Source organism: Streptomyces sp. NPDC002896 (assembly GCF_040295225.1).
GTDB lineage: Bacteria > Actinomycetota > Actinomycetes > Streptomycetales > Streptomycetaceae > Streptomyces.
Genome location: NZ_JBEOVA010000004.1, coordinates 452585 through 508077 on the forward strand (window position 1 = coordinate 452585; position 55493 = coordinate 508077).

At 70.8% G+C, this 55493-nt stretch carries 55 protein-coding genes and 1 riboswitch (1 of these 56 cut by a window edge); of the genes, 22 read left to right on the forward strand and 33 right to left on the reverse strand.

Annotated features, from left to right (window positions below; genetic code table 11):
- Positions 1 to 283: 283 nt before the first annotated feature.
- Together ABT009_RS09185 and ABT009_RS09190 are read left to right on the forward strand one after the other, a co-directional pair.
- The gene (locus ABT009_RS09185) at positions 284 to 1171 is read left to right on the forward strand and encodes a TVP38/TMEM64 family protein (protein WP_351291192.1); all 888 of its coding nucleotides are present in this window, start codon (positions 284 to 286) and stop codon (positions 1169 to 1171) included.
- A 247-nt stretch (positions 1172 to 1418) separates the two neighbouring features.
- Complete coding sequence (locus ABT009_RS09190) at positions 1419 to 4403, forward strand: SpoIIE family protein phosphatase (RefSeq protein WP_351291194.1); 2985 nt, start codon at positions 1419 to 1421, stop codon at positions 4401 to 4403.
- 94 nt (positions 4404 to 4497) lie between these two features.
- On the opposite strand, the gene ABT009_RS09195 is transcribed toward ABT009_RS09190, so the two are convergent.
- Positions 4498 to 5283 (reverse strand): hypothetical protein, encoded by a 786-nt coding sequence (locus ABT009_RS09195; RefSeq protein ID WP_351291196.1) that lies wholly within the window; start codon positions 5281 to 5283, stop codon positions 4498 to 4500.
- A 151-nt stretch (positions 5284 to 5434) separates the two neighbouring features.
- Between ABT009_RS09195 and ABT009_RS09200 the strand changes: the two genes are divergently transcribed.
- A complete protein-coding gene (locus ABT009_RS09200; RefSeq protein ID WP_351291198.1) occupies positions 5435 to 5935 on the forward strand; it encodes a potassium channel family protein in 501 nt (166 codons plus the stop codon).
- A 45-nt stretch (positions 5936 to 5980) separates the two neighbouring features.
- Here the strand turns inward: ABT009_RS09200 and ABT009_RS09205 are convergent, their stop codons facing one another.
- Complete coding sequence (locus ABT009_RS09205; protein WP_351291199.1) at positions 5981 to 6898, reverse strand: DMT family protein; 918 nt, start codon at positions 6896 to 6898, stop codon at positions 5981 to 5983.
- Between the two features lie 215 nt (positions 6899 to 7113).
- Between ABT009_RS09205 and ABT009_RS09210 the strand changes: the two genes are divergently transcribed.
- Positions 7114 to 8307: an MFS transporter gene (locus ABT009_RS09210; protein ID WP_351291349.1), complete on the forward strand. Its 1194-nt coding sequence runs from the start codon at positions 7114 to 7116 to the stop codon at positions 8305 to 8307.
- A gap of 240 nt (positions 8308 to 8547) precedes the next feature.
- Positions 8548 to 9423 (forward strand): undecaprenyl-diphosphate phosphatase, encoded by an 876-nt coding sequence (locus ABT009_RS09215; RefSeq protein WP_351291201.1) that lies wholly within the window; start codon positions 8548 to 8550, stop codon positions 9421 to 9423.
- Here the strand turns inward: ABT009_RS09215 and ABT009_RS09220 are convergent.
- Both ABT009_RS09220 and ABT009_RS09225 read right to left on the reverse strand, forming a co-directional pair.
- Positions 9392 to 10051: an HAD family hydrolase gene (locus ABT009_RS09220; protein WP_351291203.1), complete on the reverse strand. Its 660-nt coding sequence runs from the start codon at positions 10049 to 10051 to the stop codon at positions 9392 to 9394. The two genes, ABT009_RS09215 and ABT009_RS09220, sit on opposite strands and share 32 nt — an antisense overlap.
- Positions 10052 to 10135: 84 nt before the next feature.
- Complete coding sequence (locus ABT009_RS09225) at positions 10136 to 10834, reverse strand: DUF4291 domain-containing protein (protein ID WP_351291205.1); 699 nt, start codon at positions 10832 to 10834, stop codon at positions 10136 to 10138.
- 71 nt (positions 10835 to 10905) lie between these two features.
- Between ABT009_RS09225 and ABT009_RS09230 the strand changes: the two genes are divergently transcribed.
- Both ABT009_RS09230 and lnt read left to right on the forward strand, forming a co-directional pair.
- Positions 10906 to 11403 carry a nuclear transport factor 2 family protein gene (locus ABT009_RS09230; RefSeq protein WP_351291207.1) on the forward strand — a complete coding sequence of 166 codons (498 nt, stop codon included), beginning with the start codon at positions 10906 to 10908 and terminating at the stop codon, positions 11401 to 11403.
- 210 nt (positions 11404 to 11613) lie between these two features.
- Positions 11614 to 13242: an apolipoprotein N-acyltransferase gene (gene lnt / locus ABT009_RS09235; RefSeq protein WP_351291209.1), complete on the forward strand. Its 1629-nt coding sequence runs from the start codon at positions 11614 to 11616 to the stop codon at positions 13240 to 13242.
- Here the strand turns inward: lnt and ABT009_RS09240 are convergent.
- On the reverse strand, positions 13166 to 14071 hold the full coding sequence (locus ABT009_RS09240) for a Gfo/Idh/MocA family protein (protein WP_351291211.1): 906 nt from the start codon (positions 14069 to 14071) through the stop codon (positions 13166 to 13168). The two genes, lnt and ABT009_RS09240, sit on opposite strands and share 77 nt — an antisense overlap.
- Before the next feature lie 80 nt (positions 14072 to 14151).
- A complete protein-coding gene (locus tag ABT009_RS09245; protein WP_351291213.1) occupies positions 14152 to 15366 on the reverse strand; it encodes an FAD-dependent monooxygenase in 1215 nt (404 codons plus the stop codon).
- A 111-nt stretch (positions 15367 to 15477) separates the two neighbouring features.
- On the opposite strand from ABT009_RS09245, the gene ABT009_RS09250 reads away from it, so the two are divergent.
- From ABT009_RS09250 to ABT009_RS09260, 3 genes are all read left to right on the forward strand, one after another.
- Positions 15478 to 16074 (forward strand): TetR/AcrR family transcriptional regulator, encoded by a 597-nt coding sequence (locus ABT009_RS09250; protein WP_351291215.1) that lies wholly within the window; start codon positions 15478 to 15480, stop codon positions 16072 to 16074.
- A gap of 130 nt (positions 16075 to 16204) precedes the next feature.
- Complete coding sequence (locus ABT009_RS09255) at positions 16205 to 16723, forward strand: DinB family protein (RefSeq protein ID WP_351291217.1); 519 nt, start codon at positions 16205 to 16207, stop codon at positions 16721 to 16723.
- A gap of 192 nt (positions 16724 to 16915) precedes the next feature.
- Positions 16916 to 17386: a hypothetical protein gene (locus ABT009_RS09260; protein ID WP_351291219.1), complete on the forward strand. Its 471-nt coding sequence runs from the start codon at positions 16916 to 16918 to the stop codon at positions 17384 to 17386.
- Between the two features lie 22 nt (positions 17387 to 17408).
- On the opposite strand, the gene ABT009_RS09265 is transcribed toward ABT009_RS09260, so the two are convergent.
- The 7 genes from ABT009_RS09265 to ABT009_RS09295 form a co-directional block, all read right to left on the reverse strand.
- Complete coding sequence (locus tag ABT009_RS09265) at positions 17409 to 18008, reverse strand: hypothetical protein (protein ID WP_351291221.1); 600 nt, start codon at positions 18006 to 18008, stop codon at positions 17409 to 17411.
- A 118-nt stretch (positions 18009 to 18126) separates the two neighbouring features.
- Positions 18127 to 18810, reverse strand: coding sequence for a uracil-DNA glycosylase (gene ung / locus ABT009_RS09270; protein WP_351291223.1), 684 nt, complete (start codon positions 18808 to 18810; stop codon positions 18127 to 18129).
- Between the two features lie 194 nt (positions 18811 to 19004).
- Positions 19005 to 20585, reverse strand: a complete 1581-nt coding sequence (locus ABT009_RS09275; protein ID WP_351291225.1) for an ABC transporter substrate-binding protein — start codon at positions 20583 to 20585, stop codon at positions 19005 to 19007.
- Between the two features lie 162 nt (positions 20586 to 20747).
- The gene (locus ABT009_RS09280; RefSeq protein WP_351291227.1) at positions 20748 to 21503 is read right to left on the reverse strand and encodes an SDR family oxidoreductase; all 756 of its coding nucleotides are present in this window, start codon (positions 21501 to 21503) and stop codon (positions 20748 to 20750) included.
- 19 nt (positions 21504 to 21522) lie between these two features.
- Positions 21523 to 22284: a 3-oxoacyl-ACP reductase FabG gene (gene fabG, locus ABT009_RS09285; RefSeq protein WP_351291229.1), complete on the reverse strand. Its 762-nt coding sequence runs from the start codon at positions 22282 to 22284 to the stop codon at positions 21523 to 21525.
- 221 nt (positions 22285 to 22505) lie between these two features.
- Positions 22506 to 22889 (reverse strand): DUF3037 domain-containing protein, encoded by a 384-nt coding sequence (locus tag ABT009_RS09290; protein ID WP_351291351.1) that lies wholly within the window; start codon positions 22887 to 22889, stop codon positions 22506 to 22508.
- Between the two features lie 5 nt (positions 22890 to 22894).
- Complete coding sequence (locus ABT009_RS09295) at positions 22895 to 23752, reverse strand: HipA family kinase (RefSeq protein ID WP_351291231.1); 858 nt, start codon at positions 23750 to 23752, stop codon at positions 22895 to 22897.
- Between the two features lie 180 nt (positions 23753 to 23932).
- On the opposite strand from ABT009_RS09295, the gene ABT009_RS09300 reads away from it, so the two are divergent.
- Positions 23933 to 24412, forward strand: coding sequence for a Rieske (2Fe-2S) protein (locus tag ABT009_RS09300; protein ID WP_351291233.1), 480 nt, complete (start codon positions 23933 to 23935; stop codon positions 24410 to 24412).
- A gap of 23 nt (positions 24413 to 24435) precedes the next feature.
- On the opposite strand, the gene ABT009_RS09305 is transcribed toward ABT009_RS09300, so the two are convergent.
- Positions 24436 to 25080 (reverse strand): cysteine hydrolase family protein, encoded by a 645-nt coding sequence (locus ABT009_RS09305; protein WP_351291235.1) that lies wholly within the window; start codon positions 25078 to 25080, stop codon positions 24436 to 24438.
- Between the two features lie 169 nt (positions 25081 to 25249).
- Here ABT009_RS09305 and ABT009_RS09310 point away from each other — a divergent pair, with 169 nt between their 5' ends.
- Positions 25250 to 25720, forward strand: coding sequence for a pyridoxamine 5'-phosphate oxidase family protein (locus ABT009_RS09310; RefSeq protein ID WP_351291237.1), 471 nt, complete (start codon positions 25250 to 25252; stop codon positions 25718 to 25720).
- Positions 25721 to 26197: 477 nt separating this feature from the next.
- On the opposite strand, the gene ABT009_RS09315 is transcribed toward ABT009_RS09310, so the two are convergent.
- A complete protein-coding gene (locus ABT009_RS09315) occupies positions 26198 to 27100 on the reverse strand; it encodes a LysR family transcriptional regulator (RefSeq protein ID WP_351291239.1) in 903 nt (300 codons plus the stop codon).
- A gap of 75 nt (positions 27101 to 27175) precedes the next feature.
- On the opposite strand from ABT009_RS09315, the gene ABT009_RS09320 reads away from it, so the two are divergent.
- Positions 27176 to 28171 carry a DMT family transporter gene (locus ABT009_RS09320; protein WP_351291241.1) on the forward strand — a complete coding sequence of 332 codons (996 nt, stop codon included), beginning with the start codon at positions 27176 to 27178 and terminating at the stop codon, positions 28169 to 28171.
- 96 nt (positions 28172 to 28267) lie between these two features.
- Here ABT009_RS09320 and ABT009_RS09325 read toward each other — a convergent pair whose 3' ends face one another.
- Entirely contained in the window at positions 28268 to 29599 is a 1332-nt protein-coding gene (locus tag ABT009_RS09325) for an aminotransferase class I/II-fold pyridoxal phosphate-dependent enzyme (protein ID WP_351291243.1), read from the reverse strand.
- 99 nt (positions 29600 to 29698) lie between these two features.
- On the opposite strand from ABT009_RS09325, the gene ABT009_RS09330 reads away from it, so the two are divergent.
- Together ABT009_RS09330 and ABT009_RS09335 are read left to right on the forward strand one after the other, a co-directional pair.
- The gene (locus tag ABT009_RS09330) at positions 29699 to 30361 is read left to right on the forward strand and encodes a pyridoxamine 5'-phosphate oxidase family protein (RefSeq protein WP_351291245.1); all 663 of its coding nucleotides are present in this window, start codon (positions 29699 to 29701) and stop codon (positions 30359 to 30361) included.
- Positions 30361 to 31044 carry an FMN-binding negative transcriptional regulator gene (locus ABT009_RS09335; RefSeq protein ID WP_351291247.1) on the forward strand — a complete coding sequence of 228 codons (684 nt, stop codon included), beginning with the start codon at positions 30361 to 30363 and terminating at the stop codon, positions 31042 to 31044. The genes ABT009_RS09330 and ABT009_RS09335 overlap by 1 nt, the downstream gene beginning before the upstream one ends.
- Before the next feature lie 19 nt (positions 31045 to 31063).
- Here the strand turns inward: ABT009_RS09335 and ABT009_RS09340 are convergent, their stop codons facing one another.
- Positions 31064 to 32137: an EamA family transporter gene (locus ABT009_RS09340; RefSeq protein ID WP_502989839.1), complete on the reverse strand. Its 1074-nt coding sequence runs from the start codon at positions 32135 to 32137 to the stop codon at positions 31064 to 31066.
- A gap of 120 nt (positions 32138 to 32257) precedes the next feature.
- The gene (locus ABT009_RS09345; RefSeq protein WP_351291251.1) at positions 32258 to 32797 is read right to left on the reverse strand and encodes a Clp protease N-terminal domain-containing protein; all 540 of its coding nucleotides are present in this window, start codon (positions 32795 to 32797) and stop codon (positions 32258 to 32260) included.
- 294 nt (positions 32798 to 33091) lie between these two features.
- Here ABT009_RS09345 and ABT009_RS09350 point away from each other — a divergent pair, with 294 nt between their 5' ends.
- Positions 33092 to 33520 carry a type II toxin-antitoxin system Rv0910 family toxin gene (locus ABT009_RS09350; protein WP_351291253.1) on the forward strand — a complete coding sequence of 143 codons (429 nt, stop codon included), beginning with the start codon at positions 33092 to 33094 and terminating at the stop codon, positions 33518 to 33520.
- 125 nt (positions 33521 to 33645) lie between these two features.
- Here ABT009_RS09350 and ABT009_RS09355 read toward each other — a convergent pair whose 3' ends face one another.
- The 3 genes from ABT009_RS09355 to ABT009_RS09365 all read right to left on the reverse strand — a co-directional run bounded on the left by ABT009_RS09355 (position 33646) and on the right by ABT009_RS09365 (position 36578).
- Positions 33646 to 34284, reverse strand: coding sequence for a PadR family transcriptional regulator (locus ABT009_RS09355; RefSeq protein WP_351291255.1), 639 nt, complete (start codon positions 34282 to 34284; stop codon positions 33646 to 33648).
- Between the two features lie 678 nt (positions 34285 to 34962).
- A complete protein-coding gene (locus ABT009_RS09360; RefSeq protein ID WP_351291257.1) occupies positions 34963 to 35643 on the reverse strand; it encodes a DsbA family oxidoreductase in 681 nt (226 codons plus the stop codon).
- A gap of 194 nt (positions 35644 to 35837) precedes the next feature.
- Positions 35838 to 36578: an SDR family NAD(P)-dependent oxidoreductase gene (locus ABT009_RS09365; RefSeq protein WP_351291259.1), complete on the reverse strand. Its 741-nt coding sequence runs from the start codon at positions 36576 to 36578 to the stop codon at positions 35838 to 35840.
- A gap of 149 nt (positions 36579 to 36727) precedes the next feature.
- On the opposite strand from ABT009_RS09365, the gene ABT009_RS09370 reads away from it, so the two are divergent.
- Positions 36728 to 37360, forward strand: a complete 633-nt coding sequence (locus tag ABT009_RS09370; RefSeq protein ID WP_351291261.1) for a TetR/AcrR family transcriptional regulator — start codon at positions 36728 to 36730, stop codon at positions 37358 to 37360.
- A gap of 246 nt (positions 37361 to 37606) precedes the next feature.
- The gene (locus tag ABT009_RS09375; protein ID WP_351291263.1) at positions 37607 to 38416 is read left to right on the forward strand and encodes a PhzF family phenazine biosynthesis protein; all 810 of its coding nucleotides are present in this window, start codon (positions 37607 to 37609) and stop codon (positions 38414 to 38416) included.
- Positions 38417 to 38519: 103 nt separating this feature from the next.
- Here the strand turns inward: ABT009_RS09375 and ABT009_RS09380 are convergent, their stop codons facing one another.
- A complete protein-coding gene (locus ABT009_RS09380) occupies positions 38520 to 39320 on the reverse strand; it encodes a CPBP family intramembrane glutamic endopeptidase (protein ID WP_351291265.1) in 801 nt (266 codons plus the stop codon).
- Between the two features lie 173 nt (positions 39321 to 39493).
- Between ABT009_RS09380 and ABT009_RS09385 the strand changes: the two genes are divergently transcribed.
- Complete coding sequence (locus ABT009_RS09385; protein ID WP_351291267.1) at positions 39494 to 41263, forward strand: substrate-binding and VWA domain-containing protein; 1770 nt, start codon at positions 39494 to 39496, stop codon at positions 41261 to 41263.
- Between the two features lie 49 nt (positions 41264 to 41312).
- Here ABT009_RS09385 and ABT009_RS09390 read toward each other — a convergent pair whose 3' ends face one another.
- Positions 41313 to 42830 carry a glutamate-cysteine ligase family protein gene (locus tag ABT009_RS09390; RefSeq protein ID WP_351291269.1) on the reverse strand — a complete coding sequence of 506 codons (1518 nt, stop codon included), beginning with the start codon at positions 42828 to 42830 and terminating at the stop codon, positions 41313 to 41315.
- A 480-nt stretch (positions 42831 to 43310) separates the two neighbouring features.
- Here ABT009_RS09390 and ABT009_RS09395 point away from each other — a divergent pair, with 480 nt between their 5' ends.
- A complete protein-coding gene (locus ABT009_RS09395) occupies positions 43311 to 43937 on the forward strand; it encodes a hypothetical protein (protein ID WP_351291271.1) in 627 nt (208 codons plus the stop codon).
- Between the two features lie 303 nt (positions 43938 to 44240).
- Positions 44241 to 44447, forward strand: coding sequence for a DUF5999 family protein (locus ABT009_RS09400; protein ID WP_351291273.1), 207 nt, complete (start codon positions 44241 to 44243; stop codon positions 44445 to 44447).
- A gap of 119 nt (positions 44448 to 44566) precedes the next feature.
- Here ABT009_RS09400 and gcvP read toward each other — a convergent pair whose 3' ends face one another.
- Positions 44567 to 47452 carry an aminomethyl-transferring glycine dehydrogenase gene (gene gcvP / locus ABT009_RS09405; protein ID WP_351291275.1) on the reverse strand — a complete coding sequence of 962 codons (2886 nt, stop codon included), beginning with the start codon at positions 47450 to 47452 and terminating at the stop codon, positions 44567 to 44569.
- Between the two features lie 174 nt (positions 47453 to 47626).
- Positions 47627 to 47722, reverse strand: a riboswitch (glycine riboswitch).
- Between the two features lie 149 nt (positions 47723 to 47871).
- Between gcvP and ABT009_RS09410 the strand changes: the two genes are divergently transcribed.
- A complete protein-coding gene (locus tag ABT009_RS09410; RefSeq protein WP_351291277.1) occupies positions 47872 to 48249 on the forward strand; it encodes a PRC-barrel domain-containing protein in 378 nt (125 codons plus the stop codon).
- Here ABT009_RS09410 and ABT009_RS09415 read toward each other — a convergent pair.
- From ABT009_RS09415 to ABT009_RS09455, 9 genes are all read right to left on the reverse strand, one after another.
- Positions 48165 to 49760, reverse strand: coding sequence for a DNA polymerase IV (locus ABT009_RS09415; protein WP_351291279.1), 1596 nt, complete (start codon positions 49758 to 49760; stop codon positions 48165 to 48167). The two genes, ABT009_RS09410 and ABT009_RS09415, sit on opposite strands and share 85 nt — an antisense overlap.
- A gap of 92 nt (positions 49761 to 49852) precedes the next feature.
- Positions 49853 to 50482, reverse strand: coding sequence for a MerR family transcriptional regulator (locus tag ABT009_RS09420; RefSeq protein WP_351291281.1), 630 nt, complete (start codon positions 50480 to 50482; stop codon positions 49853 to 49855).
- A 285-nt stretch (positions 50483 to 50767) separates the two neighbouring features.
- Positions 50768 to 51241, reverse strand: coding sequence for a bifunctional nuclease family protein (locus ABT009_RS09425; RefSeq protein ID WP_067272821.1), 474 nt, complete (start codon positions 51239 to 51241; stop codon positions 50768 to 50770).
- A 75-nt stretch (positions 51242 to 51316) separates the two neighbouring features.
- The gene (gene ftsR, locus ABT009_RS09430) at positions 51317 to 52060 is read right to left on the reverse strand and encodes a transcriptional regulator FtsR (RefSeq protein WP_351291284.1); all 744 of its coding nucleotides are present in this window, start codon (positions 52058 to 52060) and stop codon (positions 51317 to 51319) included.
- Positions 52061 to 52076: 16 nt separating this feature from the next.
- Positions 52077 to 52610: an FHA domain-containing protein gene (locus tag ABT009_RS09435; RefSeq protein ID WP_351291286.1), complete on the reverse strand. Its 534-nt coding sequence runs from the start codon at positions 52608 to 52610 to the stop codon at positions 52077 to 52079.
- 499 nt (positions 52611 to 53109) lie between these two features.
- Entirely contained in the window at positions 53110 to 54042 is a 933-nt protein-coding gene (locus tag ABT009_RS09440) for a DUF881 domain-containing protein (protein ID WP_351291288.1), read from the reverse strand.
- A gap of 5 nt (positions 54043 to 54047) precedes the next feature.
- The gene (locus ABT009_RS09445; RefSeq protein WP_067272827.1) at positions 54048 to 54380 is read right to left on the reverse strand and encodes a small basic family protein; all 333 of its coding nucleotides are present in this window, start codon (positions 54378 to 54380) and stop codon (positions 54048 to 54050) included.
- On the reverse strand, positions 54377 to 55279 hold the full coding sequence (locus ABT009_RS09450; RefSeq protein ID WP_351291290.1) for a DUF881 domain-containing protein: 903 nt from the start codon (positions 55277 to 55279) through the stop codon (positions 54377 to 54379). The genes ABT009_RS09445 and ABT009_RS09450 overlap by 4 nt, the downstream gene beginning before the upstream one ends.
- An 88-nt stretch (positions 55280 to 55367) precedes the next feature.
- Positions 55368 to 55493: the 3' end of a sugar phosphate nucleotidyltransferase gene (locus tag ABT009_RS09455; protein ID WP_351291292.1), read on the reverse strand. The gene runs 2370 nt beyond the window's last position; 126 of the gene's 2496 nt are visible here — the last part of the coding sequence; its start codon lies beyond the right edge, outside the window; its stop codon occupies positions 55368 to 55370.

Here is a 55493-nt window from a genome sequence, read left to right on the forward strand (position 1 = left end):
GTGCTGCCCGTGCCATGCGCTGAGGTGACGGCGGCTCAGGGGACGTGAGGCCGTGGAGAGCCGCACGGTCGCTGCCTGCGCCCGGGGCGAGGGCGGGGAGGGCAGCGGCGAGCCGGCCGCTGGGCCCGCCCGCGGACCGCGCCTGCGGATCGCGGCCGGTGCCGGTGCCGGTGCCGGTGCCGGTGAGTTCACTGCGACCGGTGCGGTCGGTGTTCCCGATCCTGTGACGCTCGTGAGACGCACCATACGGCTTTTGCTCACCTGGGTCGGTTAGTCTCCCCGGATGCTCGACCCCGCCGCCGGCCGACCAGCCGGCCTCGCCACCACCCGCCCCGCGGACGGGCCCACCGGCGATCCCGCAGGCTCGAACGGCACGAGCGCGAACAGCACGAGCGCATCGACCCTGCCCGTCGCGGGCCTGGTGGACCTCGCCAGCGCCCGGCCTGCCGATGTCACCGGCGCCCGGCCCGCGGTCTTCGCCGCACCTGGCCCGGTGGGCCTCGCAACCCGCAGTATCAGGGTGCTGTTGTCCCCGTGGGCCCGGCTGTCCCTGTTGGTCGTGCTGCTCGCGGCCGCCGCCACGACTGTGCTGCTGTTCGAGCCGCAGCGGTTGCTGGCCGACGGCTGGCCGCCGCACCTGAACGGCGCGGCCGCGGTCGTCGTCTTCGCGGTGGCGTACGGCGTGTGCACCGTCGCCTTCGTCCCGCGGCCGCTGCTCAACCTCGCGGCGGGCGCCCTGTTCGGCTCCCAGCTGGGGCTCGGCGCCGCGCTCGCGGGCACGGTGATCGGCGCGGGCGCCGCATTCGGGCTCGGCCGTCTGCTGGGGCAGGAGGCGCTGCGACCGCTGCTGCGGGCCCGCTGGCTCAAGGCCGCGGACGGTCAGCTGAGCAGGCACGGCTTCCGGTCGATGATGGCGGCACGGCTCTTCCCCGGCGTGCCGTTCTGGGCCGCCAACTACTGCGCGGCCGTGTCCCGCATGGGCTGGCTGCCGTTCCTGCTCGCCACGGCGCTCGGCTCGATCCCCAACACGGCGGCGTACGTGGTGGCGGGCGCCCGCGCCTCCACACCGACGTCGCCCGTCTTCCTGATCGCGATGGGGTTCATCGCGGTGACGGGTGTGGCCGCGGCCGTCTTGGCGTGGTGCAAGCGCCACCGCCTGCGCGGGCACTGAGCCATAGGCAGGCAGCGCCGAGGGGCTGCCTGGCATCCGCGGCCCACCGCGGAACCAGGAACACACGAACGGACGAGCGAAGGCGGACCGCGATGACGCGGAGCCGCAGAGCCGCGATCCAGGCGGGGACCTGCAGGTCCGGGCCAGGCCGTCACCGGATCCCGGCACCACCGGGCGTTTCCTCTTCGCACCCCCGCAGCGCATAGTGATGCTGTGGTGATGGCGAGCCCGGAAGGGCGCCGGTCAGGTGAGTGAGAGCCGGCCCCTGCTTCCGCAGGCTCCGGCGCGCACGGCGGCGGAGCGGCCCGAGGCCGCCCGGATGCGGGTGCTCATGCGGCTGGGCGACGAGCACACCGGCGTCGAGATGCTGAGGCTGGCGCTGCACCATGCGGTGGCCGATCTCGGTGGGCTCGGCGGCATGGTCCATCTGCAGCGCGTTCCCGGCGAGAGCGAGCGACTCGATCTGGTGACGGTGAGCGGGCTGCCTCACGAGGTCACGAAGGCGTGGGAGATCGTCGGCCGTCAGGACGAGACCGTCCCTGCGCTTGCCCTGCGCGAGGGCGCTCTGGTGTGGCTTCCGGCGCCCGGCGACGAGGAGGACCCTGATGCCTTCCCCGGCGGCACGGGAATGGCCGCGGTGCCGCTGCCCGCTCCGGGTGGCCCGTTCGGAGTCCTGTCGGTCGTCACCACCGCGCCCGGCCCGCCTTCGACCGCACAGCGCGAGTTCCTGGAAACGGTCGCCGGGTGGGTGTCCGAGCGGCTGCGGAATCCCGGCCTGCCCAAGGCGCGCACGGTAAACCCGGCCTGGTCGGCGGACGAGAAGCAGTGGACCGGGCCGCGGTTCCAGCAGGCGCTGAGGACAGCCCAGGTCGGTACGTGGGACCTGGACCTGCGCACCGGGCGGCTGAGCTGGGACGAGATGACGATGCAGCTCTTCGGCTTCGACCCGGAGACCTTCCACGGGCAGCTCGACACGTTCATCGAGCTGCTGCACCCCGACGACCTGTCGCGGGTGCAGGCCGACCTCCGGGAAGCCGTCGAGAAGCGCGGCTACTCGGTCACGGAGTACCGGGTCTGCCGCCCCGACGGCACCATCCGCTGGGTCGAGGCGCGCGGCCAGGTGCTGCTCGGCGAGGATGGAGAGCCGACGGTCATGGCCGGCACGCTGTGGGACACCACCGACAAGCGGATCGCCATGGACTCCGTGGGGCGCGCCGTGCGGCACATGAGCGACGGGTTCCTGGCGATGGGCGACGACCTGCGGATCGCCTATGTGAACCTGCAGGCCGAGCGCCTCCTCGGCCCCTGGCGGGGCCTCATCGGGAAGCTGCTGTGGGCGCTCCCCGGTATTCCGGTCGCATGGCTGGAGGCCCGCTGCCGGCAGGCCGTCGCCGACCGGATCCCGGTCGGTTTCGATGTCCGGTGGCCGACCGACCAGCGCTGGTACCACATGCGCCTGGTCCCGGTGCCGGACGGACTGACGGTCTACTTCACGGACGTGACCGACAAGCGGCTGGCGGAGGAGCGGCGCACCGCGGCCGAGGGCGCCGCCGCCGAGCGCACCGCGCGCATCGAGCAGCTCAACGCCGCGCTCGCGGAGGCGGTCAGCGTCCAGGACGTGGTGACGGCCGTCGCGGAGCGCGTGCTGCCCCCGTTCCGCGCCAACGGTCTGGTCGTCCAGCTGGTGGAGGGCGACGGCCTGCGGGTCGTTGGAGGCGTCGGGTACGACAGGGAGTTCCTTGGCAGGGTCCCCGACCGGATCGGTCTCAGGGATACGGCGCCGAACAATGACGCCATCCTGGCCGGCGCTCCGCAGTACATCTCCTCGAGGGCGGAGATGCGCCGTCGCTATCCGGTTTTCGCGGAGGCCGCATTCGAAGGCGGGAAGCATGCTTGGGCCTTTCTGCCCCTGATCGTCTCCGGGCAGCCCATCGGCTGCTGTGTGATCTCCTTTCCCCAGCCGCGCCGGTTCGGCGACGAGGACAGAGCCCTGCTGACTGCGCTCAGCGGGCTCGTCGCCCAGGCACTGGAGCGGGCCCGGCTGTACGACGCGGAGCACGTCCGCACCCAGGAGCTGCAGCGCGGCCTGCTGCCCCAGGAACTGCCGTCGCTGCCCGCCGTCACCGTGGCCGCACGCTATCTGCCGGCCACCGAGGGGCTGGACGTGGGCGGCGACTGGTACGACGTGATCCCGCTGTCGGCCGAGCGGGTCTGCCTGGTGATCGGCGACGTGATGGGCCACGGATTGTCCGAGGCCGCCACCATGGGCCGGCTGCGGACCGCCGTCCACACCCTGGCCGGTCTGGAGCTGCCCCCCGACGAGGTGCTGTCCCACCTCAACGACGTGGTCAGCAATCTGGGCGTCGACTTCTACGCCACCTGTCTCTACGCCGTGTACGACCCGGTCGCCCGCGTCTGCACCTTCGGCTGTGCGGGCCACCCGCCCCCGGCCCTCGTCCGTCCTGACGGCAGTGTGCACTTCCCGGCGCTCGCCACGGACCCGCCGCTCGGCGCGGCGACGCCGCCCTTCGAGACCACCGAGGTGACGGTGGAGGACGGCAGCCTTCTGGTCATGTACACCGACGGCCTCGTCGAGTCGGCGCACCGCGACATCGACAGCGGCATGAGCCATCTCTCCCGCCTCCTCGCCACCGCCGCCGGCCCTCCCCCGAGCTCTCGGCTTCGCTCGAGCAGGGGGGACCCCCAGCCCGAAGGGTTCGACCGGCCCGCCGCGTGTCCGCCACGCGGCGCGCCGTACCTGGAGCAGCTGTGCGACACGCTCACCTCGGCTCTCGTCCCCGAACAGCAGCAGACCAGCGACGACACCGCCCTGCTTGTGGCCTGCACGCACGCCCTGCCGGCCGGCGACGTGGCGTCCTGGTGGCTGCCGGAGGCGCCGATAGCCGCAGGCCAGGCGAGGGACCACGTCCGGCAGCAGCTCATCGACTGGCGGCTCGACGGCCTCGTCGACACCACGGAACTGCTCGCCAGCGAACTGGTCGGCAACGTGGTCCGGCATGCGAGGGGCCCCATCCAGCTACGGCTGCTGAAGAGCCGCTCCCTGATCTGCGAGGTCACCGACGGAAGCCCGACCACGCCTCGTATCCGCCGCGCCCGGGACACCGACGAGGGCGGCCGCGGCCTGCAACTGGTAGCCGCGCTCTCGCAGCGCTGGGGCACGCGCTACTTCGCGAAGGGCAAGAGCATCTGGACCGAGCAGCCCCTGCCGTGACCGCTGGACGGTCCTCTCAGCCGTGGTCCTTTCGGCAGCGGTCCCTTCGACCGTGGTCCTTTCGGCAGTCGCAAGTCGTCCTGTCGACTGCAGGTCAGTCCTGTTCGCCGGGCGTCTCCGCCGGTGTCTTGCCCTCCATGACCTGCTGCAGTCGCTGGCTGCCCAGCTGCGCGGCCTGTTCGGTGGCGTCCCGCTCCGCGCCCTGCAGCCCGCCGTTGGTGAGGGTGATGCCGTTCGGACCCATGAGTACGGCCGCGGAGTCGAGGGTGAGAGTGGCGTCCTCGCCCTCCACCTTCGTGGTGAGCTTCGTGTTCAGGCCGATGTGGTCGCCACCCGCGTCCGGCAGCCCGAACTCGATGACCTGCACGGTGGCGTCCGTCTTGTCGGGGCCGACCTTGGCCGTGAACTGGTCGCAGGTCTGCGGCAGTTTCTTCAGCCAGTCCATCTCCTTCTGCACGTCGGCTTGGTCCTTGTACGCCGCGACCTCGTAGTCCAGATACGCCTCGTTCGCGCTGTTGTAGAACACGCGGGAGGCGTCCTCCGACGTCTTGTCGCCCAGCAGATCGCCGTCCTCCAGCCGGTCGAGGAACTTCTGGCAGTCCTTGCTGCCTCCGTCCACCTCGCCCTCGAGCAGCCCGTCGTGGGCGGCGTCCTGATCCGTCTGCTCCCACGGTGAGCCGAGGTCGGAGGCGCCGATCAGCGCGGTGTCCGCCTGTCTTTCGGTGAGCGGTGAGCCCGTCGGGGTCGGTCCCGTGGCGGTCGGTGCGGCGACCACCGAGACGGCGCTGCCGCCAGAGCACGCCGCAGTCGCCATCAGTGCCGCTGCGGCCAGCACCGCCCCCACGCCACGGCCACGGGATACGCAGGCTGCGTGCTTCATCTCGGGTGCCTCCTCGGTGAGCGGTGTCTGCTCCCAACCCACCACCGGCCGCCGGAGCCCACCACCTCTCGGGTCCGTACGGGTGGCACCCGCGGACCCGGAAGGCGCGCCTCGTGCGGTGCGCCGAGCCTCGTATCGCAGGATCCCGGGCATGCTGCCCGGGTTCCTCGCCAAGGCGGTCGAGTTGCTGCTCGGCCGGGAAGGCCGCTCGCTGCATCTCAAGGCGGCGGGCGGCGCGACCGTGGTCCTGGCCGTCACCATGCTCACGGGGTCCTGGGCCGTGGTCGCCGCCGAGCGTGACGCACCGGGAGCGAGCATCACGACGTATCCGAAGGCCCTGTGGTGGTCCGTGGAGACGGCGACGACTGTCGGCTACGGCGACCTGTACCCGGTGACCCTGTGGGGCCGGATCGTCGCCACCGTCGTGATGGCCGTCGGCATCACGACGTACGGGATGGTGACCGCCGCGATCGCCACCTGGTTCGTGGGGCGCGAGCAGAAACGCCAGGGCCATCTCGCGGCGGCGGCCGAGGCGGCCGAACGTGCCGCACACCGCATGTGCGATGAGACCGCCCTGGCCCTGCATGAGCGCTTCGACCGTCTGGAGCGCGCACTGGCCCGGCACGACGGTGGCGCGGACGGGACCGGCTGAGGCCGGGCGCGGAGCGTCCGCCCGGGTGGCATGCCCGTCCTCCCCTTACTCGTCCTCGGTGTCTTCCCTCGGCCGCGACTCCCGCGGCTCCCTCAACTCCCCAGACCCCGCCGAATCTTCCGGCCTGCCCGGCCCTCCCGACCCCTCAGGCGCCGTCTGCTCCGCCTCCCCGAACCGGGCCAGTGCCAGGGCGCCCGCGATGGAGACCACGAAGCCGGCGATGCCCAGCGGCGCGAAACCCGGCCGCGTCGTGTCACCGAGCCACACCACGCCGAACAACCCGGGCCACACGGTCTCGCCGATCACCATCGCCCCAGTCGCCGCGGCGACCGATCCGGACCGCAGGGCCTCGATGAGCAGCAGATATCCGCCGAGCCCGGAGACGACCACGGCGTACGCCGTCGGCGCGGCCAGCACGCCCGTCACCGTGATGTCGTCGGGCAGGAGCCGCACCCCGATCCCGGTCAGCCCGAAGCTCAGCCCCGCGATGCCGCCGAGCACCGCGGCACGGGCGCGGTGGAGGGTTCGGTTCACCACCCAGCCCAGCACCACCAGCCCCACCGATGTCGCCAGCGTCACCCAGCGGAGTCGGGCATCGCCGTCGCTCGTGCCCTCGTGCCCGGCGGCGACGGCCAGCACCGCGAGGCCGCAGCACACCGCGAAGACGGCACCCCACTCCGCAGGCCGCAGCCGTACGCGCAGCACCGCGGCCGCCACGGCCGCGGTGACCGCCAACGACGACGCGATTGCCGCTTCCACCAGGAACAACGGCACCGAACGCAGGGCCACCACCTCGGCCAGGAATCCCATCGTGTCCACAGCGACACCGACCAGGAACGGCCACCGGAACATCGCCCGCACCGGCCCGCCGCCGGTCTCCATGCGCGCCCCCAGGGCCTGCAGCACCGTCGCCACGCCCATGAGAACCGCAGCGCAGAGCGCCAGCAGCACGCCGTATGCCATGTACGCACCGTAATCGCCGTGGCGGCCTGTGCCCCTGTGCACTCACGGTGTGTCACTCCGGTCCCTTGCACTCCGGACCCGGACCGATGAGCCGACCAGGACAGTGACTGCTGACGCCGGCAACCGATACGTTCCTAGGCGTGAGCGCTGAGAAGGCACCCGGGGAACGGGCGATGAGCACGACCTCACCCGGGAAGTCAGCGCCGGGACGGCAGATGTGGCCGCTGTACGCCGCCGGCTTCACCACCGCGTTCGGCGCACACGGCATCGCCGCGAACCTCGGCGGCTTCTCCGACGACGCGGTGACCTCGCTCCTCGTACTGGGCGGGCTGCTCGCCCTGTACGACGGCGCGGAGGTGCTGCTCAAGCCGCTGTTCGGGACGCTCGCCGACCGGATCGGTGCGCGGCCGGTGCTGCTGGGCGGGCTCGTGGCGTTCGCCGCAGCGTCCGCCGCGTACGTGGTGGCGGACTCCCCCGGCTGGCTGTGGGCGGCCCGGCTCGGTCAGGGCGCCGCCGCCTCCGCGTTCTCGCCGTCGGCGTCGGCGCTGGTGGCACGGTTGAACCCGGCGGTCAGACACGGGCGGGCGTTCGGCAGCTACGGCTTCCACAAGTCGATCGGCTACACGCTCGGTCCACTGCTGGGCGGCGTGCTGGTGTGGGCCGGCGGTCTGCGCCTGCTGTTCGCGGTACTGGCCGTGCTGGGCGCGGCGGTCGCCCTCTGGGCGGCGCTGTCCGTGCCGCACGTACCGCCGCTGCCCAAGGCCCGGCAGACACTGCTCGACCTGGCCCGGCGGCTGGCAGATCCGGTCTTCCTGGGGCCGACGGCCGCACTGGCCGGGGCGACGGCCGCGCTGTCGGTGGGCGTGGGGTTCCTGCCGGTGTCCGGCGCCGCGGCGGGGCTCGGCACCGTCGCCACCGGAGCCGCCGTGTCGGTGCTCGCGGCCTGCGCCGCGTTCGTCCAGCCCAGGGCGGGCCGTGCGCTGGACGACGGACGACTCACCGCGCGCGGCGGCCTCACGGCGGGCCTGCTGATCACGGCGGCGGGACTGGGCTGCGCGATGCTGCCCGGGCTGGTGGGCGTGTTGAGCGGCGCCGTCCTGATCGGGGCCGGCACAGGGCTCATCACACCCCTCGGCTTCGCGGCCCTGGCCACCGCCACGCCCACCGAACGGCTCGGCCAGACCATGGGCTCCGCCGAACTCGGCCGGGAACTCGGTGACGCGGGCGGCCCCCTCCTGGTCGCCGCCGTCGCCACGCTGTCCACTCTCGCCTACGGGTACGCGGCCCTCGCGCTGCTCCTCGCGGCCGGTCCGCTGCTGGCCCTCGCAGCGCACCGCAGAGGGCAGGGCCAGGCCCGCGCACGTCGCCGTCCGGGCGGCGGGGGTATACACGGGGCCGACGCGGAGTAGAGCAGGCGTGACGCCGCGCGGGGGAGACGTGAGGCCCTCACCCGGTCGTACCCCTGTCACCCAGGGACGCTACGCTGCCCCACGGCGAGCGCTGATCAGCGCGTGCGCGCACATCACCGCCGCCACAGCCGTCCCAGCCAGTCACCCGCCACCGACCAGCACCGTCACGCCTGCCGTACGCCCGCCCCCTGACCTGCGAGTCCGCGGTCAGCTCCTGATCAGCACTTGGATCCGCACTTCATGTCTTGGTTTGAATCCTTCATCCTCGGACTCGTCCAGGGGCTGACCGAGTTCCTCCCCATCTCATCGAGCGCCCATCTGCGGCTGACCGCGGCCTTCGCCGGCTGGCACGACCCGGGTGCGGCGTTCACGGCCATCACCCAGATCGGCACGGAGACGGCCGTGCTGATCTACTTCCGCAAGGACATCGTGCGGATCGTCTCGGCGTGGTTCCGGTCACTCGCCGACAAGGCCATGCGCAGCGACCACGACGCGCAGATGGGCTGGCTGGTGATCGTCGGTTCGCTGCCGATCGGCGTGCTGGGTGTCGCGTTCAAAGACGAGATCGAGGGCCCGTTCCGCGACCTGCGGCTGATCGCCACCACGCTCATCGTGATGGGCGTCATCCTCGGCATAGCCGACCGTCTCGCGGCACGCGACGAGAACGGCGGCAAGCACCGGGCGGTGAAGGAACGCAAGACGCTCAAGGAACTGGGCGTACGGGACGGCCTGATCTACGGCGTCTGCCAGGCGATGGCGCTGGTCCCCGGCGTCTCCCGGTCCGGTGCCACGATCAGCGGCGGCCTGCTCATGGGCTACAAGCGCGAGGCCGCCGCCCGCTACTCGTTCCTCCTGGCCATCCCCGCGGTGCTCGCCTCCGGAGTCTTCGAACTCAAGGACGCGGCAGAGGGCGGCCATGTCTCGTGGGGCCCGACGATCTTCGCGACGATCATCGCGTTCGTGGCAGGATACGCGGTCATCGCGTGGTTCATGAAGTTCATCTCGACCAAGAGCTTCATGCCCTTCGTGTACTACCGGGTGATCCTCGGGATCGTGCTGTTCGCCCTGGTGGCGACCGGGGTCCTCAGCCCGCACGCGGGCGAGTCGGCCGGCTGATCTCCGCCAGCTCCCTGAGGCCGTCGATCCGCCAGTCCGCCGCCTCGACGACGGCCGGGTCGTCGGCCCAGAAGTGCCCCCACGGTCCGCGGCGGATATGGGCGACGCGCAGCCCGGCCTCCTTGGCGGGGAAGACGTCGTTGGCTGGATGGTCGCCGACGTACATGATCTCCTGCGGTTCGGCCCGGGCCACCTCGAGGACGCGCTCGTAGAACTCCGGGGCCGGCTTCGCCACGCCCCAGTCCCCCGAGGTCACGATGAGATGGACGGGCAGGTCGAGGTCCCGCAGCAGTTCCGCGACGCGAGAGGTCTGGTTCCCGGCGACGATGAGGCGCACGCCGAGCTTGAGGAGCTCGGCGAGGGCGGGCCGGGCGTCAGGGTAGAGGTCGGACTCGTCGAGGTTCTCGCCCTGCCCCGCCGCCTCCCGGGCGTAGTACTCCGCGTCGACGTCGATGCCGGGTCGCACAAGGCGCAGGGCCTCGACACTGTCGCCGCCCCTGGAGACGACGGCCCCCACGAGCGCGGAGAGCGTGTGCCGCGGCACGTCGAGCCAGTCGGCCCACGACGCCCAGTACCGGTCGTCCTTGGTGAGGGTCTCTCCCACATCGAGCACGATGGTGTGAATCATCGCTGGGATCCTACGGCGCCGACGGCCGAACTCCGGCGGGCCACGACGGAGGGCCGGGGTGGCTGCGTCCGAAGGCGTCCCCGGCTACGACCTGAGGTGCCCGAGGAGTTCCTCGTCCGCGGGATACGGCCTCTCCACGGGAAGCAGTTCCGCCGCACCGGACAGGTCGCCTTCGCGCACGCGCGCGTGGACCGCCCTGGCGAGCGGAGTCACGTCCGTGATGCCGACCGTCCACTCGTCCGCGTAACGGTGAGCGGCCTCGCCCGAGAGCCCGAGCTGCAGGGACCGGTACGGCAACGGCCGCAGGTGGAGGTCACGCTCGGGGTCCCACTGCACGCGCGCGTGCGCCTGCTTCAACTGCCGCTTCCACTCGTCGTGGTCGGCGTGGAGTCCGTGGACGTAGTGGGAGAGGCAGGCGTTGCGCAGGGCCCATTCGAAGCCGTCGCGGCTGATCTCCACGGCCAGGACGGTCTCCTGACCCTCCTTCGTGCCCCATCCGCAGCGGTACATCATCCACAGGAACGACGGCTTGATCCACGTCATGCGGTCGCGCTTCCAGGCAGCCGGAAAGCGGCCCTTACGCGCCGCGGGCCGCCCGATCGCCGGGGTGTACGCCTGGTACACGGTGATCGTGGACTCCGTGTGAGCGGCACGTATGCGCTGTCTGGGCTCCTGTTCGATCAACTTCGATTCCTTCTCGATCAGCTTTTCCTCTTCCTTGATCAGATTCGTTTCTTCCACGGTGATCAGGGTGGTGCCCGGCGTCCGGTTACTGCCACTCATTTGTGCGGCATGGTCCCGTAGCCTCGTGCAAACCCCTTGGCGCGGCACGCCGTGTGCTCAAGACTGAGCCGATGACGCAGCGCATGGAACTCGCGACCGTGATGGACCGGCTCGCCATCGATGCACTGATCACCGACTACGCGGTGGCCGTGGACGACGGCGACTGGGCGGCGTACAGAGGGCTGTTCACCCCCGACGGCCGGGCGGACTACCGTTCGGCCGGCGGCATCGAGGGGGACGCCGCGCAGATCGCCGGGTGGCTGGCCGACGCGATGGAGCTCTTCCCGATGCGGCAGCATCTGATCGTCAACCGACGACTGCGGTTCGGGATCCTGGACCACGACACCGGCGACGCCGCGCGTGTGCAGGCCGACTACGTCAATCCGATGCGGTTCGCGGAAGGCAACGGGGCGTCCGCCACGGCGTCCACGGCTCCGGACTTCGTCTGCGGCGGCCGTTACGCGTTCTCGCTCCTGCGGACGGACGGCGGCTGGCGGCTGCGCCAGGTCGTCGTACGGGAGAAGTGGCGCCGCAGCCCGCAGGCACAGGAGGCACCCGCCGTCACCTGAGGCCCCTTGCAGGTCACCTGAGGCCTTTTCCAGGCGGCAGCGCGCCCCAGCCAGGCATGTAGCCAACCGGGCATGTGGCCTCGTACTGACCGTGGGACGCCACCATGCCCCCTGTCCGAGATCGTCCCGGACGCGCACACTGGACGCAGGCACCGGGCTGCGGCGATCTCGGGGGCGGCGCCGGGCTGCAGGGGACCTGGGAGGCGCGGCATGGATGTGCTCGGCGCACACCGTCTCGATGTGCGACGACTCGACGCTCGGCTCGGCGGCAGGCGCGCGTGGCGCGAGCGTCTCGACTCCCCCTGGTGGCGCGGCGCGGCGGCCTTCGTGGCCGGTGGTCTGCCCGCGTTCGCCTTCCCCGCACCGGCGTTGTGGTGGTTCGCATACGTGGCGCTCGTGCCCTGGATCCTGCTGGCGCGCTCGGCCGGTACGGAGCGCCGGGCCGTGCTCGACGGGTGGCTCGGCGGCATCGGCTTCATGCTGGCCGTGCACCACTGGCTGCTGCCCAGCCTTCACGTGTTCACGTTCGTGCTCGCCGCCCTGCTCGGGCTGCTGTGGGCGCCATGGGGCTGGCTGGTGCGGCATGTGCTGGGCGGCCGACCGTCGCTGGGGCGGGTCCTGGCCGCGCTGGTCGCCGTGCCGTCGGGCTGGCTGATGATCGAGCTGGTGCGGTCCTGGCAGGGACTGGGCGGCCCGTGGGGGCTGCTCGGCTCCAGCCAGTGGCAGGTCGCGCCGGCGCTGCGGCTCGCATCGCTGGGCGGGGTGTGGCTGATCAGTCTGGCCCTCGTCGCCGTCAACACTGCGGTGGCGGCGCTGGTTTCGGTGCGTGCGGCGCGGCTTCCGGCGGTGGCCGGGCTGGTCGCCGTTGCGATTGCCGGCTCCGCGGCCTGGATATGGGCGCCGCGGCCCGAGCCGGACGGCAGGACCCGCATCGCCGTCGTGCAGCCGGGCGTCATCAACGGCGTCGGCGGCCCCGAGAAGCGCTTCGCACGCGAGGAGGCCCTCACCCGGACCCTGGCCGGTCAGGACCTGGATCTGGTCGTCTGGGGCGAGAGCAGCGTGGGCTACGACCTCTCCGCCCGCCCCGACCTGGCGCAGCGGATAGCGGCCCTGTCCCAGCAGGTCGGCGCCGACATCCTGGTGAACGTGGACGCCCGCCGCGCCGACCGGCCCGGCATCTACAAGAGCTCGGTCCTCGTCGGACCGGACGGCCCGACCGGCGCACGCTACGACAAGATGCGGCTCGTGCCGTTCGGCGAGTACATACCGGCCCGTTCCTTCCTGGGCTGGGCCACCTCCGTGGGCAAGGCCGCGGGCGAGGACCGTATGCGCGGGACCCGGCAGGTCGTGATGCCGGTGAACGGCGGCCCCACGGTCGGGCCGCTGGTCTGCTTCGAGTCGGCCTTCCCCGACATGAGCCGCGCCCTCACCCGAGACGGTGCGCAGGTGCTGCTCGCCCAGTCGGCGACGTCCACGTTCCAGGACAGCTGGGCCCCGCAGCAGCACGCGTCCCTGGCGGCGATCCGGGCCGCTGAGACGGGCCGCCCGATGGTGCACTCCACGCTCACCGGGGTTTCCGCTGTGTACGGCCCGGGCGGCGAGCGGATCGGCGCCCCGCTCGGCACGAGCGCGAGCGCCGCCGCGGTCTACGAGGTGCCGCTGGCCCGGGGCACGACCCCCTATGTCCGGTTCGGCGACTGGCCCGTGCACACCGCCCTCGCCGTTCTGATCGCGCTGTGCGCCGCCGAGGTCGTACTCGCCCTCAGGCGGCCTCTTCCTCGACGGCACGTACGACCCGCTCGCACAGCTCATGGGTCGCCAGCGCATCCCGCGCGCTGAGCACCTTGCCCGCCCGGGCGCCGTCGAGGAACGCGAGCACGGCCTGCTCGATGCCGCGCTGCCGGGCCACCGGCACCCAGTCGCCGCGCCGCCGGACGCTCGGCTGCCCCTTGTGGTCGACGACCTCGGCGAGGTTGAGGACCTGCCGCTTGGTGTCCTGACCGGAGACCTCGAGGATCTCCTCCGTGGAGCCGCTGAGCCGGTTCATGATGCCGAGCGCGGTGAATCCGTCCCCGCCCAGCTGCAGGACGACGTGGTGCAGCAGCCCCTTCTCGAGGCGGGCCCGTACCCCGAAGTGGTCGATGGGTCCGGGCGCCAGGAAGCGCAGCGTGTCGACGACGTGGATGAAGTCGTCGAGCACGACCGTGCGCGGCCGGGCCGGCAGGCCGATGCGGTTCTTCTGCATCACGATCAGATCGCGCGGGTGCTCGGTGCACTGGGCGTAGCCGGGTGCGAAGCGCCGGTTGAAGCCCACGGCGAGGCTGGTGTTCCGCTCCTCCGCGAGGCCGACGAGCCGCTCGGAGTCCACGAGTTCGTAGGCGAGCGGCTTGTCGACGTAGGTCGCGACGCCCGCCTCGAGGAGGCGCGCGACGATCTCGGGGTGCACCTCCGTCGGCGCGTGCACGAAGGCCGCGTCGAGGTCCTGCGCGAGCAGTGCGTCCAGGTCGGTGTGGCAGCGCTCGGCGGGGATGTGGTGGATGGCGGCGGTCCGCTCGAGCGTCGCCGCCGTACGCGTCTGCAGATGCAGTTCGACGCCCGGCTGCGTGGTGAGCACGGGCAGATACGCCTTCTGCGCGATGTCACCGAGTCCGATGCAGCCGACCTTCACAGGTGTTCTCCTCGCCTGGCGGTTGGGGGCGGAGCCCCGGTGCGGGCCTTCACGTGCGGACCCGTCGGTTACGCACCCGGTCAGGTGCGAACCCGGTCACGTGTTCCGGAAGCATACGGCTGCTGCGGCGGCCGCCAGTCGGCGATGCCGTCGAAGGTGCGCAGGACGAGCCCGGGCCCGAGCCGGGAGACGGCGGACATGAGCGCGGTGCGCATGGCCACACCCGCGCGGCTGTCGACGGCCTGCAGCCGGGCGACCTGGGCGGCCTTGCGGACGATCGCGGAGGTGCGCGGCAGCCGCTCGGCGCTGTAGGCGGCCAGACCGGCGCCCAGTTCGCCGCCGGGTGGTGTGTGGTGGGCGAGCACGATGCCGTCCTCGATGGCCTGGTTGCCGCCCTGGCCGAGGGTGGGTGCCATGGCGTGCGCTGCGTCGCCGATGAGCGCTGTCCTGCCCCGGTGGTAGGCGGGCAGCGGAGTGGCCATGTGGTGGATGTCGTTGCGCAGGACCGGTCCGCCGGACGCCGCGGCGATGATCGCCGGGATCGGGTCGTGCCAGTCGCCGAACCGGCGCAGCAACTCGGTCTGTTCGCCGTCCGGCGCATGGTCGCCGACGGGCGCCGTGGCGGCGGCGTACGCGTAGATCCGGCCGTCCTTGAGCGGCTGCGTGCCCCAGAGCGCGCCGCGGCCCCAGGTCTCGTGCAGCTCGAAGGGCTGCTCGGGGGCGGCGTCGGCCGGGATGAGGAGCCGCCATGCGGTGAGCCCGGTGTACGACGGTCCCGGGTGGGACGGGAAGAGGGCGCCGCGTACAGCCGAGTTGATGCCGTCGGCGCCGACGACGAGGTCGGCCTCCAGGTCCCCGTCCGGCGTGCTGACGACGGCGCGGCGGCCGCCCGCGACACCGGGATCGGCGAGTTCGGCGGGTGCCGCTGTGCGGATGACACCTTCGGGCAGCCGGGAGGCGATGCGGTCGACGAGGGTCGCGCGGTGGAGCAGGACGATCGGGCCGCCGAACCGCTCCCGCGCGGCCTCCGCGCTCGTACGGGAGACCCAGCGGCCGTCGGGCGTGCGCATACCGCCGTCGCCCTGCCAGGCGGCGAGCGCGCGGATCTCGTCTCCGAGGCCGACGACGTCCAGGGCGCGCTGCGCGTTGGGGGCGAGGGCGATCCCCGCCCCGACCGGCTCGAGCGAGGCGGCACGCTCCAGGACGGTGACCTGCCAGCCGCGCTGGTACAGGGCGACCGCGGCGGTGAGCCCGCCGATACCGCTGCCGATGACGATGGCGTGGGACATGGTCATGTCTCCTCCAGGGTGCTCCGGTCGCCACTGACTACACCCGCTGACTACACCTGTAGTGACTTGCTCGCCTCGACCGTACTACATCCGTAGTGAGCGCGATAGGTTGTCGCCATGCCCGTACGCACCGCCGCCCCCGGCTCCCCTCGCGCCGAACTGATCGCCGACACCGCCCTCGCGCTGCTCGCCGCGCGCGGTCTGCGCGGCCTCACGCACCGGGCGGTGGACGAGGCGGCCGGGCTCCCACAGGGCTCGACGTCCAATCTCGCCCGCACCCGTCAGGCGCTCCTCGAGGTGGTCGTACGACGTCAGGCGGAGCGGGAGGCGCAGGTCCTCACGCCCGACGAGTTGCCCGATCCCGCGGCAGGCCTGCAGTCTCTGACCGACGGACTGGCGCTGGCACTGCACCGCTATCTGACGGACCACCGCGATCTGCTGGTCTCCCGGTACGAGTTGGCGCTGGAGGCGACCCGCAGGCCCGAGCTGCGCGCCTTCTACGACGCGACGGGCCGGCAGTTCCGGGACCCGGTCACCGCGCTGCTACGCGCGGCGGGTTCGCCGGATCCGGAGCGCCACACGCTGTCGGTGGTGGCGTGGTGCGACGGACTGCTGTTCTCGTGCGTGGCGGGGTCGTTCCATGCGTCGGTGCCGAGCCTGGAGGAGCTGCGGGCGGGCTTCCGGGAGCTGCTGAAGGGAATGCTGGACGGATAACCGGCGGTCGGGCAACCAGCCGACCGATAAGCGGTGGTCGGACGACCAGCCGTCCGATAACTGGTGGTCGGACAACCGGTGGTCGGATAACTGGTGGTGGTCCAAGGAGCGTTCGGCAAGGATGGCGGCCATGACCACACAGTCCACGCACCGCACCAAGACGCCCACGACCGCAGGTGAGCGCGCCATGCTCGAGGCATGGCTGGAGTTCCACCGCACCACTCTCGCGATGAAGTGCGAAGGGCTCGACGACGAGCAGCTGAGGCGCGCCTCCGTGCCGCCGTCGGACTTGTCGTTGCTCGGGCTCGTCCGGCACATGGCCGACGTCGAACGTGGCTGGTTCCGCAGGGTGCTGGCCAACGAGGAAGCCCCGCCTCTCTACTACAGCGAGGCCGACCTGGACGGAGAGTTCCACCTCACCGAGTCCGACACCCGTGAGGCGGCGTTCCCGGTCTGGCAGGCCGAGATCGAGGCGGCCCGCACGCTGGCGGCGCAGTACGAGCTGGACGATCTGGCCACCGGCAAGCACCGCAGCGGCGAACCGTTCAACCTCCGGTGGATCTACGTGCACATGATCGAGGAGTACGCCCGCCACAACGGCCACGCGGACCTGCTGCGCGAACGCATCGACGGGGCGACAGGCGACTGACGGGCGCGCCAGGCCCCGCCGACGAGATGCACCGGGGGCTGAAGCCACGCCGGCGGCGGGTGGCGAAGAGGTACGGGCGTCGCGTGCACGGCCCATCGGGGAGGGCGGCCCAGGTCACGCGGCGTCACCCATGCGGAGCAACCTCCGCTTGTCCGCTCCCCAAGCGAGGTGGCACACAGCAGAGTTGCGCAGGTGCATCGAACGACGACGACAGCGCTGCTGATGATGATGGCGGCCACCGCGGTCTCGGCGGTCTCCGGCTGCGTGACCGTGGAGCGCCCCTCCGCACCCCGCCTGCAGCCCGCGACGGCCCCTTCGCCCCTCGCCTCACCGGAGCCGGTTACCGGCGAGAAGACCGAGCCCCAGATCGTGCAGGCGCCGGCCCGTGAAGCGCTGGAGCTCATCGAGCCGTCCCGCCGCGCCTCGCCGTCCTCGGGCCCGCACACGTCCGGCGCCGCGTCACCGGAACCGGCGCCCCGCAGCTCCCACCGGGCGCCGTCGGCGCGCCCCAAGACCCCTCGTTTCCGTCCGCGACCCGCGGAGCCCCTGCCGCTGCCTGACCGCCGGTGGGACATGGATTTCTGTGACCTCGGCAGGGAGTACGGCCGCTGGCAACCGGACAGCCCTCAGGAGGCCGCCTGCCGCCACATGTACGGCGGTTGAGCTGCCCCGTGCTCCAACGTGGCTACGGCTCCTGGCGCGGCGGCCCCAGCGGCCCTTCCCGCGAAGGCCCCGCGCCCCCGTCGGCTCCTCCCCCGCCAGCTCCCCCTCCCCCATCGCCCAGCCTGAACTCCAGCCTTCCGATGGCGGCCCGGATGCCGTCCCCGTAGGTGTCGTCCCCCAGCGCACCCACCGCGCCGCGCGCTCGGCTCAGATGGGTGCGCGCCGCCTCCGACCGCCCGAGCTTGATGTAGTCGGCCGCCAGGTTGAGATGCAGCGAGGGATACAGGGCGCGCACCGCAAGGGACTGTTGGTGCCGGGCCAGCCGCCCGTCCGTCAGCTCCTCGGCGGCCGACAGTGCGCGCAGGTCCCAGGCCAGTTCGTCCGCCGGGTCGTCCTGGGTGTCCGCCATGTAGTGGGCGAGGGTGCAGCGGTGGAGCGGGTCGCCGTCCTCGCCGATCTCCGACCAGAGACCGAGGAAGCGGTCACGCGCCTCCACGCGGTCACCTCCCCGATGCAGCATGATCACTTGCCCGATGCGGGTCATCATGGCGTCGTCCGCCGCCTGCTCCTGCTGCTCCGCCACCGCGTCCTCCACGCCCGTACGACGATCGTTCCCACGCATCGCGACGGTATCGGCCGGCGCCGGCAATCCCGGTCAGGCGCGGCGCCTCGGTGGACGGGGGCCGGGCCGGAGACAGGACCGGCCAGCGTCGCAAGTGGGCTGTCGGCCGGGCCGGGCGTCAGCCGAGATCCGGGATCCGCCAGTCGATCGGGTCGTGCCCCTGCGCGGCCACCGCCTCGTTGATCTGCGTGAAGGGACGCGAGCCGAAGAACTTCCGGGCCGAGAGCGGTGAGGGATGCGCTCCCTTCACCACCACGTGCCGCGCCTCGTCGATCAGCGGCAGCTTCTTCTGCGCGTAGTTCCCCCACAGCACGAAGACGGCCGGGTCGGGCCGCTCGGCCACGGCGCGGATCACCGCGTCCGTGAACTTCTCCCAGCCCTTGCCCTTGTGCGAGTTGGCCTCCCCGGCGCGGACCGTCAGCACCGCGTTCAGCAGCAGTACGCCCTGCTGCGCCCACGGCATGAGGTATCCGTTGTCCGGAACGGGGTGACCCAGCTCCTCCTGGATCTCCTTGTAGATGTTGCGCAGCGACGGAGGCGTCCGCACACCGGGCCGGACGGAGAAGCACAGGCCGTGGCCCTGCCCCTCGCCGTGATACGGGTCCTGGCCGAGGATCAGCACCTTGACCTGGTCGTACGGCGTCGCGTTCAGCGCTGCGAAGACCTCTTCACGCGGCGGGTAGACGGGACCCTTCGCACGCTCCTCCTCGACGAAGTCGGCGAGCTCCTTGAAGTAGGGCTTCTGGAGCTCCTCGCCGAGAACGCCGCGCCAGGACTCGGGCAGCATGGCGGTGTCGGTCACGTCAACATCCTCCGTAGTGCGGTCAGTTCGCGACCGCAGGACGTACGGCCGCTTCCACACCGCAGAACCTACCTGCGCCCACTGACAATCGAGGTCGCCCCCCATGATCGACGGGAGCGTGCACGGGAGCTCGTGACCATCACCTCATGATCACGAGCTCCCGGTCAACAGCGGAAAAGAACCGAGGCCCTCGGCTACCAGCTCGTCTTGCGCTGCAGCTCCCACATCATCATGATCGTCGACGGATCCAGGGCGCGCTCGGCGCCGGCGATCTCCTGGCTGGCCGCCACGTACTGCTTGCCCTGCCACAGCGGAAGCAGCCGCGCATCGTCGACGAGGATCTGCTGGGCCCGTTCGAACTGCTTGACGACCGCGCCACGATCGCTCTCCCTGCGGGACTCGGGCAGCAGCTCGTTGGTGATCTCCGGAGTCGAGTACGGCGTGCCGAGCGCGTTCTCCTGACCCACGAACGGAGCGATGAAGTTCTCCGCGTCGGGAAAGTCCGGGAACCAGCCACGGCCGAACACCGGGTACTCGCCCTTGCTGTACCCCTCCACGTACTTCTTCCAGGGGCGGCCCTTGACCGTGACGTCGAACAGGCCGGAGTCGTTCAGCTGCCGCTTGATCTCCTGGAACTCCGGGGCGGTGGCGGAGCCGTAGCGGTCGGTGGTGTACCAGAGGGTCAGCGGAACCTTCTGGGTGATGCCCGCCGCGGTCAGGATGTCCTTGGCCTTCTTGGCGCTGGGCTCGCCGAAGTGGTCGAAGAAGCCGGTCGTGTGCCCGGCGAGCCCGCGGGGCACCATCGAGTACAGCGGTTCGACCGTGTTCTTGTAGATCTTGTTCGCGATGGCGCCACGGTCGATGAGCTGGGCGATCGCCTTACGGACGGCCGGCTTCCGCGCCCATGGGTCCTTGGGGTTGAAGACCAGGTAGCTGATCTCCATGCCGGCGCCCTCGATGAGCTGGAGGTCGTCCGCAGCGGCATGGGTCTGGAGTTCGACGACGTCCTCGGCCGCGAGACCACGCAGGATCACATCGATCTGCTTCTTCTTGAGGGCGTCGAACATCTTGCTCGAGTCCTGGAAGTAGCGGATGGTGACGGCGCTGTTCTTCCGGTCGGCCAGCCCCTTGTAGTTCGCGTTCTTGGCGAGATCCGCCTCCTTGCCGTCCTCGTACGCCTCGAGGGTGTACGGACCCGAGCCGGTGACCTGGCCGTCCTTGCGGAGCGCGTTCGCCGGGTACTCGGCGGGGTCGACGATCGACATGGCAGGGGTGGCCAGGACGAACGGGAAGGTGGTGTCGGGCTTGTTGAGCTCGAAGATGACGTCCCGGTCACCCTGCGTCTCGACGTTGTCGAGGCTGCCGAGCAGACCGGCCGGGCCGCCCGCCAGGTCGATCTTCAGGATCCGGTCGATGGAGTGCTTGACGGCCTTGGCGTCGAGGGTGTCCCCGTTGGAGAACTTCATGCCGGAGCGCAGCGTGCAGCGGTACGTGCGGTTCGAGGCGTCGGTGAACGCACAGCTCTCGGCGGCGTCCGGCTCGGGCTCCGACGCCCCGGAGGGGTAGCTCAGCAGAGTTTGGTAGATGTTCCGGAAGAGTTCCCATGAGCCGTCCCAGGAGGCCGCCGGATCCAGCGTGCTGGGGGCACTGGTCGTTCCCACGACGATCTTCTTCTGGTCCCCGTCGTCGCCGGAGGACACCAGACCACACCCGGCGAGCAGGGATATGGAGGCCGCCGCCGCCACATACCGCAGAGATTTGATCCGGTAGAACACGCGCACGCTCCTCGATCAGCCATGCCATGAGTCGGCAGACCATACCGCAGTGCCCCGCCGGGCCATCCGGGCGTCCCAGCGGGGCACGAGGGGGCGACGTCACAACTGAGGCGTCGCTCCGTTATACGGCCTTTGTGATGCGGTCGTGTTACGCGGCCCTCATCACCCGACGCCGGCGTTCAGGAAGATGCCGCCGTCGATCACGAGGGTCTGTCCGGTGATCCAGCCCGCCTGGTCGGAGGCGAGGAACGCGGCCGCGCCGGCGATGTCCTCGGGCACCCCGAGCCGCCCCAGCGGGTAGGCGGCGGCCGCCTCCGCCTCGCGCCCCTCGTACAGGGCCGTGGCGAACTTGGTCTTCACCACGGCCGGGGCGATCGCGTTGACCCTCACCTTCGGCGCGAACTCGTGCGCCAGCTGCAGGGTCAGGTTCACCATGGCGGCCTTGCTCATGCCGTACGCGCCGATGAAGGGGGACGCGGAGATGCCGGCCACGGAGGCGACGTTGACGATCGCGCCGCCGTTGTCCTTCTGCCAGGCCTTCCAGGTCTGCTGGGCGAAGCCGAGCGCCGAGAGGACGTTGGTTTCGTATACCTTGCGCGCCACGTCGAGGTCGAGCTCGGCCATGGGCCCGAAGACCGGGTTGGTACCGGCGTTGTTCACCAGGTAGTCGACCCGGCCGAAGGCCTCCATGGTGCGCTCGACGGCGGCCGCCTGGTGGGCCACGTCGTGGGCCTTGCCGGCGACGCCGATGACGCGGTCGGCGCCGAGCTTCTCGACGGCCTCCTTCAGCGCCTCCTCGCCGCGGCCGGTGATGCACACCCGGTCGCCGCGGGCTACGAGCGCCTCGGCGATCCCGTAGCCGATGCCGCGGCTGGCACCCGTGATGAGGGCGACCTTGCCGCTGTCCTGCACAGTCATGATCGGTGGCTCTCCGTGGTCAGTTGAGCGGGCCGCCGGCCACGTACAGGACCTGGCCGGAGACGAAGCCGGCCGCCTCGCCAGTGAAGAAGGCGACGGCGTTGGCGATGTCCTCCGGCTCGCCGACGCGCTGCACCGGGATCTGCGAGGCGGCCGCGGTCTTGAACTCCTCGAAGTCCATCTTGACGCGCTCGGCGGTGGCCTTGGTCATCTCGGTGGCGATGAAGCCGGGGGCGACGGCGTTGGCGGTGATGCCGAACTTGCCGAGTTCGATGGCGAGGGTCTTGGTGAGGCCCTGCAGGCCGGCCTTGGCGGCCGAGTAGTTGGCCTGGCCGCGGTTGCCCAGGGCGGAGGAGGAGGACAGGTTGACGATGCGGCCGAAGCCGGCGTCGACCATGTGCTTCTGGCAGGCCTTCGCCATCAGGAAGGAACCGCGCAGGTGCACGTTCATGACGGTGTCCCAGTCGGAGACGCTCATCTTGAACAGCAGGTTGTCGCGGAGCACGCCCGCGTTGTTCACCAGGACCGTCGGGGCGCCGAGCTCCTCGGCGATGCGCGCGACGGCGGCCTCCACCTGGGCCTCGTCGGAGACGTCGCAGCCGACCGCGATGGCCTTGCCGCCGGCGGCGGTGATCTGCTCCACGGTGTCCTTGCACGCGGCCTCGTCGAGGTCGATCACGGCGACGGCGCGGCCCTCGGCGGCCAGTCGTACGGCGGTCGCGGCGCCGATGCCGCGCGCGGCCCCGGTGACCACGGCGACACGCTGCTCGGTGGTGGACATGCTTGGTTCTCCTCGCCCTTGGAAAGCCTTGAGGCCTGGGAGCCCGGAGGCTCGAAAGCCCGGACAGTGCTGGATGCGGCTCCTGACGGTACGCCCATTGGGTGAGCAACCGCTTAGTACCTTCAGCAGACGTGACGCTAGAAGCCCTGGCACTCGGTGTCAACGGCGCCCCGGCCACCTGTGACGGATTACCTCGCCGCTCTGCAGTCGATCAGCGACGCTCAGCGCACCAGCAGGTCGAGCAACCGCTCCACTTCAGCCCCGGGGTCCGCGGTGAGCCCGGTGTGCACCGGGCCCGGCTGTACGACGGTGGAGCGCGGCGCGATCAGCCAGCGGAAGCGCCGTCCTGCGTCGTCGCCCGCGGCCTGGCCGGCCGCCTCGCCTCCGCGGCAGACGCCCTCCACGGCGCGCAGCGCTGCCCGTACGCCGGTGACGTCAGCGTCCGGGTCCAGCGCCGCCAGTTTTCGCTCGTCGAGATGGGTGCGGGCGGCCACGAAGGACTTGGCGCGGCAGTAGACCACGACCCCCGCGTTGAACTGCTCTCCGCGCTCCACGCGCGGTACGACGCGCAGCACCGCGTACTCGAACACGTCCCGGCCGGTCACGTCCGTCATGCCGCCTCGCCCTTCCCTGAGGACGCATTCCGCGAGGACGCGTCGGAGGTGACCCAGCCCGGTGCCGGCGCGCCCGGTCGCTCGGCGGCTGCACCGAGGGTGATCCGCTCGTGCACCGATGCAGCCCGCGGCAGCAGGGCCGACACATACGCGCGGCGCACGTGGTCCGCGCTGTCGAAGCCGGCCTCGCCGGTGAGCCACTCGTCGGGGACGTCGGCGACCACCTCGGTGAGGAGCTCTTCCGTGACGCGCGGGGCGAGTTCGGCGGCCGCGGCCGCGATGTCCGGCCCGAAGGGTGCGAGAGCGTGGTCGGACGCGTCGTAAGGCCTGACGGCCGCGGACCCGGCCGCCGGCCAGTTGTGGTGCCAGATCATGGTCGCGCCGTGGTCGATGAGCCACAGGTCTCCGTGCCACACCAGGAGATTGGGGTTGCGCCACGAGCGGTCCACGTTGCCCACCAGCGCGTCGAACCACACTATGCGCCCGGCTTCGAGCGGATCCACCCGATATGCCAGGGAGTCGAAGCCGATGGAGCCCGACAGATAGTCCATCCCGAGGTTGAGGCCGCCGCTGGACTTCAGCAGCTCCTGTACCTCTGAGTCGGGCTCGCCCAGGCCGAGCACGGGGTCGAGCCGGATGCCCACAAGCGGCGGCACGCGCAGCCCCAGTCGCCGGGCGAGCGTTCCGCAGATCACTTCCGCGACGAGCGTCTTGCGGCCCTGGCCGGCGCCGATGAACTTCATCACGTACGTGCCGAAGGTGCCGCTGCCGCCGTCGGCCTCGACGAGGCCGGGGAGCGATCCGCCCTCCCGCAACGGAGTGATATATCGAATTGCTGTCACTTCTGTGAGCATTGCCCCAGGCTACTGCCGGGCGCATACGCTTTCGATCACCTGCTTGCCGCCACGTCCGGCCGGGGTTGCTCTGCGCCCGAAGAGACAGATGGAACAGTTGAACCACGTGCCACCCCGGCGCGTATGAGATTCGGTAAGAGATCGCAGAACGCCCAGCACCACCATGGAAGGAACCCAGCAATGACCGTTTCGCAGGGGTCTGTCCCCAAGCCGTCCCGCCGGACCGTCGTCGCCGCGGTGGGCGCAGCCGGACTGACCGCCGCGCTGGCCGCGTGCGGCAGCTCGGACGACTCCGAGAGCACGGGGTCCACCGAGTCCACGCCGGCCACCGAGACGTCGGGGTCCTCCTCGGCGGCCGGCGGGGGTGCCGCGGGGACGGTCCTCGCCAAGACCTCGGACATTCCGGTGGGCGGCGGCAAGATCTTCAGTGACGAGAAGGTCGTCGTGACGCAGCCGACCGAGGGCAAGTTCAAGGCCTTCACGAACATCTGCACCCATCAGCAGTGCCCCGTGACGAGCGTGTCCGGCGGCACGATCAACTGCCCTTGTCACAACAGCAAGTTCTCCATCGAGGACGGCAGCGTGAAGCAGGCCCCGGCCACGCAGCCGCTCGCCGCGATGAAGATCGAGGTGTCCGACGAGGAGATCCGGCTGGTTTAGCCGGCCGCGGTCACCGGGCCCTGTCACCGGGCGCGACGGACGCGTTTCCAGGACCCGAGGATGTCGCCGGTCGTCGTGACCGTGGCGACCAGGGCGAGCGTGTTGCGGATCATCGCGGGGGTGTAGTCGGAGGGCACCCCCGCGATGGCGTCGGCCGGCACGACGGCCGTGTAGCCGAGATTGACCGCGTCGAAGACGGCGTTGGGGATCGCGACGTTCGCCGAGACTCCCGTCACGACCAGGGTCCGGCAGCCGAGGTTGCGCAGCAGCGGATCCACGTCGGTCCCGGCGAGGGGCGACAGGCCGTGCAGCCGTCGTACGACGAGGTCCGCCTCGGCCACCTGGACGGGTTCCGCGACGCGAACCGCGCTCGTGCCCGAGAGCTGCTGTACGGGCAGCCGGTCCGCGGCCCGGAAGAGCCGGGCGTTGCTGTTGGCGCCCCGTCCGTCGGGGCGCCGCTCTGCGATGGCGTGCATCACCTGTACGCCGGTCTCGTGGGCGGCGTCGACGAGGCGCCCGATGTTGGCGAGTGCCCCCGACGTACGCGCCTCCCTGGCGAGTTCGGGCAGCGCGCTGTCCGTGCCTACGACGCCCTGCTGGCACTCGACCGTGAGGAGCACGGTGTGCGCGGGGGCGAGGAGTGCACTGAGCTCTGCGTATGACGGCATGGCTTCCCCGGGGTGAGGGCTTTGCTGTGGTCGGCGTCCGGGCGGGCGAGAGTAGCCACCATTGCGTAGGGACGGAAGACGGAACATGCTTCTTTGACTCGATGTCAGGGTCGTCGTCGAGTCGACTCGATGTCTTCGTTCGAGTCGATACTGCAGAAGGGGCAGTCACATGGCCGTCACACAGCGCCGGGGCCGCAGGATCATGATGACACCGGACGAGCTCGACGAATTCCTGTCCACACAGCGGACCTGCCGGGTGGCCACCGTCTCGCCGGACGGCGCCCCGCATCTGAGCACGCTCTGGTTCGCGTGGGACGGCACGTCACTGTGGCTGTACTCGATCACACGCAGCAAACGCTGGGCCGACTTGCGGAACGATCCGCGGATAGCCGTCGTCGTCGACGCGGGAGAGGAGTACGGCGAGCTGCGCGGCGTCGAACTGACCGGCAGCGTCGAGTTCATCGGCGAGATACCCCGCACCGGCGAGGAGCAGGTCCCCGAACTCGAGACTCCCGAGCAGCTCTTCGCGCGGAAGAACTTCGGCATGGACCAGATGCCGCACGACGGCAGACACGGGTGGCTCCGGCTGACACCGAAGGCGATCGCGTCCTGGGACTTCCGCAAGCTGGCGGCGCAGTAGCCGAACGTGCGGTGGGCGATGGGCGCCGCACCGCGCCGAGCGCGGCGCCTCTTTCGCCTGGTTCCGCACCGCCGGCGTGCGCGGACCCAGGCCACCGGCCCGCGCGCCCGGCCACACTGCCCTCGCCGGACGAGCACAGTCCTGCCGCGGGGCCAAGCCCCCGACTGCGGCCCTGGTCGCCCCGGCACAAGGCGCGACGCCGGACCTACAGAGTGCTGTGCTCACTTGGGCCGGTTCGTCCGCGGCTGCCGAGAAGCCGCGGGCCGACGCCAATCCAGTCCGGCCCCATCCAGCTCGTCAGGTCCGGCAAGCACGGAGCCGGTACGCGGCCGCTCCCCCCAACGCCGGACAGCACCCAGCCCGGAGCCCGCCCGGAGGCCAAGCGCACCCCGCGCCGGACAAGGTTGCCTTGCCGAGGCGCCAAGCCCCGCACGTCAACCAAGCGCCGCCCCCGCCGAGGCGCCAAGCCCCCGCACGTCATCCGACCGCCGCCCCCGCGGCCTGCAGCGCCCTCACCGACGCCCTGATCGACGGCCGGCGGTCGGCGTCGGCGCGCCACACGGCGTAGATGTGCCGCCGCACGCGCTGTCGGACCGGCACCGTCCGCACCCCTTCGGGCACCGGGTCGCGGCCCAGCCGGGGGGCGACGCACACGCCCAGCCCGGCCGCCACGAGCGCCAGCTGTGTGTGGTGCTCCTCGGCTCGATGGGCGATGCGCGGCTCTACGCCCTTGGCGCGCAGGGTGAACATCAGCCACTCGTGGCAGAACTCCCCTTCCGCCCAGGTGATCCAGTCGTCGTCGGCGAACTCGTCGAGGTCCACCTCGTGGCGGTCGGCGAGGGGATGCGAGACGGGCATCGCGACGTCGGCCGGGTCGTCGAGGAGCGACGCCTTGACCAGCCCGTCGGCCAGCGGCAGCGGCTTGTTGTACCAGTCGAGGACGACCGCCATGTCGACGTCGCCGCGGACCACCCCCGCCACCCCTGCCTCGGGCTCCAGCTCCTGGGTGCGCACGCGCAGTCCGGGATGCTCGGCACGCAGCGCGGCGAGGGCCGCGGGAAAGAGCCCCCGTGCGGCCGTCGGAAACGCCGATATCCGCAGCTCGCCCACGACCTGGCCGCGCTGCGCCTCCAGGTCGGACTGGGCGAGCTCGACCTGGGAGAGGATGCGCGCCGCATGGTCGGCGAGCAGGCGGCCGGCGTCGGTGAGGCGGATACCCCGGCCGTTCTTGGCGAGGAGCTGCTGCCCGACCTCGCGCTCGAGCTTGGACATCTGCTGGGAGACGGCCGAGGTCGTGACGTGCAGCCCCGCCGCGGCGCCGCTGACGGAGCCGTGCCGGGCCAGGGCGTCGAGGGTGCGCAGGCGCTCCAGGTTCAACATGTAAGCAATGCTACGCGATACCCGGAAAGAAATCTCGCTTGTGCTAAGAGGTCGTGCTGCGACATCGTGACGGCCATGAGCACCGTCACTCGCCCTCACGGGTCCCGCAGCGCCGCGGCACCGACCGCCGCCCCGCCCGCCACCGCCCCGCCCGCGGGGGCCGCCTCGCCCGCCATCCCACAGCGCCGCCCCGGGCTCGACTGGCGGATCCGTTTCGGCGTGCTGTCACTCGTCTGGGGCTTCAGCTTCCTGCTCATCAAGGTGGGCACACACGGGTACGCGCCGCTGCAGGTGACCCTGGGGCGGCTGCTCTTCGGGACAGCGGTGCTCGCGGTCACGCTTGTCGTCAAGCGGGAGCGTCTGCCGCGCGGAGCGCGTACCTGGGGGCACCTCATGGTGGCGGCGTTTCTGCTCAACGCCCTGCCGTTCTCGCTGTTCGCGTTCTCGGAGCTGACCATTCCGTCGACGCTCGCCGGGATCTGCAACGCCACGACACCGCTGTGGGGCATGGCGCTGTCGCTGGTCGCCCTCTCCGAGGACCGCCCGACGCGGCGCCGGGTCGCCGGGCTCGGGATCGGCTTCATCGGCGTGCTGACGGTGCTGGGCGCCTGGCAGGGCTTCAGCGGTCTGGACTTCGCCGGCACGGCGATGGCGCTCGTGGCGTCGCTGAGCTACGCGATCGGCTGGATCTACGTGCGCCGCACGCTCGCCGGGTCGGGCCACTCCAACCTGTCACTCACGGGCGCGCAGCTCCTGCTCGCGACACTCCAACTGACCGTGGTGACCCCTGTCTTCACGACACTGCCGACACACCTCGCGGTGATCCCGCTGCTCGCGATCGCGGCACTGGGCGTCCTCGGCACCGGCCTCGCCTTCCTCATCCAGTACGGCCTGGTCGCCGAGGTCGGCCCGACGACGGCCCAGATGGTCACGTACTTCGTTCCCGTCATCGCCACGGCAGCAGGCGTCGCCGCGCTCGGGGAGTCCCTGTCGTGGTCGACACCGGTCGGCGCGGTCATCGTCCTGGCGGGCGCGGCACTGACCCAGCCGAGGGCCCGCATACGGACGTAGGAGCGCAACCGTCGTTCCGCGCGCACCGGCCGGTCCGGCCCGGTCCGGACTGGGCCGGACCGGACCCGCAGGCGTACTGCGCTGAGACCGGCCCCGTCAGTCGTACCGCCGCGCCGGAGCCGGGCCGACGGCGGATGCGACGGCGTCGGCCACCGGCCCGACGTCCTCGGCGGCGAGCGCCGAGACGGTGATGCGGACGCCGGGCGGTGCGCTCATGCGGAAGCGCGCCCCCGGCGCGACGGCCCACCCGGCGTGCAGCAGGCGCGCCACCACCCCCGTCTCGTCCGGCACCGGCACCCACACGTTCATACCGCTGCGTCCGTGCGCCTCGATGCCCCGCTCGGCAAGGGCGGCGATCAGCGCGTCGCGGCGCCGCCCGTAGGAAGCGGCGACCGCCGCCTCGTCGACCGCTCCCCCGGTCCAAAGGTGCACGACGGCACGCTGCAGCAGACGGCTCACCCAGCCGGGGCCGAGCCGCTGTCTGCCCAGTACGCGGTCGACGGTGAGCGGATCGCCGGTGAGTACGGCGAGGCGCAGATCGGGCCCGTACGCCTTGGCGGTCGAGCGGACGAACGCCCAGCTGTGCGTGGCACCGGCGAGGGGGTGGAGGGGCAGGTCGACGATGCCGTGCCCGTGGTCGTCCTCGATCAGCAGCACCTCTCGGTGCGCGGCGAGGACTTTGCGCAGGGCACGCGCGCGTGCGGCACTCACGGCGGCGCCGGTGGGGTTCTGCGCACGGGCCGTGACGACGACAGCGCGCACACCGCCGAGCAGCGCCTGCTGCACCTCGTCCGGCAGCGGCCCGTCGTCGTCGACACCGACGGGGGCCGTACGCAGGCCGAGCGCGGGTACGAGATCGAGCATGCTGCCCCAGCCCGGGTCCTCCACGGCGACCGCGTCCCCGGGCTTGAGGTGCGCGGCGAGCACTCGCTCGATCGCGTCGAGCGCCCCGGAGGTGACGGCGAGGGGACCGTCGGGCACGCCGTCCGCGTCGAAGGCCACGCGCGCATGGCGGGCGAGTTCCGGATCGACGGCAGCCTGTCCGTAGAGCACCGGGTGCCCGTCCCCCTGCGCCGCGGCCGCCGCGAACGCGTCGGCGAGTGGTGGCAGCAGCGCGGGGTCCGGGTTGCCGTTGGACGCGTCCCGCACCCCCGGCGGCACGTCGACACGGTTCCGGCCGCGCGCCGTGGTGGCCGGCTTGGGGCGGATACGGCTGCCGCGTCGCCCCGCCGTCTCGATGACGCCGCGTTCGCGCAGCGTGCGATAGGCGGCCGCCACCGTATTCGGATTGACCCCCAGCTGCTGCGCCAACTCCCGCATAGGTGGCAGGAGTTGACCCGGCTCCAGGTCCCCGGAACCCACCGCACGCTCGATGCTGCCAGCAATCTCAGCTGCGCGACGACCAATGATCCGATACTCTCCTAGCACAAAGCCGAGTATGCACTAGTGCAATCGCGGCAGGCAAGCCCGTTCACGGACCAGCCAGCACCAAGCCCGCAGCACCGCAGCACCGCAAGGAGACGAGCCATGCCGGACCAGACCGCCTACGCCACGACCGAGCGCACCATCCCCACCCGGGGCCGCAAGCGCGCGTCGTACGACCGCGCGCTGGTGCACTCGATACTCGACGAGGCCTACGTCTGCCATCTCGGATTCGTACGCGATGGTGCTCCGGTCGTCCTGCCGACCCTGTACGGCCGGGTGGGCGAGCGACTGTACGTGCACGGTTCGACCGGCTCGCGGCCGCTGCGGATGGCCGGTCAGGCCGATCCGGGACTTCCCGTGTGCCTCACCGTGACCCATGTCGACGGGCTGGTCCTCGCACGGTCCGCGTTCCACCACTCGATCAACTACCGCTCCGTGGTGGTGCACGGCGTGGCCCACCAGGTCACCGACCCCGAGGAACTGCGTACCGCCCTGGACGCGCTCGTCGACCACGTCGTGCCCGGTCGCGCCGCCGACTCGCGCCCCGCCAACGCGAAGGAGCTCGCGGCGACCGCGGTGCTGCGCCTCGACCTCGAGGAGGTCTCCTCGAAGGTGCGCACCGGCGGCCCCAACGACGAGCCGGAGGACCTGGACCTTCCCCACTGGGCGGGCGTGGTGCCCCTGCGCAAGGGCTATGACCCCGTCATTCCCTCGGAGGACCTGGACAGCTCCGTGGAGATCCCCGCCTACCTGGCCGGTCTGTGATGCTGATCCACCCCTGGGACGCACCGCGCGACGACGCCGAATGGCAGCACTGGCTCGCCGCCCACGACTTCGGGCAGCTCGCGGTCAACGGCCTGCCCGGCGACCCGCCCCACGTCCAGCCCATGCTTCCCCAAGTTCTCAACTGCGTTCGAGCAGGGGAGACCCCATCCGTCTACGACGCCGCCGGGCGCGGCCCGCGCGGCGATGTGATCGCCCATCTCTCGCGCCACAACCCGCTCTGGCCGGCCCTGGAGTCGCATCCCGAGGTGCTGCTGAGCGTGGTGGACGACTACGTGTTCGTACCGGGCCCGTGGCAGGCCCCGGAGGACACGCCGCCCGAGCACGGCGTCCCCACCAGCTTCTACGCCGCGGTCCAGCTCCGGTGCTCCGCCGCCGTCGTGGACGACCCGCACGAGAAGGCCGAGCTGCTGAACCGGCAGTCGACCCACTTCCAGCCGGATGTCGGCTCCCCCGGCGCCGCCGTGGGGGCCGCTCCGTACGGTCGCCTGCTCTCCGGGATCCGCGGGCTGCGCCTCGAAGTGACGGACGTCCGGGCGAAGTTCAAGTACGCGAGCCAGAAGCCGGAAGCGGTGCAGGACCGGATCGCAGCGGGCCTCGCGGAGCGGTCGGGTCCGCGGGACGCCGAGGCCAGGGCCCATCACCTGCGCAGACGCCCGGCGTGACCGTGGTGCGTGATGGCCCTTATGCGGGGCCACCGCGCGCCGACAGTCCAGTGGCCACGTCGTGTTCGCCCTGGTCACGTCGTCCGCCTGGCTCGCCCTCACCGGCCGAGGTCCCCTCGGCGCCCGGCAGCGCGCCCGCGACCGGCTCCGCCGAGGGCTTCGCCGGGGTCGACGACTGTGCGATGAACGCGCCGACCAGCACCACGGCCCCGCCGAAGATCTGCGGCGTCGACAGGTGTTCGCCGAGCATGACCCAGGCGAAGAGGGTGGCGACGACCGCCTCGAGGCAGGCCACGACGCCCGCAACCTGCGGGGAGAGCCTGCGCACGGACAGCACGCCCGTGACGTAGGCGACAACGGTCGCGACGAGGACGAGCCAACCGAGCAGCAGATACGCCGCGACCGGTGTGCCATCCATGTGCGCGGTTCCGGCTAGCACTGACCAGTCCATGCCCCAGGGGCGCGCGACGACCGTCAACAGCGCGGCGCCGACCAGCAGTCCGTAAGCGATGACGCCGAGCGGGTCCGGCGCCTCGTCGCCCGCGTCGCTGCCCTGGTCGGACAGGACGAAGTAACCCACCTGGCAGCAGGCCGCACACAGGGCGAGCAACAAGCCGACCGCGTCGAAGCCCAGACCCGACCACACCTCGACGACGCAGGCGAGGCCGCCGACCGCGAGGACGACACCGAGCGCGGCGGCCCGGGTCACCGGCCGCCGCTGCACGAAACGCACCCAGCCGAGCAGCAGCGCCGGGGCCAGATACTCGACGAGCAGCGCGACTCCGACAGGGATACGGGATATCGCGGCGAAGTAGCAGGCCTGCACACCGGCGACACCGAGCAGCCCGAACCCGGCCAGCAGAGCGGGGCGCCGGCGCACCAGGGAGCGGTGGCGCCAGGCGACGGGCAGCATCACGAGGGCGGCACCCGTCGCCCTGAGCCAGACCACGTGCAACGGGTCGAGACCCGCTTCGATCAGCGGTTTGGCCGCGACCCCCGAACCGCCGAAGGCGAGCGCCGACGCGAGGGCGAGGCCCAAGCCGACGCCCCTTCCGTGGTTGACCTGAATCCCCTGAGACGCATGCACCGGCACATCATGGCAGGCGCCGTCATGACCGTCACCCCCATTGACACCTGTCTCAATCGATGGACCCGGCCCGGCGGCTGCCGCCGCGGCCGGGCTCCCGTTCGATGCCCGCTCTCAGCGCCGTCATCAGCCCCCCTCGGCACCGCCGACGCACTCACATTCCGACTCGATACGCAGAAGCAACCGCCCGGCGTCGACCCCGGCCCGCCCCAGCACCTCGACCGCGCGGCAATCGGGGTCCGCGGCCAGCGCCGCCAGGAGATCGACGCCGCGCGCCTGTGACTCGCCGCGGAGCCGGGCGCGCTCTCGGGTCGCGTCCATGGCGGTGGCCGCCGCGGGAGACCAGCCCGCACCCGCTACGACGGGCAGGGCACCGGAGTCCTCGACGGTGCTCTGCCATCGCAGTCCGTACCCGATGCTGCGCTGCACGAGATAGCCGAGCAGCCGCGCGACCTGCGCTTCCCCTTCGAAGACCGCCCGCACATCCGGGTCGGACTCCAGCAGGGTGTGCAGCAGATGCGCGGTGTCGATCTGCCGGTCCCCGTCCCGCACCGCCCGTCGCCGCGCACCCGCGACCACCGAGGCCAGCTCCGCGCTGAGTCCGGCGTCGGGCTCGGCACGGTTCGGGCCGCGGTCCACGGCCTGGAGGGGGATTCGAGGTTGCACGTCTCCCACCCCATCAGCCTCTGCGGCCCATGGCATCCGCGGTGGGAAGCATTTTCGCGTCCAACACAGGTTGGGCAAACATGAGCGGGTTCTCCTCCTTACGGATGAGATCGCGCCGTTTTCCCGGATCGGGGGGCGCGCCGCCTCGCCTCGACTCTCCCGAGGCAACCCCGCCTCGACGCGTCCACAAATTTTCTGACGGTTCATCAGTATTGAATGTTCCAGGCCCTGCGGCTACGTTCCGCGACACCGTTGCTGCGCCGGGCGCAGCGCACGACGAGATGGGGTGGTCGCATGGCCGAAGTCAGCGTGGAAGCACGCATCGAGGCGCCTGCCGAGAAGGTCTGGGCGCAGCTCACCGACTTCTCCTCCTACGGCGAGTGGAACGCCACGCACACGAGCTTCCCGAAGGGCGGCCCGGCCGTACTGGAGGTGGGCGGCACGTTCGAGGAGAACATGAAGCTGATGGGCTTCCCCGCCGAGGTGCTCTGGACCATCGCGGAGCTGGAGACGGCCCGGACCCTGGCCATCCAGGGCAAGGGACCGATGGCCGTCAACGTCTCCACGCGCTACTCGCTGACGCCCGACGGTGACGCCACGAAGGTCCGCATCGACGGGGAGTTCACCGGGGCTGCCGTGTCGCTGATGGCCGGCAAACTCAAGGACTCCGCAACGGCCGCGCTGAACGAGTCACTGCGCAAGCTGGGCGGACTGGTGACCTGAGCCGAACCGGCACACCATCGGGCACGCCCGAACCGGCACACCATCGGCTACGTGAAGGCGCCCCGCACTGCGCAGTGCGGGGCGCCTTCACGCCGTACGCCCGTCAGGCGTCGACATCAGTGGCCTCAGTCCTCGTCGGCCAGGATCAGGTACAGCTTCTTGCGGGACTCGTTGATCACGGAGAGCGCCTTCTCGCGCTGCTCCTTGGTGCCGGTCTTCCAGACCTGCCCGAACGCCTCCATCAGACCGAAGCCGGCCTGCCGGATCTCGTTCAGCGCTTCCCAGTCGACCCCGCGCCCGGCCTCTTCCCAGGGCGCCTCGGGGCCCTCGTCGGCCGCTGCGCGACCCGACTCGGTGAGTGAGAACAGCTTCTTGCCGCCCTCGTCCGCGCTGACGATCAGGCCTTCGTCCTCGAGCAGCTGGAGCGTCGGGTACACCGACCCGGGGCTGGGCTTCCACGCCCCTCCACTCCGCTCGCCGATCTCCCGGATCATCTCGTAGCCGTGCATCGGACGGTCCTTGAGCAGGGCGAGAATCGACGCGCGGACGTCACCGCGCCGCGCCCTGCCCCTCGGACCTCCCGGCCCGCCTCGGCCGCCACGCCCGCCCCAGGGTCCACCTGGGCCGAAGCCGGGGCCGAAACCGCCCGGGCCGAACGGGCCGAAAGCGGCCCGACGCCCTTCGAAGCCGCCCCGACCGTGATGGCCGGGACCCAACGGCCCCTTTCCGTGTGCATGTCCATGTTCGTATCCATGGGAACGCATCGCAATCGCTCCTTCCATCGTTGATCGGTCGCGATGCGTCAACGATATATCGGAATCGCTCGGATGACAATGCCTTCTTTCGCGATCCCCGTGAGACCTTCAGCGAGAGTTGTCACTTTTCAGCGAGAGACGACACCAACGGAACCGGTACTCACGGCGTCACCGCGTACGGACATCAGGCTCGCGCGATCATCCCGGTCAGACCGGCCGTACGCCCATCAGGCGGACGCGTACAGACCACCGGGGAACTCGGCACCGGAGCGTCGGGGCCGGGCGGGCGGGCATCGGGAGGACAGTGGCGCCCCGGCGCAGGGCTTCGTTTTCGAGGGCGAGCTGCCGGATGATCTCCTCGCACAGCTGCAGGGTGCGGCGTAGGTCGGTGTTCTGCCGTAGCCGGTGCATTCGCCTCGGTGCGCCCGCTGGTCGTCCCGCCGGTCGCGCGCTGGGCGAGTGCGGGCACGCGGGCCTGAGGTGTCGTCGATCAGGTCACCGTAGTGGCGGGGTCCAGCTAACACGGATCGGTGTGCCCGGCCTCCGAACGACGGCAGGTGCACGACGGTGAGGGCGGTGGGGGCGGGCACGGTAGAAGGCACCGTGCGGGAACGCGAGCGCCAAGCGCCGCTCGACCTCAGGGTCAAGCGGCGGGTGACAGGCGTCGCCTTGATATGCAGCCCTTTCTCATGCGCTCTTGGCGAATTTGCCCTTCCATGCGAGGTCGAGCGCCTGCAGGAACGCCTCGACCGGCTGGGCGCCGGACACGGCGTACTGCCCGTCGAAGACGAAGAACGGAACTCCGCCGATGCCGAGTTGTCCGGCCTGCCGTACATCGGCATCGACGTCGGCGTCGAACGCGCCGCTGTCCAGCGCCTCACGGGCGGCGGTCCGGTCGAGGCCGATCTCCGCGGCCAGGCCGGCGAGGACGTCGTGGTCGCCGACATTGAGGCCGTCGGTGAGGTAGGCGCGGAAGAGCCGCTGGACCATGTCGTGCTGACGGCCCCGGCTCCCGGCCCAGTGGATCAGCCGGTGGGCGGCGCGTGTGTTGGTCGCGATGGCGGAGTCGAGGCGGAAGTCCAGCCCGATCTGGGCGGCACGGGCAGAGACCTGGGCGTTCATCGCCTTGGCCTGCGCCTTGGGGAAACCTCGCTCGTTCGCCAGCAGTTCATTGAGGTCGACGGCATGGTCGGTCGGCAGATGCGGCATCAACTGGTAGCTGTGATACCGGATCTCGACGTCGGAGCCGTGGGGAAATCTCTCCACGGCCTGCGCGAGCAGCGTGTCGCCGATGTAGCAGAACGGGCACATGACGTCGCTCCACACATCGACGACGAACCGGCCCTCCGGGTGCTCGTATGCGCTCATCAGGAGCACCCCCCGTCCACTGCGCACACGCCCACGCTGTCGTCCGACGCGAGCATCACGAATACGGGACGCACCTCGGTCGCTTCAGGCTGGTCGGCCCGATCAGGAATGTGCCGAGCGACCGTATCGCCCGCCTGCACCGAGACGGTGTTCTGACTTGATGTCATGTTCGACGTACCTCTTTCCGGAGAGGGTTACGCGGCGGCCTGCGGTGTCAGCGACTCCGGGTGGAACTGCTCGACGCGGTCCCGCTTGATGTACATGTCCCAGTAGTGCTCGGCGAGGTCGTCCGGGTCGACGACCGGCAACCGCGGGCCGTCGCCCGACTCGGCCTCGATCTGGGCCGCGGCCGCCTCGCCCATCTCGCTGCGGGCGATCGAGGCCCCGATGGTCAGGGTGCCGGCGTAGACCCCCGTGCCGGCCAGCTCGGCGTTGAGGGAGTACAGGTAGTTGCGTGCGGCGGACATCACCGGGCCCACGCCGCTGAGGTGGGGCATCGGCTGCGCCGCCGAGTAGCCCTGCGTCAGCAGGAAGGTACCGTCGCCGCGCTCGGTCCACTCCGGCAGCACGGCCTGGACCACCTCGACCGGGGTGAGCAGCAGCAGCGGGGACAGGCCCTCCAGCGTGGCCGCGTCCAGCTCGGAGGCCGCCGTGAAGCCCTGGTCGCCGCTGATCGGCCCGTACTCGACCACGTCGATCCGGCCGAAGCGGTCACGGATCGCCTCGACGAGAGCGGGCACCTCGGCGGGCTTGGAAAGGTCGGCGGAGAAGGCGACTGCCTCGATGCCTTCGTCGGCGAGCTGCTCGACGAGGGCGTCCAGCCGGTCCTTGCGGCGGGCCACCAGGGCGACCCGGAAACCCTCGCGCCCGAAGCGGCGGGCCACGGATACACCGAGACCGGTACCGGCACCGAAGACGGCGATCACTTTGGACATGGGACTGCTCCTTGCCGGCAAATAATCTTGACCCATAGGTCAACTTACTTCCTCGACAGTAGCATGTAACTTGACCATAGGGTCAAATTGATGTTCTCCGAGAGTGCGACCATGGAGGCCGCAACGCCAGGGCCAGGAGGGACGACCAAATGCGGGCCGACGCGCGACGAAACGCGGAGAAACTGCGGGCAGCCGCTGCCGAGCTCTTCCAGGAGCGCGGCCTCCAGGTGTCCCTGAAGGAGATCGCCCGCCGGGCCGGCGTGAGCCACGGCACCCTCTACAACCTCTTCGGCACCCGCGAAGCGCTCATCGACGAAGTCGTGACCGACCTGGCCGCGGGCCGCCTCGACGAAGTCGCCGAGCACGCCCTGGCCTTCGAGGACGCCTGGGAGGGGTTCGCGTACTACATCGAGAAGCTCTGCGAACTACAGGCCGCCGATCCCGCGGTCGCCGACGTGGTCAGCGGACGCTACCCGGGCGCTGAGCGCCTGATGACCGTCTGCGGCCGGGCACAGGACGCCGCCACGCGGATCATCGAACGCGCCCAGCAGGCCGGCACCCTCCGCCCGGACTTCACCGGCGAGGACCTCCTGTTCGTCCTCGGCGCCAACGCTCTGCTCGCCCGCGCGGCCGCGGACGTCGCGCCCGACGCCTGGCGACGCGGTGTCGCCTTCCTGCTCGACGGTCTGCGCACACAAGCCGCACAGGGGCCGCTGCCCGTCGATCCGCTGACCCGGCAACAGATGTACGACGTGATGGGCAGGCTCGCCCGCACGCCATAGCAAGCACGGACGCGGCAGGGAGGGGCGGCCGGCAGGTTCCAGTCCGCCATGCACGAAACCCCTCCGTGACACCCGGTTGCGAGCCAGCCGAAGGCCGGGGACCCGGCTCGGCGATGAACGCCCCGCGAGTGCGGGCCGGCACTCTCTGAAAGTCTCACCCCGACTGGCACGACCGGCACACGAAGGGGCCAGGTTCCCGCGATTGGCCTTGGCCTCCGGCTGCCGGACGCCCCTAACGTCGCCTCCATGCGGATTCGAATCGTCGATGCCTTCACCGACCGCCCCTTCGGCGGCAACCCGGCCGGAGTCGTGCTCCTGGAGGAATTCCCGGACGCCGAGTGGCTCCAGCAGGTGGCCACCGAGGTCAACCACGCGGAGACCGCGTTCGCGCACCCGCTGCCCGAGGGCGGCGAGGCCGACTGGGCACTGCGCTGGTTCACGCCCGCCACCGAGGTCGACCTGTGCGGCCATGCGACGCTGGCCACCGCCCACGTCCTGCACACCACCGGCGCCGCCGAGGGCACGGTGCGCTTCGCCACCCGCAGCGGCGTCCTCGCCGCGACCACGCACGCGGACGGCAGCATCACGCTGGACTTTCCCACCGCCCCGCTCACGCAGGTGGACATCCCGGAAGGGGTTGCGGCCGCCCTGGGTGCCCAGCCGCTCTCCGCGCACGACACCGGGCCCCACATCGGCGACCTACTCGTCGAGCTGGCCGACGAAAAGGCGGTCCTCGCGCTCGCCCCCGATCTCAAGGCCCTGGTCGCGCACTCGGAGCGCGGCATCATCGCGACCGCCCGCGCCGAAGACCCGGCCCGCGGCTACGACTTCGTCTCGCGCTGCTTCTTCCCGCGTGTCGGCATCGACGAGGACCCTGTCACGGGCAGTGCGCACACGGCACTCGCACCCTTCTGGTCCGAGCGCCTGGGCCGTACAGAACTCACGGGCCTGCAGGCCTCGGCCCGCTCCGGCCTGGTCCGTACAGAGGTTCAGGGCGACCGCACGCTGCTGACCGGCCGCGCGGTCACGGTCATCGAGGGCGAGCTCTTCGCCTGACGGCACCTGGCACAACAGGCGCCTGACCGCACTGTGGGGGCGTACGAGCAACTCCGTACGCTCCCACGCGGCACGTCACGCAGCAAGTCATGCCGTCACGCGGTCACGCCGTGGGCAGCCACCCCACCTTCCCGGCCAGCAGCGCGTACCCGACGAACGCCCCGATGTCGAGCAGCGAGTGGGCGACCACCAGCGGTCCCACCCGGCCCCATCGCCGGTACAGGAGCACGAAGACGACGCCCATCGCCATGTTGCCGACGAACCCGCCGACGCCCTGGTAGAGGTGGTACGAGCCACGCAGCACCGAGCTGCCCACCAGCGCGGCGACGGGCGTCCACCCCAACTGGCCGAGCCGGCGCAGCAGATAGCCGACCACGATCACTTCCTCCAGGACGGCGTTCTGGATCGCCGCCAGGATGAGCACGGGGTACTTCCACCACACGCCGGGCAGCGCCTCCGGCACCACCGTCAGGTTGAACCCGAGGCCGCGTGCCGCCAGGTAGAAGGCGATTCCCGTACTGCCGATCACCGCGGCGACCACGGCGCCGCGCCCCAGATCGGTCCAGGGCCGGGAGCGGTCGAAGCCGATCGTGCGCAACCCCGCACGCTCCCGCAGCAGGAAGTGCGCGACCAGCGCCACAGGCACCAGCGCGGTCGCGATGCCGAACAGCTGCCAGGCGAGATCAAGCCACGGGCGGCCCGGGGCCGCCGAGGCGTTCATCGTGGCCGCCTGGTCCTTCAGGCCGCCCGGCTTGGTGACCGAACCGACAAAGCTGATCAGTGCGGACACACCGCTCGCACCGAGCGAAAGCCCCAGAACGAGAAGCGTCTCGTCCCGGAAAATCCGCCGTGAGAGCCGCTCCTCCGGAAAAGAACCGGCCACCGGTTCCGCCTCCGCCTGCACTCCTGCCTCCAGTTGACTAATCCCGCCTCATGGCCACCGTCGTCCCGCTAGGGTCTCGAAAGCAGGTACGAAGATCGTGCGCGACCGGCCGGGGGGACGGACGCTGTGGAGGCGTACCTCCCCCTTTTCCTTGCTCTACCGCTCAAGGCTTATCAAGGAGGGGCACCACCGCCATGGGACGTCACAGCTTGCCCGACGAGTATGGGACAGCCGACATCGAGTCCCCTCCTCGCGCCCGCCGCCGTGCCATGGCCATCGCCACGGTCCTGGTGCTGGGCGTCGCCGCGGGCACGGCGGGCGCGGTGCGCGGCGGCCTGCTGTCGTTCGGCGACTCGTGCGACGGCAACACGGTGCACCTCAAGGTGGTCGCCTCCCCCGATATCGCCCCGGCCCTGCGCTCGGCCGCCGCGTACGTCCGCGACAAGGACGTCACCTCCGACGGGAACTGCATGGAGATCCGGGTGACCGCGCGCGAGGCGTACGAGGTCGCTGCCGCCCTGAAGGCGGGCAAGGACCAGCCGGACTACCAGGTGTGGGTTCCGGACTCCGACCTGTGGGTCGAGCGGACCACCGGCGGCGCGGCCACGTCCGTCATGACAGCCGGCAACATCGCCTCGTCCCCGATCGGGGTGGCCATGGTCCCGTCGGCCGCCGAGTCGCTGGGCTTCCCGAAGAAGACGTACACCTGGGCTGAGCTGACGGGCGCGGCGATGCAGGACGAGAAGCTGCGGCTCGGCGCCGCGGACCCGGCGCGCAGCGCGACCGGCCTGCTCGCCCTCACGAAGCTGGGCGCGTCCGCGAAGAAGGCCGACCCGGACGGGGACACGCAGGTGGCCGCGATGGCGAAAGTGCTCTCGCAGCGCACGGCCGACAGCGACTCCCAGGCCTTGGAAACACTCGCCCGCGACTCCTCGGGCACCGAGGAGGGCAACCCGCGCCGCAACCAGGCGCTGTTCCTCTCCGAGCAGGCCGCGTTCACGTACAACTCCTCGGCCGACGGCGGGGACAGTCTCGACCTCTTCTACCCCAAGGACGGATCACCGCAGCTCGACCACCCCTTCACAATGGTCGACGAGACACGGCTGACCACGGACGAGAGCCGCGCGGCCCTGCGCTTCATGACGCTGCTCGGCGAGGACGCCGGGCAGCGGATCCTGACCGAGCACGGGTTCCGCACGGACGAGGACACGGCGTCGGAAGAGCTCGTCACGGAGGCCGGCGGCCGCTCACCGCAGCCCTACGCCGAGGCGCCCGCCGAAGACCCCGACGAGAAGGACCTCCAGGAGACGCTGGGCATGTGGACGATCACGGTACAGAGCGCCCGGCTCACCACGGTCGTCGACGCATCGGGCTCCATGGCGGAGATCGTCCCGGGGCGCGGCCAGTCCCGCATGGAGGTGACCAAGGCGTCACTGCTGCAGGCTCTCGCCCAGTTCACGCCGGAGGACGAGATCGGTCTGTGGGAGTTCTCCACACACCTCGACGGTGTCCGCGACTACCGCGAGCTGGTGCCGACCGAACGCCTCGGCGACAGTAAGGGCAACGGAACACAGCGCGACAAGCTGTCCGCCGCCTTCGCCGCCCTGCAGCCCGTTCAGGGCGGCGCGACAGGCCGCCTGTACGACACCACGCTCGCCGCGTACGAGGCGGCCGCGTCCTCGTACGTGGACGGCAAATTCAACGCCCTGGTGATCCTCACCGACGGCGTGAACCAGGACCCCGGGAGCATCTCCCGCTCCCAGCTGATCTCCAAGCTGCAGCGGCTCGCCGACCCGAAACGCCCCGTGCCGCTCATCGCCATCGCCGTGGGCCCCGAAGCGGACGAGAAGGAGCTGCAGGCCATCGCCACGGCCACCGGCGGCTCGGGCCACCGGGTCACCGATCCGTCGCAGATCCACGCGGTCATCCTGAAGGCGATCATGGAGGCCGGCTCCCAGGGTTGACCGCTGTGCCGCGGTGGCGGGATCGCCGGACGCAACGCAGCGCCTGCCCTCACCCCGTCGGCACCGCCGCAGGCAGCCCCACCGGCCAGGTGTGCACCGGCTCACCCGCGCGCATCAGCTCGCAGTAGCGCCGGGTAGTGGCGGCGAGCGCGGCATCCCGGTCGAGGCCGCTCTCCAGCGCACGGTGGAACGTGGCCGCCTGCCAGGTCGCACCGTTGACCCGCCTGTGGCACCGCTCCTCGATCACGCCGAGGTAGAAGTCGCGGTCGGCGGCCTCGACGCCCCACGCGTCGAGGCCCGCGGCGGCGAGCGGCAGCAGCTCGTCACGTACGAGGGTCACTGCCGGCACCTTGGCCGTCCCGGCGCGCCGGCCGGGGCGCGGCCATTCCAGCTGCGCCTCGATGCCATTGCGGCATGCCTCCTCGAAGTTGGCGGCAGCGGCCTCGAATGGCATCCGGGTCCACACGGGCCGCGCGTCCGAGGCCAGCGCCCGTACGACGCCGTAGTAGAAGGCGGCGTTGGCGACGACGTCGGTAACCGTCGGTCCCGCAGGCAGTACGCGGTTCTCCACGCGCAGATGGGGGACGCCGTCCGCGACGCCGTAGACCGGCCGGTTCCAGCGGTAGACGGTGCCGTTGTGCAGCACGAGCTCGGCGAGCCGCGGCACCCCTCCCTCATCGAGGACGCTCAGCGGATCCTCGTCGTCGGGGAGGGGAAGCAGCGCGGGGAAGTACTTCAGGTTCTCCTCGAAGAGTTCGTACGCGTCGTTGATCCACCGCTCCCCGAACCAGGTCCGCGGCCGCACGCCCTGCGCCTGCAGCTCGGGCGGGCGAGTGTCGGTGGACTGCAGGAACAGCGGGATCCGGGACTCCCGCCACAGCTCACGCCCGAACAGGAACGGAGAGTTCGCACCCAGGGCGATCTGCACCGCCGCCACGGCCTGCGCCGCGTTCCACACATCCGCGAACCGCTGGGGCGTGACCTGCAGATGGAGCTGCACGGATGTGCAGGCCGCCTCCGGCGCTATGGACGCCGAAGTGCATACGAGATGCTCCACGCCCTCGATGTCGAGGGCGAAGTCCTCTCCGCGGGCCGCCACGATCTGCTGGTTGAGCAGCATGTAGCGATCGACGTCCGAGAGGTTTCCGGAGACGAGGTGATGACGCCCGAGAGTCGGCAGAATGCCGATCAGCGCGATCCCGGCATCGACCTCGTTGGCTTTGCGGTCGGCATATGCGAGCGCGGTCCGCAGCTCCTCGGCCAGCCGGTCGAGAACGCGGCTCTCCAATCGGTGCGGGGCTATGTTCGCTTCCAGATTGAACATTCCCAGTTCGGTCTGGAAATCGCGACTGGCGATGCGCTTCAACACTTCCGCATTCATCATTCGCGGCAGGCCGTCGGATCCGACGAGATTCAGCTCGATCTCCAGACCCATCAGATTCTTGGGCCTGTCGAAGCGCTTCTCCGCCAGGAGGCGCGCCAGCCCCGCCAGGCACTGCCGGAGCTTCCTCCGGTACTCCTGCCGATCGGCCAGGTCGAACGCGACTGCCTCGACCTTCTCCCCCATCGAAGCGTCCCTCCTCGCACGGGCAGCCGAAGCACCGGCCGCAGAGTCATCGGTGATGATGCCCAGGCAATTGATCGATAACGCTCCTTGACCGGCCCATGACCCGGTACGCTCGGCGCGGATGCCACGCGGCACATTCACGGGGCATGCCGCACTCTGCAGATACCGCTCGTAGTTGTCTGGTGAAATAGCCGACGAGTTTCAGCCGTCCGCTTCCACCGGAGAATGCGAGGTCAGGGACTCGACTACCCAGAGAATCGAGACGAACACCTCTTCAAAACGACCGAATACCGCCTTGCCCGCAATACGGCCGACGGCTAGGCGAAACACTGCGTGAACAACTGTCGTATAAACTCCGCTGGCGAGGCAGAGAGTTGGCGCTCATGGTCGATGCCCCCGCCCCTCTGACCCCGCGAGCTCACAGCGCCGTTTGCACCTTCCCCGGCCCCACCATGCCTGTCGGATGAGAGGCGACCCACCATGCCGCTGCACGTTCCCCCGGCTCCCGCGCCCGCACTTCGCAGCGTCCTCACGGCTCTCGGTTCCCCCACCGCGGTCCGCGAGGCCCACACCCCGTCCCTGCGCTCCGTCGACGGACCCGTCACACCCGAACTGCCCCTGCCCGTACACGTACTGGACCGGGACACCCCGGCCGGTTCCTCACCCACCACCACCCTCACCGGCTGGCGATTTCTGATCCGCGCGGGCGACCGTGCGGTGGCCGCGGCCGAGACGAGGCTGACACCCGACGGATGGGCCTTCTCGCACTTCTTCGAGGGCCCCTATATCGCGGCCACCGAGCTGGCGCTGCGCCAGGCCGAGGCCATGGCCACGCCGTACCAGCCGCGGTTGCTGTCCGTGCCCGAGCTGTACATGCTCACCCTGTGGCTGCACGGCGACTGCACGGCGGACGGCGCCGAGGGCAACCCCGCCGCCACGGACGTGCTGGTGCCGATCGCGCCCGCACCGCCCGGCATCGCCGCACACCGCCCGCACCTCGTCGCGGATCTGCTGCCCGTCGTGACCCACCGGCTGAACCGGGCTCCCCTGCTCGCCCAGCCGGCGCAGCCTGCCCAGCCGACCGAGCCCGCCCAGCCGGCCGCCTGAAGAGCGTTCACCGCGCGCGCCCCGCTGCCGTCATAGTCCGGCCGCGGGGCGCACGCATGCCCACGGGTCCATCCGGACTAGTCCCGTGGGGCCACGCCGAATCCTCCGAAGTGACAGTGCAGTTGGGGTGAACCGTCCGCACGGGTGATGCGTCATCAACCTGTGAGGAGAGGTGCTGCCAAATCCCTGCGGATTCTCGCCCGTGGGGCAACACTGGTTCCGGACCGAACTGAACGGGGGGCGGCCATGAACAACACATCGAGCCGCAGGACAGACATCACATCGCAGCGAAAGATCCTTTCCATGTGCCAGCACCAGCCACCGTGCCCGACAGCAGACTCCGCCGACCGCGAGGCCGCGGTCCTCGTGGCGCACCACCCGGAACAGGGGTGGAGCCTGCTCTGCAACGGCGTCCTGCTCTTCGAGGACACCGGTGAGCTGCTGCCGGACGGCCGGATCATCGCCCCGCACCGCCCGCTGGGCACGGGTCAGGTGGTCACGGCCGCCTGAGCGGTACGCACACCGTTTGAGACGGCCGTTCAGAGCCGTCCGGACACATGAGGGGCCGGCCCGGAGAGATCTCTGAACCGGCCCCGACGCATGTCGTCGTCGCCGCGCTGCGGCGCGGCTCAGTCCTCGTAAGCGTCCAGCGGCGGGCAGGAGCAGACCAGGTTCCGGTCGCCGTACGCCTGGTCGATACGGCGCACCGGCGGCCAGTACTTGTCGGCGGCCGAGACGCCCGCCGGGAAGACGGCCTCCTCACGGGCGTACGCGTGGTCCCAGGCACCGCCCAGCGCGCCCGCGGTGTGCGGTGCGTTCCTGAGCGGGTTGTCGTCCGCGGGCCACTCGCCCGAGCCGACCTTCTCGATCTCCGCGCGGATGGCGATCATCGCCTCGCAGAACCGGTCGAGCTCGCCGAGGTCCTCGCTCTCGGTCGGCTCGATCATCAGCGTCCCGGCCACCGGGAACGACATGGTCGGCGCGTGGAAGCCGTAGTCGATGAGGCGCTTGGCCACGTCGTCGACGCTGACGCCGGTCGCCTTGGTCAGCGGCCGCAGATCGATGATGCACTCGTGTGCGACGAGCCCGCCGGGGCCCGTGTAGAGCACCGGGTAGTGCGGCTCGAGCCGCTTGGCGATGTAGTTGGCCGACAGCACCGCGACCTGCGTCGCGCGCTTCAGCCCCTCGCCGCCCATGAGTCGCACATACGCCCAGGAGATGGGCAGGATCCCGGCGGAGCCCCACGGGGCCGCGGAGATCGGGCCGACACCCGTCGCGGGGCCCGCGGCGGGCTGCAGCGGGTGGTTCGGCAGATACGGGGCGAGGTGCGCGCGGACGCCGACCGGGCCGACGCCCGGGCCGCCGCCGCCGTGCGGGATGCAGAACGTCTTGTGCAGGTTCAGGTGCGACACGTCGCCCCCGAAGTGGCCCGGCTTGGCGAGGCCCACCAGCGCGTTCAGGTTCGCGCCGTCCACGTACACCTGGCCGCCCGCGTCGTGCACGGCCGCACAGATGTCGGCGACATGCTCCTCGAACACGCCGTGTGTCGACGGGTACGTGATCATGAGTACGGACAGCTCGTCGCGGTACTGCTCGATCTTGGCGCGCAGGTCCTCGACGTCGATCTCGCCGTCGTCCGCGGTCTTCACGACCACGACCTTCATGCCTGCCATGACGGCGCTGGCCGCGTTGGTGCCGTGCGCCGACGACGGGATGAGGCAGACGGTCCGCTGGTCGTCGCCGTTGGCCCGGTGGTAGCCGCGTACGGCCAGCAGACCGGCCAGCTCGCCCTGCGAACCGGCGTTCGGCTGCAGCGACACCTTGTCGTAGCCGGTGACCTCGGCGAGCCGCTCCTCCAGCTCCGTGATAAGCGTGAGGTAGCCCTGGGCCTGGTCGGCCGGAGCGAAGGGGTGCAGCTGGCCGAACTCCGGCCAGGTCACAGGCTCCATCTCGGTGGTCGCGTTGAGCTTCATGGTGCAGGAGCCCAGCGGGATCATGCCGCGGTCGAGCGCGTAGTCGCGGTCGGCGAGCCTGCGCAGGTAGCGCAGCATCGCCGTCTCCGAGCGGTGCTGGTGGAAGACGGGGTGCGTGAGGAAGTCGTCGGTGCGCAGCAGCGACTCGGGCACCGCCTCGGCGACCGTCGCGTCGAGCGCCTCGATGTCCGCCTCGATACCGAACGCCGTCCAGACGGCGCCCACCTGCGCACGCTTGGTGGTCTCGTCGCAGGCGATGCCCACATGGTCCGCATCGACCAGGCGTACGTTGACCCCGCGCTCACGGGCAGCGGAGACGATCTCGGCGGCCTTGCCCGGCACCCGTGCGGTCAGCGTGTCGAAGTACGCGCCGTGCACGACCTCGACGCCGCCCGCCCGCAGCCCTTCGGCGAGGATCGTGGCGTACCGGTGGGTGCGCTGCGCGATCGCCTTCAGGCCGTCCGGGCCGTGGTAGACGGCGTACATGCCCGCCATCACGGCGAGCAGCACCTGCGCGGTGCAGATGTTGCTGGTGGCCTTCTCGCGGCGGATGTGCTGCTCGCGGGTCTGCAGCGCGAGGCGGTACGCCTTGTTGCCGTCGGCGTCGACGGACACACCGACCAGACGGCCGGGCAGGCTGCGGGCGAACTTGTCGCGGACCGCCATGTAGCCGGCGTGCGGGCCGCCGAAGCCCATCGGCACACCGAAGCGCTGCGTGGTGCCGACGGCGATGTCGGCGCCCAGCTCGCCCGGCGAGGTCAGCAGGGTGAGGGCCAGCAGGTCGGCGGCGACGGTGACGATCGCGCCGAGCTCGTGGGCCTGGTCGATGACGGGCTTGAGGTCGCGCACGGCGCCGGAGGCGCCCGGGTACTGCACCAGCACGCCCACGACACCGCGCTCGGCGACATCGGCCGGGATGCCCTCGGACAGGTCGGCGACGACCACCTCGACGCCGGTCGGCTCGGCGCGCGTCTCGATCACGGCGATGGTCTGCGGCAGGGCGTCGGCGTCGATGAGGTACACGCCGTTCTTGACCTTGCCGACGCGACGCGAGAGCGCCATGGCCTCGGCCGCCGCCGTTCCCTCATCGAGCAGCGAGGCACCGGAGGTGGGCAGCCCGGTCAGCTCGGCCACCATCGTCTGGAAGTTCAGCAGCGCCTCGAGCCGGCCCTGCGAGATCTCCGGCTGGTACGGCGTGTAGGCGGTGTACCAGGCGGGGTTCTCCATGACGTTGCGCAGGATGACCGGCGGGGTGAACGTGCCGTAGTAGCCGAGCCCGATCATCGAGTCGAGGACCTGGTTGCGATCGGCGAGCGAGCGCAGCTCGGCCAGCACCTCGGCCTCGGTCCGCGCACCGGGCAGCTCCAGGGCATCGGCGCTCTTGATCACTTCGGGCACGGCAGCCGCCGTGAGCTCGTCGAGCGAGCCGTACCCGACCTGGGCGAGCATCTTGGCCCGCTCCCCGGCGTCGGGCCCGATGTGCCGCTGCTCGAACGGGATGCCCTGCTCCAGCTGGGAGAGCGGAATGCGGTTGGCGGTCATGTGCGGAGGCCTCCTGGTCTGACGCGACCTTCGTGGGCACCACGCGCGGGTGCCCGGACGGCCTCCCCCTCTGTCATCTCAACCTGAGAGTTTCACCGGCGCGCACATGTCGTCCGGCTTTCACCGTCGGTGAGAGCGGAAGCCGTCGACGCCCGCTCTGCTTTCCAGAGTGACCTCGTCCGTGCGGTACAGGGGCCTGAGAGATTCCGGGGAGGATTTGCTCCTTCGGCGCCTCCGATCGGGACCGGAGGACTCTCCCGCACGGGGTCAGCAGCCGATGTCAGCGTACCAGCGAGGGCTTGGCCCGGGGCCTCGCCCCGGGACCCGACGGATGCCCCACCCGAGGCTTCGAGTGGCCGCCTTGCCCGATGTGCTCTTTCGTAGTGCTTACGGATGAGTGGCGAGCAGCTGGAGGGCCCGTGCAGACCGACATCGATCCGCGCACTTTGATAGGCCGAAAGGCCTTCGATCGCAACGGACACAAGATCGGCACCGTCGACGAGGTCTACCTCGACGACGCGACCGGCATCCCGGAATGGGCGGCCATCCGCACGGGCCTGTTCTCCAGGGACGCCTTCGTCCCCCTGGAGCCGAGCGAGCTGGTCGAGGGCACCCTGCAGATCCCCTTCGAACGCGCCCTCATCAAGGACGCCCCGGATTTCGGCGTGGGCCGCCATCTCTCCCCCGAACAGGAACTGCAGCTCTACCACCACTACGGGCTGGATGTCTCGGACTCGGGTGCCGCACCGCCCCCTGACCGCGACTTCGGCCGCCTGGCGGACTCGGACGACACCTGACCTTGCCCCACTCCCGGTCCGACTCGCGGGCTCTCGCGCCCCGCAGGATCCGGCCCGGCGGGACCGTCGCGCTCTCCGCCCGCGCTCCCGTACTCGCCGCCCCGCTCGATGCCGCCCTCGTCGTCTCCGGGCCCCGGAGCCTCCCCGCCTGGCCCAGCGCTCGGGCCCGAATCTCCGGGTTCGGGCACAAGGGGCAGCGGCTCGGCCGGCTCCAGGTCCGGATCGTCGGTTCTGAACGTCCGTACGCGGCCGGGCGGGGAGCCCGGCGTCTCGAAGCGCACGGTCACCCGCCCCAGACCGCTCCCCTGCACCCAGCCGGCGCCGTACTCGGCATGCCGTACGTCGCGACCCGCCATCCAGTGCCGCTCGGCCGGCACCGGCGCCTCCCCTTCCGGCTGCTGCGCCGCGTCCTCGTGCTCCGGTTCCTCGGACCGCTCGCCGGCCGCCTGGGCGAACAGATCCTCCTGTGTGAAGTCGGCGAGCCCGCTCACGCCGACCCCGAGCAGCCGCACCCCACCAGTGGTGTCCACGGCCTCCAGCAGCCGCCCCGCGGCCTCCCGGACCACAGCAGGATCGTCGGTGGGACCGCGGAGGGTCTCGGACCGGGTCAGCGTCGAGAAGTCGTACCGCCGCACTTTGAGGACCACCGTCCGCCCAGACCGCCCGGCGCCCCGCAGCCGCTGAACGCACCTGTCCGCGAGCCGCTGCACCTCCAGTCGGATCCGCACACGGTCATGGATGTCCACGTCGTACGTGTCCTCGACCGACACCGACTTGGCATCGCGCTCGGCCACCACGGGCCGCTCGTCCTGCGCCAGCGCCATCGCATACAGGGCGCTCCCGTGCGCCTTGCCCAGCAGCCGTACGAGCTCGTCCTCACCGGCCTCGGCGATCTCCTCGACCGTGGTGATCCCGGCCCGCCGCAGGTGGTCTCCGGTGGCCGGTCCGACGCCCGGCAGCACGCGCACCGACATCGGGCCCAGCAGGGCCCGTTCCGTGCCGGGCCGTATCAGCACGAGGCCGTCGGGCTTGGCCTGCTCGGAGGCGATCTTGGCGAGCATCTTCGACGCGGCGAGCCCCGCGGACCCGGTCAGCCCCGTGAGCGCCTTGATGTCCGCCCGCAGCCGCTCTCCGGTGGCCCGCGCGGAGTCCTCGTCCCAGCCCGTGCCCCCTGCCTCCAGGTCCACGAAGGCCTCGTCCAGGCTGAGCGGCTCGACCAGCGGCGACAGCCGGTGCAGCAGTCCCATCACCTGCTCGCTGATCTCCCGGTACAGCCCGAACCGGGGCACCAGATACGCGGCGTTGGGCGCGAGCCTGCGCGCCTGGGCCATGGGCATCGCGGAGTGCACCCCGAACGCACGGGCTTCGTACGAGGCGGTGGCGACGACTCCTCGGGGCCCCAGTCCGCCCACCACCACGGCCTTTCCGCGCAGGCTGGGCTTCGCCGCCTGCTCCGCGGAGGCGTAGAAGGCATCCATGTCCAGATGCAGGATGGTGGGCGCGGTTCTCACATCACCGATGCTGCCTCACGCCACTGACAATGCCCCGGACCGGCGGCCCCTGGGAGCAGCCGGCAGCTCGCAGGCGCCCCGCTGGGAGCAGCTCACACAGCGCGGTTACGGCGCCTTGCGAGCTCATCGGCGGGGTGGTGTCCGACCAGCGTCTCCCCGGTGTCGATGCGCTCCCCGTGCAACTGCGACAGGGCGCTCTCGACGTCCCGCCAGACCACGCCCACAGCGATCCCGAAGATGCCCTGCCCGCCCTGCAGCAGATCGTGGACCTCGTCGGGCGACGAGCACTCGTAGACCGTCGCGCCGTCACTCATCAGCGTCATGCGCTCCAGGTCCCGGAACCCGCGCTCCCGCAGATGCTGCACCGCGGTGCGGATGTTCTGCAGGGACACACCGGTGTCGAGGAACCGCTTGACGATCTTCAGAACGACGACGTCCCGGAAGCTGTAGAGCCGCTGGCTGCCCGAGCCGTATGCCGGCCGCACGCTCGGCTCGACGAGGCCCGTGCGCGCCCAATAGTCCAGCTGCCGATAGGTGATGCCAGCTGCCGCGCAGGCCGTCGGACCGCGGTAGCCAATCTGTTCGACCGCTACACCGCCGTTACCCAACACTGCTTCCCGCCGTTTCGGAGTGTGGTCGGCCGCGCTGCTGTGGAGCGGATACGCCTCCACCCGACCCCGTCCGGGGCCACCCCCAGCCGTACCGTCGCCGCTGCTTCTCACGCCGACCTCCGTCCTTGACCCGCCTTCTCGACGGTAGGCAGTCACCAGGGGTGCGTCAACGATCGCCACACTCGGCACGCCGAGTGATAATCACCCTACGAGTGGTTTCCCGTTCCTCACCGTGGGGAAAGGCTAGCCGAATGCACTGACAGCGGGCGCCACCCCACCCGTCGGCCACGGCCCGCCACCCATCGGCCACGGCAAGGCACCTGCCGAGCTGACCGTGGCCCGGACCGGACGACTGAGGGCCACGGTGGGCAAGCGTCCCTCACCGGCCCGCCGGACTCACTGGCTGTTGGTTCCGAAGTCCTCGGGCGAGATCTGGTCGAGGAACTCGCGGAACTTCTCCACCTCGTCCTCCTGCTCGTCCGGGATCGCGATCCCCGCGTCGTCCAGCACACCGTCGCTGCCATAGATCGGCGTCCCGGTGCGCAGCGCCAGCGCTATCGCGTCGGAGGGCCGGGCACTGACCTCGACTCCGCTCGCGAACACCAGCTCCGCGTAGAAGACGCCCTCGCGCAGGTCCGTGATGCGCACTTCGCTGAGTTCCTGGCCGACCGCGTCGAGCACATCTTTGAACAGATCGTGGGTCAGCGGTCGCGCGGGCGCCATGCCCTGCTGGGCGAAAGCGATCGCGGTCGCCTCCCCAGGCCCGATCCAGATGGGGAGGTACCGATCGCCTCCCACTTCACGCAGCAGCACGATCGGTTGGTTGGAGGGCATTTCGACCCGGACACCTACGACGTCGAGCTCGTTCACACAGCAACCCTAGGCCGTGCCCGGCACCTTTGGGTAGTCGAGCACTCCACAGGCACCGTTCGAGCATGTACGAAATCAGTGGAGGCGTACGCCCAGGGCGGTCTGCACGAGCGCCGAGTGCAGCTTCACCGTCAGCCCTGCGAGCTCCTTGGCACGCGCCTCCGCATGCGCCCTGGTCTGCGGATTACGGTGCCGCCGCAACGGAGCCACGACCTGGTCGACCAGGCCCGCGTCCCGCTCGGCGGCGGCCTTCATCGCCCGTAGATGGCGCGGCTCGATCCCGAAACGGCCCAGTTCCACCACGAGGGCCGCGACCGTCACCGCCTCCGCGTCGTACCCGCCGTCGGGCAGCGGAGCGATGAGGCCGTAGGACTCCCATTCCGCCAGCTGCTCTTCGTCGACCTCGGCGGCCGCCAAGAGCTCGGCCCGGCCCACGCGGGCAGCGGTCGGCCCCTGGACCCCGGCCGGAGTCTCGCCGTCGGCGTCCGAACGCGGCCTGCCCACGGAGGGCAGCTGCACGGGCTCACCGCGTTCCAGGGCGTCGAGATGCTCACGGATCACCCGCAGCGGCAGATAGTGGTCCCGCTGCATCCTCAGGACGTGACCGAGCCTCTCCACATCCTCCGGGCTGAACTTCCGGTAGCCCGACGGGGTCCGCTGCGGCTCGATCAGGCCCTCGGACTCCAGAAAGCGGATCTTGGAGATCGTGACCTCGGGAAACTCATCCCGCAGCACGTTCAGCACGGTGCCGATGCTCATCAGCCGACCCTCCGCTGCGGCGGTGCCGCTCCCGGCACCGCCGCTCGGTGTTTGCAGCATGGACCTTCCTGACAGGTCAGATGCCCCGCTGGCTCGCGTAGAAGACCAGCCGGTACTTGCCGATCTGGACCTCGTCGCCGTTGGACAGCACGACCGAGTCGATCCGCTCCCGGTTGACGTACGTGCCGTTGAGGCTGCCCACGTCGGCGACCGTGAACGAGCCGTCCGCTCCGCGGCGGAACTCCACGTGGCGGCGCGACACGGTGACGTCGTCGAGGAAGATGTCGCTCTGCGGGTGCCGGCCGGCCGTCGTCAGCTCACCGTCCAGCAGGAAGCGGCTGCCCGAGTTCGGTCCCCGCCGGACGACCAGCAGCGCCGAGCCGAGCGGAAGCGCGTCGACCGCCGCCTGCGCCTCGGGCGACAGCGCCGGCTGCTGAGTCTGGCCGGTGACCTCCGCGTCGTAGGCCTCGATACCCGAGATGGAGATCGTCGAGGTCGTCTCGGACTGGCGCTCACCCGCTCCGGTCCGCAGCGGGGCGCCGCAGTTGGAGCAGAATCGGCTGGCCTCGGCGTTCCGGTTCCCGCACCTCGTACATACCAAGGCCGACATGGACGGACCCTCCTGCCGCGGCTGCCCCGCAGGGGCATTGGGTGCATACGGGCCGGGGGTAAACCCTCCACCCGTACTTGAGGTTGACGGTTCCCCGAAACCTATGCGCCCTGATGCGCCAGGGTCAACAGAAGACGCGCCCTGACCGCCCGAAATGTCACCACCCGGACCAGCGACCTGGTCGCGGAACAGCGGGCGCTCGGCCCCCTGCGCCTCGGCCTCCCCATGGCTCGGTGCGCGATGCCGGGCGGTGGCACTGCCACCGTCCTGGCGCGCGCTCTTGCCGAACAACTTCGCAAACAACTTCACGGGCGATTCCCCTTGACTGAAACAGACCCGCCCGTGGGGCAGGACGAACCCTGACTGCACTCACCGGCCGACCCGGACATCCTCACAACGTCCGTATCCACCAGACAGTTTCCACCACGCACCACACATCCGGTGCGCCGACCCCCCGCAACCTCCTGCCCTGCCACGGCACCCCCCATGCACCTGGGCTTCACCGGGAGGACGACCGAGCGTAGTCAGGCCGCTTCGCGGGTCGCAAGGCGTCCACGACGATCTTCTCCGCGCGCGTCACCGTCACGGTGGCCTGCTCCTTTTCCAGCGTCTGCACCACGCCTCCGGGGATGTTGAGCGCCGGCTCGAGGTCCTGCGGTTTGCCGATGACCTTGAAACGATAGGGCTGGCTGATCTTGTTCCCGTCGACGCTCACGCCACCACCGTCTGCATCGGAGAGATAGGTGCCAGCGACGACCCGGACGTCGTTGATCTGGATGGCCTCGGCCCCGGCCGCGCGCAGCTCCTGGATGGCGTCGAGCAGCATGTCGGCCTCGATCGTCCCCTTCTGGTCGCCGATGGTCAGCGTGATACCGGGGCCCTGCGCCGCCACCGTGCCCGCGAGAATGCCGAGTTGGCGTTCCTTCTCGACGGTCTGCTTGCGGGCCTCCTCGGCCTGGTCCGAGCTGGTCTCCAGCTCGGTGCGCTGGTCCTCGAGACGCTGCTTCTCATCCTCAAGACGCTGCGTACGGTCGTCGAGTTCATCGAGGATACGTACGAGATCTTCCTGGCGTGCGCCGCGCAACGCACTGTTGTCGCTGTTGGAACGGACCTGGATGGCCAGCCCGAGACCGAGCACGAACAGCAGGAGGGCGACGATCAGTTGGGCCCGGCTGACGCGCGGCGGCCACAGGCTCTGCGCCAGCCGCCGGCGTCCGGTCGGCGAAGGCTGCGGCGTCTCGTCCTCAGCGGATGTCTCGCGTGGGCCGGAGGGTTCCACAGAGGCTTGGGAGTTGATCGATTCCTCGCCGGCAGCCTCAGCAGTCCCCTCAGCCTCACAGGTCTCCCGCGCTCCCAGGGCCTCGGCGGCCTCGGTAACCTCACTGGGAAGTTCCTTGCGCGGCTGCCGCTCCGGCGTCCTGTCCTCGCTCATCGGCCTCACGCCCGGAACACGTGCCGGCGGATCGCGGCAGCGTTGGAGAAGATACGGATGCCGAGGACCACGACGACGCCGGTGGAGAGCTGCGATCCGACGCCCAACTTGTCGCCGAGGAAAACGATCAGCGCGGCGACCACGACGTTCGACAGGAACGACACCACGAAGACCTTGTCGTCGAAGATCCCGTCGAGCATCGCCCGCAGGCCCCCGAACACGGCGTCGAGCGCCGCGACCACGGCGATCGGAAGATACGGCTCCACCACCGCCGGAACCTCGGGGCGGACCAGCAGTCCGACCACGACTCCCACGACGAGGCCCAGTACGGCGATCACGATGTGCCCTTCTCTGCCTTCGGCTCTGCTGTTCGTACGATCACACTCGGTGCGGCGGGCAGCCGGACATCGTCCTCCACGGAGACGCTGGTCCGGATCCCGAAGTTCTCCTGGAGGGCGTGCAAATATTGGCCGTCGGCGCTGTTGTGGAACCGCGTGCTCAGCCGGCTGCCGTCCCCCACCACCAGCACCGTGTACGGCGGCGCCAGCGGCTTGTTGTCGACCAGGATCGCGTCACCCGCGGCCCGGATCGCGGACAGCGCCGTGAGCCGCTGCCCGTTGATCGCGACAGCCTCCGCGCCCGACTGCCACAGGCCGTTGACGACCCGCTGCAGATCCCGGTCGCGCACCCGTCCGGTGTCGGAGAACCCCGAGGTCTGCCGCGGCCCGCCCCCTGCCGACGTGTCCGCTTCCTTGGCGTCGTCGACCACCAGCTTCAGGCCCGGACCGTGCACCGCCGTCGCCCCCGAGAGAAGTCCGACCAGTTCGCCCTGGTCGCCACCCTGGGTGCGCAGCGCCTCCCTCTGCCGTCGGCTCACGTCGTCACGCAGGGTGTCGACACTGCTCTCGAGCTTGTCGGCCGCGGCCGTCTCCTGCTCGATGCGGTCGATGAGCTCCTCGCGCTCCTTCGCGACGACCGGAGCGGCCACCCGCGCCTGTGCGGCGCCCACCGTCACCACGAGCGCTGCGAGCACCAGTCCCAGAGCGAGTCCGAGCTTCGCGCGCAGGGTGCGGGGCATGCGGCTGTCGCCCGTCGCGTTCCTCCGGGCCGCCGCCTCGGCGTAGCCGTCGTCGAGGCTGTGGTCCATGACGTTGGTGAGCAGCGACATGGAGGCGTCCGGACGCGGCGGGCGCGCCGGTGTGCTCCGAATGGGGGGCTGCTGCGGCATGCCGCACATCGTCGCACGTCGGTGGCGCTACCTCCGAACGGCCCCACCGGTGTGCCGGACAGCACCCCGTACGGGAGCTGTCCGGCACATGCGTCGGTCAGCGGCCGGCGCTGTCCACGACGGCCGACCACTCGTCCAGGAGTGCCTGCGCGGACGCGTCGTCGGGGCCTTCCGCCCACAGGTGCGTGACGGCCTCGGCGGGGTCGGGAAGCACCATCACCCA

What these genes read in the sequence shown, in the direction of transcription:
- ABT009_RS09230 (WP_351291207.1), top strand. Translation starts at nt 10,906, where the DNA reads ATGACGCAGCGCATGGAACTCGCGACCGTGATGGACCGGCTCGCCATC.
- ABT009_RS09395 (WP_351291271.1), top strand. Translation starts at nt 43,311, where the DNA reads ATGCCGCTGCACGTTCCCCCGGCTCCCGCGCCCGCACTTCGCAGCGTC.
- ABT009_RS09400 (WP_351291273.1), top strand. Translation starts at nt 44,241, where the DNA reads ATGTGCCAGCACCAGCCACCGTGCCCGACAGCAGACTCCGCCGACCGC.
- ftsR (WP_351291284.1), bottom strand. Translation starts at nt 52,060, where the DNA reads ATGCTGCAAACACCGAGCGGCGGTGCCGGGAGCGGCACCGCCGCAGCG.
- ABT009_RS09185 (WP_351291192.1), top strand. Translation starts at nt 284, where the DNA reads ATGCTCGACCCCGCCGCCGGCCGACCAGCCGGCCTCGCCACCACCCGC.
- ABT009_RS09305 (WP_351291235.1), bottom strand. Translation starts at nt 25,080, where the DNA reads ATGCCGTCATACGCAGAGCTCAGTGCACTCCTCGCCCCCGCGCACACC.
- ABT009_RS09435 (WP_351291286.1), bottom strand. Translation starts at nt 52,610, where the DNA reads ATGTCGGCCTTGGTATGTACGAGGTGCGGGAACCGGAACGCCGAGGCC.
- ABT009_RS09210 (WP_351291349.1), top strand. Translation starts at nt 7,114, where the DNA reads ATGTGGCCGCTGTACGCCGCCGGCTTCACCACCGCGTTCGGCGCACAC.
- ABT009_RS09375 (WP_351291263.1), top strand. Translation starts at nt 37,607, where the DNA reads ATGCGGATTCGAATCGTCGATGCCTTCACCGACCGCCCCTTCGGCGGC.
- ABT009_RS09295 (WP_351291231.1), bottom strand. Translation starts at nt 23,752, where the DNA reads ATGCTCACAGAAGTGACAGCAATTCGATATATCACTCCGTTGCGGGAG.
- fabG (WP_351291229.1), bottom strand. Translation starts at nt 22,284, where the DNA reads ATGTCCACCACCGAGCAGCGTGTCGCCGTGGTCACCGGGGCCGCGCGC.
- lnt (WP_351291209.1), top strand. Translation starts at nt 11,614, where the DNA reads ATGGATGTGCTCGGCGCACACCGTCTCGATGTGCGACGACTCGACGCT.
- ABT009_RS09250 (WP_351291215.1), top strand. Translation starts at nt 15,478, where the DNA reads ATGCCCGTACGCACCGCCGCCCCCGGCTCCCCTCGCGCCGAACTGATC.
- ABT009_RS09310 (WP_351291237.1), top strand. Translation starts at nt 25,250, where the DNA reads ATGGCCGTCACACAGCGCCGGGGCCGCAGGATCATGATGACACCGGAC.
- gcvP (WP_351291275.1), bottom strand. Translation starts at nt 47,452, where the DNA reads ATGACCGCCAACCGCATTCCGCTCTCCCAGCTGGAGCAGGGCATCCCG.
- ABT009_RS09205 (WP_351291199.1), bottom strand. Translation starts at nt 6,898, where the DNA reads ATGGCATACGGCGTGCTGCTGGCGCTCTGCGCTGCGGTTCTCATGGGC.
- ABT009_RS09365 (WP_351291259.1), bottom strand. Translation starts at nt 36,578, where the DNA reads ATGTCCAAAGTGATCGCCGTCTTCGGTGCCGGTACCGGTCTCGGTGTA.
- ABT009_RS09225 (WP_351291205.1), bottom strand. Translation starts at nt 10,834, where the DNA reads ATGAGTGGCAGTAACCGGACGCCGGGCACCACCCTGATCACCGTGGAA.
- ABT009_RS09440 (WP_351291288.1), bottom strand. Translation starts at nt 54,042, where the DNA reads ATGAGCGAGGACAGGACGCCGGAGCGGCAGCCGCGCAAGGAACTTCCC.
- ABT009_RS09255 (WP_351291217.1), top strand. Translation starts at nt 16,205, where the DNA reads ATGACCACACAGTCCACGCACCGCACCAAGACGCCCACGACCGCAGGT.
- ABT009_RS09315 (WP_351291239.1), bottom strand. Translation starts at nt 27,100, where the DNA reads ATGTTGAACCTGGAGCGCCTGCGCACCCTCGACGCCCTGGCCCGGCAC.
- ABT009_RS09300 (WP_351291233.1), top strand. Translation starts at nt 23,933, where the DNA reads ATGACCGTTTCGCAGGGGTCTGTCCCCAAGCCGTCCCGCCGGACCGTC.
- ABT009_RS09195 (WP_351291196.1), bottom strand. Translation starts at nt 5,283, where the DNA reads ATGAAGCACGCAGCCTGCGTATCCCGTGGCCGTGGCGTGGGGGCGGTG.
- ABT009_RS09320 (WP_351291241.1), top strand. Translation starts at nt 27,176, where the DNA reads ATGAGCACCGTCACTCGCCCTCACGGGTCCCGCAGCGCCGCGGCACCG.
- ABT009_RS09335 (WP_351291247.1), top strand. Translation starts at nt 30,361, where the DNA reads ATGCTGATCCACCCCTGGGACGCACCGCGCGACGACGCCGAATGGCAG.
- ABT009_RS09360 (WP_351291257.1), bottom strand. Translation starts at nt 35,643, where the DNA reads ATGAGCGCATACGAGCACCCGGAGGGCCGGTTCGTCGTCGATGTGTGG.
- ABT009_RS09385 (WP_351291267.1), top strand. Translation starts at nt 39,494, where the DNA reads ATGGGACGTCACAGCTTGCCCGACGAGTATGGGACAGCCGACATCGAG.
- ABT009_RS09215 (WP_351291201.1), top strand. Translation starts at nt 8,548, where the DNA reads ATGTCTTGGTTTGAATCCTTCATCCTCGGACTCGTCCAGGGGCTGACC.
- ABT009_RS09200 (WP_351291198.1), top strand. Translation starts at nt 5,435, where the DNA reads ATGCTGCCCGGGTTCCTCGCCAAGGCGGTCGAGTTGCTGCTCGGCCGG.
- ABT009_RS09390 (WP_351291269.1), bottom strand. Translation starts at nt 42,830, where the DNA reads ATGGGGGAGAAGGTCGAGGCAGTCGCGTTCGACCTGGCCGATCGGCAG.
- ABT009_RS09330 (WP_351291245.1), top strand. Translation starts at nt 29,699, where the DNA reads ATGCCGGACCAGACCGCCTACGCCACGACCGAGCGCACCATCCCCACC.
- ABT009_RS09280 (WP_351291227.1), bottom strand. Translation starts at nt 21,503, where the DNA reads ATGACTGTGCAGGACAGCGGCAAGGTCGCCCTCATCACGGGTGCCAGC.
- ABT009_RS09245 (WP_351291213.1), bottom strand. Translation starts at nt 15,366, where the DNA reads ATGACCATGTCCCACGCCATCGTCATCGGCAGCGGTATCGGCGGGCTC.
- ABT009_RS09350 (WP_351291253.1), top strand. Translation starts at nt 33,092, where the DNA reads ATGGCCGAAGTCAGCGTGGAAGCACGCATCGAGGCGCCTGCCGAGAAG.
- ABT009_RS09220 (WP_351291203.1), bottom strand. Translation starts at nt 10,051, where the DNA reads ATGATTCACACCATCGTGCTCGATGTGGGAGAGACCCTCACCAAGGAC.
- ABT009_RS09370 (WP_351291261.1), top strand. Translation starts at nt 36,728, where the DNA reads ATGCGGGCCGACGCGCGACGAAACGCGGAGAAACTGCGGGCAGCCGCT.
- ABT009_RS09355 (WP_351291255.1), bottom strand. Translation starts at nt 34,284, where the DNA reads ATGCGTTCCCATGGATACGAACATGGACATGCACACGGAAAGGGGCCG.
- ABT009_RS09265 (WP_351291221.1), bottom strand. Translation starts at nt 18,008, where the DNA reads ATGCGTGGGAACGATCGTCGTACGGGCGTGGAGGACGCGGTGGCGGAG.
- ABT009_RS09450 (WP_351291290.1), bottom strand. Translation starts at nt 55,279, where the DNA reads ATGTGCGGCATGCCGCAGCAGCCCCCCATTCGGAGCACACCGGCGCGC.